A 57110-nucleotide genomic window follows, 5' to 3' on the forward strand; every position below is an offset into this window, starting at 1 on the left:
GAGGCGCATCACGACACCCTGCTGGCGGCGCTGGATGAATACACCCCCGAAGAAGAGGAAGACCTCACCTTCGAGCCGATGGGTCTTGGCGGCCCGGCACCCATGATGGATCTCGGCGATATCGGCACTGCCCCGGCAGAACCGCAGGAAGAGACCTACCGGATCCGCTTTCAGCCGCTGAAGGAAATGTACGGTACCGGAAACGAGCCGTTCTTCCTGTTCCAGGCGCTCAAGGACATGGGGGAGCTGACCGTCCAGCTGGACGAGAACGAGCTGCCCGGCTTTGACACGATGGACACCAGCGAAAGCTATCTGGCCTGGAACTTGGTGCTGGTCACCAAGGAGCAGCGCTCGGTGGTCGAAGCCGTGTTTGAATTCGTCGAAGGCCTGTGCGAGCTGTCGATTGATGGCGACGGGGATTCCGAGGCGGAAGCCAATGCGCTGGCAGCGCTTGATGCGATGTTTGCCGCTCCGCCCGCCGCTGAGGCAGCAGGCGAGGATACCGAGGATACCCCTGCCGCCCCTTTTGAACCGCCGGTCCCCGCACCTGAACCCGAAGCCAAGCCGGCAGCAGCCGGGGAAAAGGCATCGGCCCCGAAAGCCGAGAGCGGCAAACAGGAGCAGCGCGGCGGTCCCAAGCCCACTCTCCGCGTCGAGCTTGAGCGGGTGGACCGGCTGATCAACGCTGTCGGGGAGCTTATCATCAACCATTCGATGCTGGCCCAGCAGATTGCCAATCTCAACGTGCCCGATACAAGGGACGTGGAGACCGAGCTGGAAGGCTTCAAAAACCTGGCACGCGACATTCAGGAAGGCGTCATGGCCATCCGGGCGCAGCCGGTGAAGCCGCTGTTCCAGCGCATGGCGCGGATCGTCCGTGAGGCCTCTGCCGCGACCGGCAAGACTTGCAAGCTGGTCAACGAAGGCGAAAACACCGAGGTCGACAAAACGGTGATCGAACGGCTGTCCGACCCGCTGACGCATATTCTGCGCAACGCGGTCGACCACGGCGTCGAAAAGCCCGATGACCGCGAAGCCGCGGGCAAGTCAAAAACCGGTGAAATCCGGCTGTCGGCATCGCACCGCTCCGGAAGTGTTTGCATCGAGATCAAGGACGATGGCGCCGGCGTGAACCGCCCGCGGGTCAAACAGATCGCCATCGAAAAAGGGCTGATCCCGGAAAACGCCGAACTGACGGACAGCGAGATCGACAACCTTCTGTTTGCGCCAGGCTTCTCGACGGCCAAGGAGATCTCCAACCTGTCCGGCCGCGGTGTCGGCATGGATGTGGTCAAAAACGCCGTGACCGGTCTTGGCGGGCGGATCAACATCTCGTCGACACCCGGCAAAGGCTCAACCTTTACCATTATCCTGCCGCTGACCCTGGCAGTGATGGACGGCATGGTGGTGTCAGTGGCTGATCAGACCATGGTGGTGCCGATCACCTCGATCGTGGAAACCATGCGCGGCAGCGATGACATGATCAACAGCCTGGGCGCCGATGGCACCCTGCTGTCGATCCGCGGCAACTTCGTGCCGATCTGCGATGTCGCGGGTGCCCTGGGCCTGTACCGCGAAAGCGATCGGCAGGCCGGTGTTTACCTGCTGGTGGAAACCGAAACCGGCCAGCGCTGCGCGCTGGCAGTCGATGACATCCACGATCAGCGCCAGGTGGTGATCAAGAGCCTGGACGGCGTGTGCGGGGAAATCCCCGGCGTCGCCGCGGCAACCATCCTGGGTGACGGCAAAATCGCCATGATCCTGGATCCAGAAAGCATCATTGCGGCCTCGCCCACAGCGGCCGCCTTTGACCCCGAGCGGAGAATAAGCAATGCAAGCTGAAGTGAAGCAAACCGATCAGGAAGTGAAACACGCCGAGCACAGCGAGTTTGTCAGCTTCACGGTGGCCGGGCAGGCCTTCTGCCTGAAGATCACCCAGATCCGGGAGATCCGGCGCTGGTCGCCGGTGACCATCCTGCCGCATGCCCCGGCCGATGTGCTGGGGGTGATGAACCTGCGCGGCGCGGTGATCCCGATTTACGATCTCTCCGCTCGCTTCGGCCTGCAGCAGACCGAGGCCAGCGAACGCAACGTGGTCATTGTTGTTTCGGTGCACGGAAAACCGGTCGGGCTGCTGGCCGAGTCGGTCTCCGAGATCATTTCGATCAACCCGGACGACATCCAGGACACCCCGCCGGTGGATAGCCGCAACACGATGGAGTACATCCAGGGCATCATCTCGCATGATGACACTATGGTGCGCATCATCAATCTTGATGCGGTGATCTCGGCTCCGGAGCAGGTGATGCCGTGAGCGCAGAAGGAACCATCACTACCCAGGCGGACAGCTTCACGCTCAGCGACCAGGAATTCGAAGCCATTGCGCAGTTTGCGCACAAGAACTTCGGCCTGGCGATGGCAAAAAGCAAGAAACCGCTGGTGTCATCGCGCCTGGCCCGCAAGCTGCGCCAGCGCAACATCACCAATTTCAAGGATTACCTTGCCAGCCTGGACGGCCCCAATGCCGACCAGGAGCGCAGCGGACTGTTGTCGCTGCTGACCACCAATGTGACCCATTTCTTCCGGGAACCGCATCACTTCGAAACCCTGCGCAACGACGTGCTGCCGCCGCTGGTGGAACAGGCCCGGCGCGGCGGCCGGGTGCGGCTGTGGTCGGCCGGCTGTTCCAACGGGCAGGAGCCCTATTCGATTGCCATGACGCTGCTGGATGTGTGTCCGGAGGCGGCCAATCTGGATATCAAGATTCTGGGTACGGATATCGATCCGGTGGTGGTGCGCCATGGCCAGGCAGCCAAGTATCCTGAGGATGAGCTGGCCCAGATCGATGCCAAGTACAGCAAACTTGTGCCGAAACGCGATCCGGACGGGCGGCTGCCGGAGAGCCTGCGCAAGCTGATCACCTTTGGAGTGCTGAACCTGATCGAACCCTTCCCGTTCCGGGGCAAGTTCGATGCGATTTTCTGCCGGAATGTTGCGATCTATTTCGACAACCCGACCCAGCAGAAAGTCTGGAGCGCCTTCCAGAATGCCCTGAACCCGGGCGGCACCCTCTTCATAGGTCATTCCGAGCGCATGTCTGGCCCGGCTGCGCAGCACCTGAAGACGGCCGGGATCACCACTTATGTCAACTCACCCGCTGGCAGGTAACCCTGTCCACGGCTGCAAGCAGAGCAGAAGGAAACAAAAATGAGCTTGAAAGACTCTCTTCGCGTCATGGTTGTCGATGACATGTCGACAAGCCGGGGGATCATCACACAAAGCCTGGATGAGATCGGCATCAAAAACTATATGGTCGAAAACTCCGGCCAGGGCGCTTATCAGAAACTGACCCAAACTCCAGTTCACCTGGTGCTTTCGGACTATAATATGCCGGGCATGGACGGGCTGGGCCTGTTGAAGGCGCTGCGGAGCCACCAAGTGACCCAGCGGGTCGGTTTCATCCTGGTCACCGGCAAGCCGACACCGGAAATCATCCAGGTCGGCAAGCAGATCGGCCTGAACAACATCGTCCGCAAGCCGTTCACGGTGGCAACCATGAAGCAGGCCATCGAACAGGTCGTCGGGCGGCTCTGATCATGGAACGTCCCGACAAAGCCCTGGGCGAATTGTGCGCCGCTTCGGCGTGGGAAATGGAGCAGCTGCGCAGCCAGATGCAAGCGCTGGAGGATGTCGTCCTGGATGTGCTGGAACGGGGCACCGCGCCGACCAGCCAGGAGCTGCGCTCGCTGCAGGACTTCGATCTGGTGATCCAGACCCTGTCCGGGCTCTCCGGGTTCTACCGGCGGGTTCAGGCCCAGGTCGATGAGGCCGGGCCTGCGGATCTGCCTACCGCTGCGGCGGGGGTGACCCTGGAAAAGCTGCGCGACCGGCTGCGCTCGGCCGGCAGCATGGCCGATACCTGATACCTTATGGCCCTGCCCCGGAAACGGGGCAGGGCTGTCTGCACCGCGGTCCGCGGCGAATTTCCTTTTTCTTTGACGCGGCGGCAGTTTACATTGGGGCTAGCAGAAACTGCCATCCCGGGTGCCCGCATGTCTTTTCTTTTCAAACCCTTGATTTTCGCTGCCTGCCTGCTGCTTGCCGCAGGGGCGCAGGCGGCCAGCGACCGCATTGCTTTGGTTATCGGAGTGGCGGAATACCAGCACCTTCCGCCATTGGAGAACACCCGCAACGATGCTGTCGCCATGGCGGACACGCTGGAGGGGATCGGCTTTGACGTCAGCCTGGCACTGGATCCGGGCACCTCTGAAATGGAGCAGCTGCTGGATGATTTTGCCTTCCGGTCCGAGGTCGCCGACCTGGCGCTGGTCTATTTCGCCGGCCACGGGATTGAAGTGCAGGGTGAGAATTTCCTGATCCCCGCCGACGCCAAGGTGACCAGCAACCGCGATGTGCAGCGCCAGTCGCTGTCGCTGAAACAGCTGCTGGAAGCGGTCGACCGGGCCCGCAAGATGCGGATCGTGATCCTCGACAGCTGCCGCGACAACCCGCTGGGCGATTCCATCGCTGTCAATCAAAGCAGCAGCCAGACAGAAGAAACCGCGCAGACCACCCGCGGCGGCGGCGGCATGGCACCGGCCGACCCGGACCGCGGCACCCTGGTGGCCTTTGCTGCCAAAGACGGCCAGGTGGCGCTGGACGGCAGCGGCAGCAATTCGCCCTATGCCACCGCGCTGATGGAAAAAATGGTGCAGCCGGGGCTGGAAATCAGCCTGATGTTCCGCCAGGTGCGGGATAAGGTGCTGCAGAGCACCGCCAACCTGCAGGAGCCGCATACCTACGGTTCTCTGACCGGCGTGCCTTTTTATCTGGCCGGGCCGGGTGAAAATGACGCCCCGGTGGCCATTGCCGATGCCTCTGCTGCCTGGGCGGCGCTGAAACCGGACCAGGAGGAACAGCTGCTGGCGCTGGCTGAGCTTGGCGACACCCGTTCGATGCTGGGCCTCGCCTATATCCGCCTGAACCCGAATGAGGGACGGTTTGACCCCAAGGCAGCGGTGGCTTTCCTGCAGCGTGCCGCCGATGCGGGCTCTCCCGAGGCGCAGTTTGAGCTGGCCAAACTGTACGAGCGGGGCACCGGGCTCGAGGCCGACCCGGCCAAGGCGCTGGAGCTTTACCAGGCTGCCGCGGCGCAGGACTTTGCCGATGCAATCAATGATCTCGGCTTCCTGCACTACCAGGGCGGGCTGGGCCTGCCGGCCAATCCGAAGAAGGCCCTGACTTTCTTTGAGCGGGCTGCCGACCTGCGTCATCCGCAGGCACAGTTCAACTTTGCGGCACTGATTGACGATGGGCTGATTCCATCGAAAGGCCCTGAGGATTCAGCGCATTACCTCTATGCTGCACTGCGCAGCGGAAGCTCCGACGTCTTGAACCTGCTCAGCGAGCGGCCGAAGATGTTCACTGCCGCAACCCGGCGCGCCCTGCAGCAGCAGCTGAAGGAAAACAACTTTTATACCGGCTCGATTGACGGCGACTTCGGCCCGGGCACCCAGCGCGGGATCCGCCAAGCCTATGGACTCGAAAGCTGACAATTCACTATGAAACCTGAAACTCATGTAAGGAATTGATTGTGCAGCGTCTTTTGTTTGCAATTTTGGCGGCTCTTTGCCTTGCCGGTCCCGTATATGCGCAGGATACCGGCGGCGAAGGCGGAAACGGGGAAGAAGGCGGTGAAGGCGAAGGCACCAGCGGCGAAGGCGCAGAAGGAGACAGCGCCGGAGAAGACGGCGGCGGGTCACAGGGCCATGACGGCGGGGCGGATGGAGGCCATGGCGGCGAAGGCGGGGCAAACGCCGAAGGCCGCTCCGCCGCCACCCGGGTCACGGACCCGGCGGACGTGCCTGCGCGTATCGCGGAAATCACCGCGCTGTGCAGCGGCATCGGTCCCTATACGGTCGATTGCCTGGCCGAACGCTTTGAGGCCCTGGAAAAGGATATGGCGCTGCTGCCCGGACACGCACAGGTGCGCGATGTTCTGGGCCAGACCGCGCGCAGCCTGCGGACCATAGCCCGCGAGAACCGCGATCCGCAGCAGCCCAGAATCAAGCTGCGTTCCGCGGATGCCGAACAGACCTCGCACCGTCCGGTTATTGCAGTGGCGCCGGAACGGCAGGCTGCAGCAATAGCGGCGGCGGCCGCAGTGCTGGAGGAGGCAGAAACGATCCTGCTGCGCTCTGCCGCGAATTCTGCGTCCCGGTCGGTGCAATACCAGCAGATTGCAGCCGCGATCGGCTCCAGCAAAGTTCTGCTGCGGTCCAGCTAACGCCTGCTCCGCACCTTAAAGCAAGCCGTTTGCCAGCCATTCATCCAGCTGGCGGCGGCTGATCTCGAAATGCATGCTGTCCTCGCGCCGGAACCCGGCGCCCCAGACCCAGCCCTGATCATAGAAAAAATCCGCCATGATGGTGAGGCCCAGCTGGGTCTTTCCGTCGGTGAAATTGTCCAGCTTACCATCGATGTTCAGATCAACCGCCAGGCCATAGCTGTGAGTGGACAGAGAATTTGCGGTGCCACGGATCCGGCGCACGCAGAGCGCACCCGCCGTATTGATGCGGGCATAGAGATCAGGATCCGCCTGGCGGATGTTTTCGAACACCACTTTCAGGCTTTCGATCGCCGGGCGCAGCATGCTGACCCGGATCGGCCCGACCTGTTCGGTGACCAGCTTCTCTTTCAGCTCCGGGTTGGTCATCGGCTGGCAGGTGTCGTTCAGATCCTCCCGCGGGCGGCCCAGTTTCTCGGTCAGGTACTTGCCTCCGGTCACCCGCAGGCCGCGGTTCACGTTGAGCCGGTCGGCGATCAGCACCACCTGGGCATAGTCCAGGTCTGCACCGCCGGTCTGGTTCCAAATCGCGGCTTCGCCGGCCGCGTCATCGGTGAAAGGGCTGCCGGTGCCTGCCCCTCCGGCGGGCAGGCTGGCAACCTCGTTCTGCAGATCCGTCATCCGGGCCTGCAGATCCTCGACCTGCTGGCGCAGCATTTCGATCTCGATCCGCGCGGTGGAATCCACCCCGCCGCCCCCCTGATAGTCCTCCTCGCTCAGCAGCCAGCTGAGCCCGAACCAGATGGCAGGGGCCAGCACCAGGCCAAGGGCGATAATCACAGCTGGCAGAACCCGCATTTTTCCTCCTGTCCGATTTTGCGCCCATTTTCAAACTTTCGCCGGCCGGCAGTAAAGCCCCTGTTTACAACTTGCCGGAAACGCCGTGTTTTTTTCCGGCGCTGGCCACCGCCCGCCATTGGCAGGCTGCAGGTGCTGGTATAAACTGACTGCAATGTTGAAACGGTAGGGGAGGGCGCCGGGCATGAACCGCCTGAAAGGAATTTTTGCAAGCGTTCTGGGGGCCGGGCTGATTTTCGCCCCATTGGCCCAGGCGCAATCGAACAGCAGCGAACTTTCGGTTGAGGAAATCACCGAAGCCTTCAAGAAACAGAAAACCCGCGGCCTGGTAATTGTGCCCAGCAGCGCCGGCGCGGCTGATAACACGGCGGAGGAGACCGCGACCGTTGCGGCAGCGGCAGAGGAGTACACTCCCGTTGACCGCCAGACCCAAATCAATGTCCAGATCTCCTTTGATTTCGACAGCGCCGCCCTGCGTGCCGACCAGGAACCGAAACTGGCCAATATGTGCGCCTCGATGAAGGCGCTTGACGGCACCGTGTTCCAGATCATCGGCCACACTGACAGCGCTGGCTCGGCGGCGTACAATGAACGCCTGTCGCTGCTGCGTGCGCAGGAAGTCCGCCGTCACCTGATCAGCTCCTGCGGCGTGGCCGAGGATATGCTCAAAGCCATCGGCATGGGCGAAACTGCACCCTTCAATCAGGAAAACACCCGTGCCGACGAAAACCGGCGCGTTGAGTTCCAGGCTCTGGGCTGACAACAGCCCGGGCCCGCGCCGGATCCAAGGCCAGGGAGACCTCCATGCTTGAATCGCGCCCTGGCGACTTGTTCCAGCCGGGTGATCTGCTCAACAACACCTACAGGATCGAATGCCTGCTGGGCCGCGGCGGTACGTCCGACGTCTACAAGGCGCGCTCGGAAATTTCCGGCAATCTTGTGGCCCTGAAGGTGCTGAAGCAGGAGCTGGCCGCCAACGAGGATTTCACTGTCCTGATGGCGCGCGAAGAGAACATCCGCGAAATCCGGCATGCTGCCGTAGTGCGCTACTCGGAAAATCACCGCACACCGGACGGCCATATCTATCTGCTGATGGATTACGTTGACGGCCCTGGCCTCGAAAAGCGCCTGAAACAGGGGCCGATGGCGGCCGAAGATCTGCTGGTGATCTGCCGCCGCGTGGCCGAAGGACTGCAGGCGGCACATGCCCGCAATATCGTCCACCGCGATCTGAGTCCCGACAACATTATTCTGCGCGGCGGCGACCCTGCAGAGGCGGTGATCATCGACTTCGGCATTGCCAAGGACACCAATCCGGGTGCCCAAACCATTGTCGGCAATGAATTCGCCGGCAAGTACTCCTATGCCGCGCCGGAACAGATGAGCGGCGACACCGATGCCCGCTCCGACATCTATTCGCTGGGCGCGCTGCTACTGGCGAATTTCCGCGGCGCAGCGCCCAAGCTTGGCGCCAACCCTATGGAAGTGGTTGAAAACAAGAAAAAGCCAGTGGACACCAACGGGGTTCCGGAGCCGCTGAAGACGCTGATCGACCGTATGTGCGCACCGGACCCGGCCGACCGCTTCCAAAGCGCGGGCGAGGTGCTTGCGTTTCTGGACAATCCCGACGGCGGCAACCAGCGGGAGCTGCCGGATGCCCCGGCTGAAGACGCAACCATCATCGTGCCGAAAACCAGCAAACCTGCCCCGCCGCAGTCCCCGCCCGCCTCTGGACCGGCGCCGGAAAAGACAAAGAACGGCGGCGGCGGGCTCTGGGCAGTTCTGGCGGTTCTATTGGTGCTTGGCGGCGGGGCCGGCGCCTATTTCGGCGGCTTTCTCGACGGTTTCCTTGGCCCCACCTATCCGGAGGTCCGCCCCTATTCACTGATTGCAGAGAAGCAGCCCGACGGCCCGGTGGAGATAGTCGGCAATGTCCCGTCAGAGACGGTGCGCGACGGGCTGCTGGCGCTGTCGCAGGAGGCCGACTTGACGCTCGCCACCGGCGCCATCGCAGAGACCTGGGGAGCCGATGTGCTGGACACGGTGAAGCCGCTGGAAGGCTTGCGTGAATGGCGGCTGGTTATCAGCAACAACAAGGCCCGGCTCAGCGGCAGCACCGATGATCCCAATGTCGCGGAGATGCTCAACGAGATGTTCCGCAACGGCCTGCCAGGTGCCCTGGAAGGCAAGGCCGAGATCCGGTTTGAGTTGCCGATGCTGCCTGTGGCAGAGGTCAAGGCAATCATGGCCTCCTTTGCCGACTGCGGCCCCCTGATGCGGCAGGGCAACGGCCATTTCGAGGGTTACGGCCCCAACGATCCGATCCTGATCAGCGGCCGGGTCGCCAGCACCGCCACCCGGCTGGAACTGTTCGATGCACTGCGCGCCTTGGCCCACGAACGGCAGGTGGTGCTGGACGTCGAGGTATTGAACGATGCGCTGTGCGTGGTGGAGCAGCACCTGCCCAAGGCACCCTCCGGTGGCGCAGAAGTGGCGTTTGCGGTTGGTGGCGACACGGTGGAGCCGAACCCCTCAGGCCGGTTTTTTGTCGGCGAAAACCCGGTGATCGACGTGGTGCTGCCAGACGATGTGACAGACGGGTATCTGACCGTCTCGATTCTTGATGTTTCCGGCAATGTATTCCACCTGCTGCCCAATATCTCGCGCGGGGACAACGCAATTGAAAACCTGCGCGACGGTGCTGCGGGGGAGGTTCCGGTGCGGGTCGCCTACAGCCTGGAGGAATCTGCGTCCAACGGCGGCATCGCATTCAAGGTAGATGACAGCACGCTGGGCAAAAGCAAGGTACTGGTGCTGCATTCCGCAGAGCCGCTGTTTGACGGCATGCGGCCGACGTCGGAAAGTGCGGTGGGGTTCGCCGAAGCGCTGAAAGCCAGCTATGAGGCGGATTCCAGCCGCATCCGTTCGCTCGACAGCCGTATCCTGGTCACTGCCAAACCCTGACAGGCGCAGCGGAGGGGGCCGACGCCTCCGGTGCGCTACAGCACATCCACCACGATCACGGTGATGTTGTCTGCCCCGCCGCCGGTCAGGGCGACCTGGATCAGCCGGTCCCCGACAGTTTCCAGCGGTGTGCTCCCCAGCACGTCTTCGAGGATTTGGAAAGTGGCGTATTTGGTCAGCCCGTCGGAACAGATCAGAAACCGGTCGCCGGGTTCGATGTTGCCGCGGATCTTGTCGATCTCCAGTTCTTCCCCCACCCCGACGGCGCGGGTGATGGCATTGGAATGCGGGTGCTGCTCCGCCTCGTCCCAGGTCATTTTGCCGGCCAGAACGTATTCTGCCACCGCGGAATGATCCTCGGTCAGCATCTCGATGTGGCCGTCACGCAACCGGTAGATGCGGCTGTCGCCGGCCCAAAGACCAACAAAGTGCTGGTTCGCCATGATCAGCGCCGCAACGGTGGATCCGATGGTGCCGCCGCCGCGGGCCTCGGCCTCGGCCCGGATCGCCTTGTGCGCGTTCTGGATCGCATCGCGCAGCCCGTGCATCCGTGCGGCCGGGTCCAGGCCCAGCGGAATCATCGCGACTGCATCAGCGATCAGCCGGCTGGCATAATCCCCGGCGTCATGGCCGCCCATGCCGTCGGCGACCAGCCAGATATCATGCTCCGGCAGCGCCAGCACCGCGTCTTCGTTGACCTTGCGCTTGAGCCCCACATGGGTTTTGGCAATATACCGGTATTTGCGCAACTGGTTCATCCCGCCACCTCAGCACCTGTCCAGACCGGTGCCCCAAGATCGAACAGACCCAGCGCCGCAGCCCCCGATGGCAGCCCCTTGCAGGCCAGCGTCCGCGGCCCGCCATCCAGCAGCGCGGTCCACAGGCTGCAGCCGGAAAGCTGCGGAACCAATTGTCCTTCCGCCCCTGTTCCAGCCAGCCGCTCTGACCCCTGCGGCCCGGCCAGCACCGCCTCCATCGTATCAGCCAAAGCTGCCGGGGCCTGTCCCTCATCGGGCACCGGAATGGCTGCGAGCCGCTCTTCCAGGCTGTCCTTGGTCATCGTGTCCTCCAATGCATCCAGTGCCAGGTCCTCCAGCCGCTCAAACACCGGTTCCGCGCCCAAATGGCCCAGTCCTGCCGGATCGTTTCCGGGCAGCGCCGCCATCAGAGTCAGCGGGAACCGCCGCCCGACGCGGTCGACCGACGGCATCATCACCCCCGCGGTCCTGGCAGCCCCCGCAACGCCCGCAGGCAAGGTGAACCGCCAGATCGGCGCGCTCATGTAATGGGCGTCAAAGCCGGCTCCATAGACCGTTCTGCCGTCCAGCAGGACTTGCTGCAGCCAGGCGTCCCATACCCGCACAAATCCGCCCGGAGTGTTCAGCCGGAAAAAATCCCCGGCCGAAGGCATCTTGCCGAATGCGCCGAACCCCGCCATCACATCGACTTCGGGCAGCTGAACTTGGCCATCGCCGGCAGGGCGAAGGGATTGATGACCGACCCGGACTGCAACTCGAACAATGCCAGCCGGCCGCCGACGCGGAAGTTCACCCGCCGCCGGTCGGACACGTTGGTGCGGCGCACCTCTGCCGCGTCCAGCAGCCGGAACCAGGCCCAGGGCCCGTCCCGCGACAACACGTTCCCAGCATCGCGCTTTTGCGGCAGCAGGGTCAGCCGCGCCAGACCGACTGAACCGGGCCACGTCACCGCCACCGGCGTCGGCGCGCCAGAGCGGTGATTGTATGCCACCTTGGTGCCGTCAATTTCCAGCAGCACCTCTTTGGCCTTGGGATCCAGCGCGTTGACGGTGATTTGGAAGCTCACCGCCGGCTGCGGGCCGTTTGCAAAGAACGCTTCCTTGATCTCAGCCGCGTATTGCATCTGCTGCAGCACCGCGGGGCTGATCCCCAGGTCCACGTCATTGACCCGCTTCCAGGTCCAGGGCCGGCTGCGGGTATCGACATATTTCAGGAGATGCTCGTTGAAGAAGCTGTCGATCATGCCGTCCGGGGAGAACAGTTTGGCAAAATCCGCCATTGCCACGTCAGCCCGCGCCGAGCGGTTGAACGGATAGCGGTTGGCCAAGGCCTTCTCGCAGAACGGCAGCACCGCCGATTGCCAGCGAGCGTTGATCGAGGCGCGGGTGCCTTCTGACGTGATGCCCGAAGACCCTGCCGAAATCTGTGTTGCCCAGCGGGGCAGCGGTCCGCCCATCCGGCTGGCGGTCTGCTGGAATTGCAGCAGGGCCTGGCCGCTTTGGCCGCCGGTTGCCACCCCGGAGAAGGACATCTTGTTCAGTTCCTGATAGACGAGCTGCAGCTGCCCCATCAGATCGTCCAGCTGCGACGGCTGGCCTTCGGGCCGGTTCACCAGATCAAAGAGCCACTGGAACCGCTCCTGCACATAGGCCCCGGGCGGCTTGGCAGCCTGGCCCGGCGCATTGGCCGCAGAGTTTACCAGCGCCTCCAGCAAGATCTGTCCCTGGATCGACAGGTTCGACCGCGATTCAATCGCCGCAACCTGCTGCGCGCCCTCCGCCAGAGAGCCGGAGTCCAGCACTGACTTGTCTTCGTTCAGGCGGGTCTCATTGCTGACCTCGGTCAGGATGTTGACGATGGGCGAAGTCGGCCCAGACAGCACATTTGTGACTTCCACCGCATGGGACAGCGATTCCAGCGGGATGATGTCGATATCCCCCAGCATCTGATCGTAGCGGCTGATGTAGTCGTTGTAGTAGAGATCCAGAACATCGCGGCTGAGCTTCAGAAGCACGGCCTGGTTTTGCGCTGCTTCGCTCTGCTCGCCCAGCACCCAGGCCTCGCGGTGGACCCGCTCGGCAACGCTGACCGCCTCCGGCAGGAACACATTGTGAAAGCCGTCATAGGTGAAGATGCCTTCGATCCCGTCGTTCAGCTGCTTGCCGGAACTGCGCACCAGCACCCGTCTGACCGACGGGCCGCCAACGTCTGTGATCCGCCACTTCGGCAGTGCCGTGGCCTGCTGCGAATTCAGGATGCCGTTATAGACCCGCTGCGCCAGCGGCATTTCAGACAGGATATTCTGCGCTTGCGCGATCAGCGGGCCGTTGAGGGCAATCTCCTCCATCGGCTGCGACAACAGCGCGGTCAGGTGGTCCATCAGATCGGCGCGCAGCTGGTTGCGGGCAATACCGGGGTAGGCAATGTTTTCCCAGTCGAGCCGCATCCATTCCTTGACCAAATCGGGGTTCATTGGCCCCTGCAGCCCCAGCATCAGGTAGATCTTCAGCGCCTCATACAGCGTATCGGGGTTGTTCATGTTCCCCTCGATCTGCTGCTCCAGCCGCACCAGCAGCCGCGGCAGCAGGCGCTGGTTCAGCGCACCGCGGTAGGTTTGCGCGGCCTGTGTGCCAATCACCTCGCCCTGATACAGGCCGTAGGTCATCGCGCCGTCAGGCTCAGGATCGGACAGAACCGGGTTGCCCGGCATGTCGCGCAGATTGTTCAGCGCTGCTGCCACCGGCACCAGGTCGGTATCACCGACCGGGCTGGGCGGCAGCTGTGCCGCAGCGGCCTGATAGGCCGCAACCTGCCCCTCAGCCTGAGCAATCATATCTGTGTTCTTGAGGTAGGACCGCACCCACAGTGTGCCCATCGCGATGGCCACCAGCACAGTCGCGGTAACCGCAATCCGCCGTGTCCAGCGGTAGCGGCGCTCGACCTTGTCGTCTGCCGACACCAGACCGGCCTCGCGGAACATCACACTCTCGAACAGCCGGGTCAGGAAGAAGCTGCGCCCGGTCCCCTGCCCTGAACCAATCGCCTGCCGCCCGATGCCAAAGGTCTGCGCCATGCCCAGCATCAGCCGGTCGATTGGCGTGCCTTCCTGGGTGCCGGAGGTAAAATAGACACCACGCAGCATCTGGCGCTGCTCATAGCGGTTGTCCTGGAACACCTCCATCAGGAACTCGCGCGCCACCGCGCGCATCGAGGCCACCTGTGCCGGGAAGCCGGCAACCAGCGCCCGGCGCTGATGGTCGGTCTCGGTCTGCATCTTCTCCAGAAGCTGCGCGTTGAGCTGCCCCAGCAGCAGGCCGAACTCCTCGTCGAACCCGGCAATCGGCGGCTGCTCCTTCTTGCCCTTCGGCAGCGGCAAGGTGAAGCCCCAGACCTGCTCGCGGTCCTCTTTACCCAGGCTGTCGTGGAACTCCTGGAAGCCGGCAATCAGGTCCGCCTTGGTGAACAGCACATAAACCGGGAAGCGCACGCCCAACTTTTCGCGCAGTTCCGCCAGACGGCGGCGCACGGCGGCGGCGTGGCTTTTCTGTGTGATCTCATCCTGCAAGCTGAGGTCCGACAATGAAATCGCAATGATCGCACCGTTGATCGGCTGCCGCTTGCGGTACTTCTTCATGAGGCCCAGGAAGCCCAGCCAGGCCGCATTATCAGCCTCGGCATCGCTTTCCTGCGTGGTGTAACGCCCCGCAGTGTCGATCAGCACCGCTTCATTGGTGAACCACCAGTCGCAGTTGCGGGTGCCGCCAACGCCGCCAATGGCTGCCTTGCCCATCTTTTCTGCCAGCGGGAATTGCAGGCCGGAGTTCACAATGGCCGTTGTCTTGCCGGCGCCCGGCGGGCCGATCATGATGTACCACGGCAGGTCGTTCAGGTGGCGCCGCCCGCCCTTGGACTTGCGCAGCTCCTTCATCGCGTCCTTGAACTTGCCGCGCAGCTCGCCGATTTCCTCTGACAAGACATCGTCTTCCGAGGTGTCGGCAGCCTCTGCCATCTCCTCGGTCATCTCTTTGTCCTTGCGGCGGCGCCGCCAGAAGATGATGCCGATGATGATGAAGTACAAAAGGAAGATCACGCCGATGGCGATCAGCCGCGCCATCACGCCGTCGAACGGGCGCCAGTCATCGCTGCCGATGAAGGGCGCAAAATACCACACGCAGACCGACAGAACCGCGGCCAGGATCAGCAGAACGGTATAGATCGACCGAAACAGGGGAATGATATAACGGCGGATCATCCTTCAACCTCCTGAACCAGCAGGATTTCGATCCTGCGGTTCTTGGCCCGCCCGGCGCGGGTGCTATTGTCTGCAATCGGTTCCTTATCGGCGCGGCCCTCGGCCGACAGCCGGTCCGGATCGGTCATCACTTTGGCCATGCCCGCCATCACCGATTTCGCCCGCGCCAGCGACAGCGCCATGTTCGAGGGGAAACGGGAGGAGCGGATCGGCACATTGTCGGAATGCCCTGCCACGATGATCTTGCCTTTTTCGTCATTCAGCGCCTCGGCCACCCGGTTCACCGGACTGCGGAACGCCTTGCTCAGCTGATCCGAGCCGGAGCCGAACATACCGGAGCCGGCCAGCCGGATAATGAGCGTGTTGCCTTTCTGGAAGACCTGCACGATGCCTTCCTTGATTTCCGGTTCCAGGAAGCCGGACACCTTTGCGACCTGTTCTTCGGTCGTCGGCGCCAATGGCGGCGGCGGCGGCGGCGGCGCGCGCCGTTCCAGCTCTGCCTTGGGGCCGGAGTCCACAATGGTCAGCTGACCGACCACGTTTTCGGTCTGGTTCGACAGCATCCAGCTAAGCCCCAGGAACTGCAGCGCCAGAATGGCGCAGGTGGCAGCCATTGTGATCCACACCAGCCGCCAGACCGACAGCGCCTTGAACGGTTTGACCAGCCCTTCCCAATGCGGCGACAGATCACGTTCGACGGGGCCGCGCTGATTGCGGATGATCCGGGCCAGCGCGCCGCGGATCTGCAAATGCTTCTCGGAACCGCCCTGCTCCACCCGCAAACGGCCCTCGAACCCCAGCGACAGGCACATATACAGGAACTCGAGCATGTCGATATTGGCACCCGGCTCCTTCTCCAGCCGTGCCAAGAGGTCATAGAAACGATCGCCGCCTACCACCTCACGGTGGAAGGTCGCCACCATCGACTGCAGTCCCCAGGAGGACTGCCCGCCCCAGGGCGTGTTCAGCACCACATCGTCCAGTGTCGCGCACAGCGCATAGCGCGCAACCTTCACTGTCTGCGCGGCAATGCCCGCTTGCAGGGCACGGTTTTCAAACGCGCGCACCTCGGCCACCACATTTTTGCGCAGGCCGTCCGGATCCATGTGCTGCGCCCGGTTGCGGATTCGGCTGATCAGCGCAAACAGGGTCGAGGCGCAGGCGGTCAGCTGGTTCATCCCGGTCAGCGCCATCTTCGGTGCCTTGGCGCTGCCTGCTGCGGCTTGCGGCTTCGGCGCCGCCGCCTGCGGCACGCCATAGGCATCCAGATCCGGCTCCGCCACCTGCTCCGGGGCGGGCTGGGTTTGCTGCGGCACCTCCGGCTGCTGCATCGGCGTGGCCGTGCGCCGCCCGCCCGGGTTCGGCTTGATCACCGTCTTGTCGGTATCCCCGGGTTCGGCAAAGGGATCGTCATAATCAGCCATCTCAGCGCCTTCCCTTATGCATTACGGATCGCCCAAAGCTCCATCTTGAGCCCCGGATACTGACCCGACACATGCACCGCGATACCGCCCGAAGTGGTCATCTTGCGCCAATAAGGGCTGTCCGCATCCATCTCGAAATAGACCACGCCGGAATGATAGGGGATCTGCCGCGGCGCCACCGGCAAGGGGCGCAGGGTGATCCCCGGCAGGGCCGAGTTCACCAGCTGGCGGATTTCCTCCACCGGGCCGATCTTGGCCTGGCCCGAGAAATGCTTGCGCACGTCCTCGGCCGGGATGTCGGCGCTGACCGCCAGCACAAACCCTGCGTTGCCCAAGAGCTTGCGGTCGGCGATGACCCCGACCGATATGCCGTATTTGCGCGCCTCCAGCTTGATCGGGATCGCGGTCTGCTCCAGCACCGAGCTCAGATACTGCCGCAGCACCCGGATCACCGGCGCAAAACAGGCCATCAGGTTGTCATGGGTATAGGGCGGAAACTCCGGCGCCTGCTTTTCGGTCGACATGAACACCGACAGTTCCCCCGCCAGCCCGGCGCAGGCGGTGAACAGCCGTTCGGGGTGCAGGTTCTCGATATTGCGCAGATGGCGCACCTGCGGCAGCAGCCGGTTCACCACCGCCAGCAGCATGAAGTCGGACACATCCGCCACCCCGCGGGCACCGCCCGCTTCGGACAGGCGGCCCGCCAGCGCTTCCATCCGGTGTGCCAGAAGCCCTTCCAGCTCGCGCAGGAAACCGCTGAGCGCCGGTGCCGCCCGCACATCCAGACAGGACGGGATAAAGGCTTGGTCCAACACGATCTCCTTGTCCGGGCGCACCTCGATGATGCGCGCGACCGGGATCGCCAGCAGATCGGCCAGATCATCCACCTCCAGCGCGAACTGCAGGCGCATTTTGCCGACGTCCAGCTGCACCGGCTTGCGCTCGGTGGAGGTCACGTCGGTGACCTCCACCGCATCCGGGCGCAGGCGGCTGGCAGAGCGTTCGGCGCCGCTCAGGTCGACCTCGGTGGCGCCCTGGCGGCGCTGCGGCACGGTCAAATAGACGATGCAGTCCTTGACGGTGGCCGGCACTTCCATCGCGGGCGGATGCGGGTCGGCCATCGGCACCCGGAACACAGTGCCATCATGGGTCAGCCCCTCGCAGGACTTGACCGCAAACTGACCGATTTTCAGTGCCTCATGGTCAATTTCCAGCCCGTTCACACCCCAGGCATAGGGGCTGAGCCGCCGCGCCAGGCCGCTGACCAGCGCTTCGTTGTAACGGTCGGACTGCTGGAAATGGTGCGGCTGCAGAAACAGCCCCTCCGTCCAAAGTACCTTACTGTCCCAGGACACCGGGCTCTCCTCTCACTTGCGGGCACGCGCCCGGGGCGCGGTGCCGATCATTCCTTCAGCCTGTCCAGCTGATCCTTGTAGGCCCGCGCAAATTCGCGGCTGAACAGGTCGTGAAAATCATTCTCAGCCTGATCGGAAATCTCCGCATAAAGCTGTTCGTATACGTCCCAATACCGCGCCTTCTTGCCGCGCAAGAGGCCGGTGAAGCCGCCCTTGTCCTCAATCTGCGCTTCCAGCGCCTTGGGATCGAGCCGCGACAGCACGCCTTTCAGCGCCGCCTCCATGCCGGTGACCATCGCCACCTCATGCGCCTTGATATCCCGCAGCGCCTCCTCGGCGGCGGTCTCCGGCGACAGATAGCCCCGGGTGGCCGGGCGCACCATAGCCTCCACCGCCTGTTCCGGGGTGATCGAGAATTTCAACGGGTTGTTGCCGCCGGCCGAAATCATCGTTTGCTCAATCCGGAACTCGGATTTGATCGACGTCCGCGTCATCAGGATCTCGCGCAAGCCCGTGACCAGCGTCTTCATCACCCGGCCCATCCGCGCCATGGTGCTGGCGTGATCCGCCGGATCGATGCTGACCTCTGCGCCGGCGCCATCAAGGAATGCAGCCACAGCCTCCTGTGCCATCTGCGAGGGCGCGGCCGGCGGCATTGCGGTCTTCTCGCCGGTATCGTGCTGCGGCGGAATTTCCTGCGGCGGCGCAGGCGGGGCCTCTTGCGGCGGTGCTACGGGCGGCACCTCGCTTGGCGGCTCCGGCAACTCACGCGGCGGCGTGGCAGGCTGCGGATCAGGCTGGGGCGCAGGCACCTCCGGCTCGCCTATCCCAGACAGGAAGTCATCATCCCAATCATCGGGAATCAAATTCGACTGGGACGCAGGTGCAGCAAACCCGTCCGAAGCGGTTGGATTGTGGTTGGGAAGGCTGGCCCCCTCACCCTCGCGCCCGTCGCTGGCCTTCTGGAAGAACGGATCCTCGTCCTCGCCCAGCGGCGGCAGCAGCTCATCAATCGGGTCCACCGGGTTGAACTGCGCAGGCCCCTTTGGCCCTTCCCCCAGCAGGTCATCCAGAAAATCGCCGCCCGGCCCGGCATCCTCAAGCAATTGCAGCGGATCGGGCGCGTTGGCGGCATTGCCATGCGAGGCAGGCCCTTGCGCCGCAGGCGCCGCAATCATGCCGCCCACATCCGCCAGGTCATCGCGGATTTCCACCACCAGCTCATAGTTGCCGACACACAGCACATCGCCATTGTTCAGCGGCGTCGGGGTGCGGCCCAGCGGGATCTTGGAATAGTTCAGAAAGGTACCGTTGGAACTGAGATCGACCACCACCACATTGCCGTTGTGGTCCTCGATCACACAGTGGTTGCGCGACAGCATCTGGTCCGGGTCCGGCAGCACCAGATCGCAGCTGGCCCCGCGCCCCACGGTGAGGCTCGGCCCCCGCATCGGGACAGGGGCCGCATCGCCCGGCATCGCGCCCGAGCTTTGGAATTTCAGTGTCACTCCCATGCCTGGGCCTATCCTCCCACCAGCACAGTGAATTCCCCTTTGACGACCATGCCGCCGCACGCGGTGTTGTCCAAGATCCGCGCGGCCGGCATGTTGTTGATCAGCACGGTGGCCGACCCCTTGATGATCGGGTGCGGCGACGGCGCGGCAGTGCACATGTCGCCCAGCCGCGCGGCGGGCAGATTGCCCACCAGCACAGTCACCGCGCAGGGCGGCAGGATCGGCGTTGGCACCGGCAGCACCGGCGGCGGCGGCGTGGAGGGCAGCATGCAGGCATGCAGATCCGTCATCCGGGCCTGTGGCATTCCCATCTGTTACTTCCTCCTTGTCAGCCCTGCACCGCGTGCTGGGGGACTTCGATCACCTGCCCCTTGCCGCCGCGCGCAATATCCAGCGCGCGCTCCACCAGAACGCCGCCGTGTTCTTCAAACTTATCAGACAATTGACCCAAGGCCACCATATTCATGGCAAAGGCGGCCGCCTCAGAGGCCCCTGCCGGGGCAGGATACTGATTCAATTCTCCGGGTCCCAGCGTGCCCGCGGCATAAAGCACCGCCAGCGCGCAATTCACAGTGTCATCATCCACATAGGCATGGTCCAGGGTGATCCGCGCCTTGTCACGGTTCTCCTCGCTGGGCTCAAATACCCAGGCCTCGGACGCGGTCAGCGAGGCCGGATCCTTGTCGGATCGCGGCCCGATGTAATCGCGCGCCGCCAGGCAGGCCCACCACACCCGCTCACGCGGGGGCAGCAGCACCGCCAGCGTGCGCAAGAGATCGACCAGCGCCCCCTTGCGCTCCAGCTCCTCCAGCACAGCGCCCGCCAGCGCCGTCGGCGGCGCCTCCAGCGGGGTTTTCAGGATGACATTTGCCCGTGACAGCAGCTTGGCCACCGGGTCGGCGGGCATTTTCACCAGCTTTTCAAATCTTGCCGACATCTGCACCCGCCTAATTGATCATCGTGAGGCCGCCCTTCAGGGTCAGCATCGCGTCGCCCTTCACGGTGGTCATGGGGGCCTTGGCTTCTACCATCCCGGTGCCCTCAATCTTGATCATCGGCCCCTTGATGGTGACACCCGAGTTGTCGATCTTGACCGAGGAAGCCCCCACGGTCAGCTTGATCTCCTGGCCGGCGCTCATGGCGATCTTGCCCGCGGTCACATCCACAGTCAGATTGCCCAGAGAGACCGTTTCCGTATGGTCCCCCTTGGCAATAGTTTCGGTCAGGTTGCCGGTATCCACATCCAGCGTCATGTTTCCGGTCTGGATATTCTCCGACTTGTCGCCGGTCTCCACCACCTCGGTTCTGTCGCCTTCATGAACGGTTTCCGTCATGTGCTGCTGGACCGTGAACACATAGCTCTTTTCATCCGCCGAAGTCACCTCAGGGTCAGGTGCATCCATGCCCACCGTCACCGTTGAGCGGTCCTTGACCAGCATCTGGTGATCCTTTTCGGCCTGCACCCGCATCAGTTCGCTGTCTTTCTTGTCGTCGAACATCAGCTCGTTATAGCCGCCCCCGCCTTTTGAGGAATTCGTCTTGATCCCCAGCTGGGTCTGATCGTCGGGGTAGGTATAGGGCGGCATGGTTTCGGCATTGTAAAGCATGCCGGTGCAGATCGGCCGGTCCGGATTGCCGTCTTCAAACTGAATCACAACCTCCTGGCCCATGCGCGGGATCGCCACCATGCCCCAATTCTTGCCGGACCAGGGTGTCATCACCCGCACAAAGCAGGACGACGTTTCGTTTCTCTTGCCTTCCCGGTCCCAATGGAACTGGATCTTGATGCGCCCGTGCTCATCGGTCCAGATTTCTTCGCCGCTCTGGCCGACCACGGTGGCGGTCTGCAGCCCCTGCACCTCAGGCCAAGGGGTCACCAGCGGCGCACGGAACTGGTCGGACTTCAGGATCGCACTGAAGGTCGAAGCGTAAACGTCATGCTCCATCTCCTCCGGCACATCCATGTTCTTCGGCTTCAGATCGCGGCGCATCGCGCCTTTGGCGGTGTCAGCCCTCTTTCGCTGGTTCTCACGCTCGCCATAGTCCCAGGCGACCTTGATGTGATGCTCCGCATCGATCACCAGATATTCTTTGTTGTTCTCTTTCACCGGGTGCTCCTTCATGGTGAAGGTGCAGCCGGTGGCCAGGGTCGGCACGCTGGAGGCGCCGCGCCAGCGGATATGCTTGATCGCTTCGGCCTCCATCCGCACCCGCGACAGCTTGGTGCCGAGGCCGGAGTTCTTCCGGTAGTGGCCCTGGTAATCGTAGACCTCATAGTCCTTGTAGGAATGCTTTCCCTTCGCAATCGCCGAGGTTGCCTTGAGGTCGGCAGTCGGCGTCAGGAAATCGAAATCATTCAATGTGACCTTGCCACGGGTGATCCGCTCATCCTTGGTCCACTCGGAGATATGCTCCTCGCGCCGCCGGTCGCTGTCATCACGGGCATGAAATTCAACATCCGCACCGCCCGCAATCGGACTGTGGCCGCTGACACCATCACACAGAACCAGCTTCTCGGGGCTGCTGGAACTGTCGAAGTAGAAGTAGATCCCTTCCTCCTCCATCAGGCGGCACAGGAAATTGTAATCGCTCTCGCGGTATTGCAGGCAGTATTCCCGCTGCTCATAGCTTTCACTCAGCTTGTCGGTGAAATCGCTGAAGCCGTACTCATTGAACAGGTCTTTGATGATGTCGACCGTGGTCTTTTCCTGAAACACCCGCAGGTCGCATGTCCGGGTCAGCATCCAGAACCAGGGACGCACTTCGGCCACATACATCTCGTACCCGTTGCGGAACCCCAGATGCTCGACTGAGACGCACATGCCGTTGAACTGATGTTCCGTCTGCTGGCGCATCACATGCACGTTCATCTGCTTGCCGACCAGGTCTTCCAGCTTGGGCTGCGCCTTGGTTGCGGCAAACTCGATCGTGGTTTCGGTGAGCTTGCTCAGCCCCTCGCGCACAATCGCCCGGCTCATCATCAGCCCGTCGGTGGAATAGGATCCCGACATCCAGGCGAGGTCGCTCTCATGGCCCTTGCTTACAACCATGACTCCTCCTTTCCGCGAAGGGAACGGGGCCGGAAATTGCCGGCTGTGTTCTCAAACATTCGCATCACAAATCATCCAAAAGCGCGGCGAGGTCCGCATCCATTTCGTCGTCATCCCCGTCATCGTCATCACTGTCATCCCCAAACGACGACAACAAATCGTCCAGATCCCCGAGGCCGTCATCATCCCCGTCATCATCTCCGAAATCCAGATCATCCAGGCCGAGATCGTCCTCATCATCTCCGTCCGAATCCAAGTCCAGATCCAGATCATCGTCATCTCCGCCATCCGCAGGCGGCTTGGGCTTCGGCAGCCCGCGCGGATCCGGCGGCGACGGCTCCGGCGCCGGCAATCCGGTCCAGGGCCCCAGGATCTCATTGCCCTTCAGCGAGTTGAAGGAGGTCAGCCGCACCTCGTCCCGCCCCTTGACCGCGCTCACCGCCATAAAGCCGCGCTCCTGCGCTAGCGCGATCTTGTCCAAATCAACGTTCCGCTCGGTGCAGGGCAGCGCCACTTGGTCGCCGAACTTATCGTTCACATAATGATAGGGCATCCCGCCCAGAGACATAATCTTGCCCAGCTGCAGCGACGGCCCGTTCTCCTTGAACGACCGCGCCAGCAGGATCGCCACCAGCACCACCGGATTGGCCCAAAGCATGCCGCTCAGGCCTTCCGCTTCGGTGAACTCCTCAAAATCGAACTCATAGCAGGGCTCGGTTTTCGCTCCATAAGGGCGGCGCAGCAGAAAGCGCGGGCTGACCAGCCCCAGATGCCCGGCCTCGGCCATGCCCTGCAGGGTGTCCCAGGCCTCTGCCACCAGCTTAGGCCGTTCCGCCTTGGGCGTTTTCAGAAACTCCGGCGACACCGCCGCAAAGAAAGGCGCGTCCACATGTGCCGCCACCCGGGCTATCCGCCCCAACAGCTCCGCATGGGGCGGTGTTTCCTCGAACTGGTACATTCCGATCAGCGCCGAATAGCCGCCGCGCCCGTTTTCTTCGTCCAGCGGCTCCTCCGTCAGCAGCCGCACCAGGCCGGTCTTGGACAGATCGTCCTCAGCCGCCAGATCCGCCGCCAGCTCCTCCGCTGAGATGTCATAGAGCATGACATCCAGCGTATCGTCCGCCTCAATCGAGCGCGCCATCAGATCCAGCGACCGCCACTGCGCCTCAACCGACTGAAACTCAGGGTGATGCAGCACCAGCCGCATGGCATCAGACAGCGCTTCGTCCACCGCCTTCTGCATTGCCGTGACGTCCGGGTCCGGCAGCGCCCGGATATGCGGGCCAACCACCCGCGCCAGCAGCTCCTCCACCGGCGACGCGGCGCGCGGCGTTATTCCGGTGTCCTTGATCAGCTGCTGAAAGGCGCTCAGCCGCTTGTCCGCAGGCACCGCGTTCCCTGCCGATGTCCGCTTCGGCGCCCGCGCCTTGGTGCCGTGTTTCTCTGCCCAAGCCTTCAGCGTGTTTGCAGCATGATCCGCCGTCGCGCCGCTCTGCAGCTGTTTGCGCAAGGCTACCAGCTCGGAAAACAGCTCGACGTTTTCAAACAGTTCATCCGGATGCAGCCCGTCCAAGTCCTCCAGCTTGACCGCAATCCCGGCCCCGTCCTTTCCGATCGGCAGCACCAGCTCGGTGGCGAAGCTTTCGATCACATCCTCGACCGTATCCGGGTCCAAGAGGATCGCCTTGCGCGCAGCCAAGGTGTCGCCGGTCTCCAACTGCCCCTTGGCAGCCCTGCCAGAGAAATCGCCCAATATGGCCAGCCGGAACCGCTTGCGCTCCAGCTTCTGCGCCTCAGGCCGTTCCGCGCCCATGGTGCCATAGGCAAACTCCGGCTCGTCCGAAGCCTCCGCCGCGGCAGCCTCCGGCACCTCGCTGCCTTCGTCCAGATCCCCCAGAAGCGCATCCAGATCATCACCGCCGTCCTCCGCGGCGTCCTCATCTTCACCGCCAAGATCGCCAAGCAAATCGTCCAGATCCATGTCCCCGTCATCTTCTGTCAGGTCACCGGAATCCTCTAATCCGCCCAGCAGCGCATCCAGATCGTCCTCGGCACTCTCCGCATCCGTGGCCTCTTCGGCTTCCGCTTCATCCCCTAGGCCGGCCAGCAGACCGTCCAGATCGCCGTCCTCATCCTCATCAGCCCCCAGATCGCCCAGCAGGTCGTCCAGGTCGGCATCGTCCTCGGCATCCCCGCCGTCCAGCCCGCCCAGCAGCGCGTCCAGATCTTCCTCCGCCGCATCCTCAGTCTCCGCGCCGGCGTCGTCATCCAAACCGCCAAGCAAGGCGTCCAGATCATCGCCGCCGTCATCTTCGGAATCTTCATCTCCAGCCAGCAGCGCATCCAGGCTGAAACTGTCCCCGTCTTCATCCTCCGCGGCATCCAGATCGCCAAGCAGATCGTCCAAACCGCTCTCGTCTTCATCAGCCCCTGCAGCTGGTTCGTCCGCGGCGTCCCCCAAAAGCGCATCCAGTTCGTCCGCAGCCCCGTCATCTTCCGCCAGATCCCCGAGCAGGCTGTCGAGATCGTCGTCCTCCCCGGCCCCCTCTGCGTCATCCGCATCCGCCAAAAGCGAATCGAGGTCCGGATCTGAAACCTCCTCCGGCTCCGCACCGCCGGCATCAGCGGCAAGGCTTTCCAGCACATCAGCGGCCTCGTCTGCCACGCTCGCTTCCGGTTCATCGCTGCCAAGGTCCGCCAGCAGATCATCCAGCCCGCTGTCCCCGGCCTCCGTTTCCTCAGGAGCCTCCAGCGTATCAAGCGCAGCGCTCAGATCCTCTTCGCCAGCATCCTCTTCCGGTTCATCGAGGCTGCCAAGAATATCGTCCAGATCCGTGCCCCCCTCCGGTTCCTCCTCCGGCAGATCATCCGCCAGCCCGGCCAGCACATCCGCAGCGGCATCCGCCGCTTCGGTCTCTTCGGGCGCATCCAGGCTGTCCAGAACGGCGCTCAGGTCTTCGCCCGCCACCTCATCCGCTTCGGGCGCATCCTCCAGCAGGCCGCCCAGCACATCGTCCAGGTCCTCTTCTTCCTCGGCCTCCGGAACGGCTGCCTCTGCAAGGCTTTCCAATGCCGCGCCAGAGCCGTCTTCGTCTTCCGCCGCTTCCGGCTCCAGTTCCGCCAGCCCCTCCAGAATGTCCGAATGATCCGCAGCGTCCGGCTCCTCCACCTCAGCGGCGGCGAGGCTTTCCAGCGCCGCGCCCGCGGCGTCCTCTGCCTCATCTTCGACCTCAACCGAGGCCAGCTCATCCAGAACCGAAGAAGGATCCTCTTCTGCCGCCGCCTCCGGCACATCCAAGGCCGCCAGGCTCTCCAAGGCCGCGCCGGCAGTGTCCTCTTCCGCCGCGTCTTCAACCTCCTGAGCCGCCAGGCTTTCGAGCGCGTCTTCCGCAGCGGTGTCCGCTGCTGCCTCCACCGCGGTATCCGCAAGCGCGTCCAAGACGCCGGAATGGTCTTCTTCCGCGTCATCGCCAATCTCAATAGACGCCAGGCTCTCCAGCGCATCGTCAGCGGTTGTATCAGCGGCCTCCGGCACATCCAGATCCGCCAGCGCATCCAGCACGCCGGAGTGATCCTCCTCAGTGGTTTCCTCGGTCTCCTGCGCTGCCAGCCCGGCAAGCACATCGCCGGAGGTGTCGTCCTCCTCCTCAAGGATTTCCGCCTGCGCCAGCCCTTCCAGAACGGAACCCGTCTGATCGGCCTCTTCCGCTTCCGGAACCTCAGCGCCTGCCAAAGAGGCCAGCGCGTCCCCGGTTTCATCGCCCTGATCTTCCTGCTCCGGCGCGGCGGCGCTCAGGCCTGCCAGCACATCCTTGGACTCGTCGCCTGTGTCCGCCTCCTCAGGCTCGGCCGCCCGCAGATCATCCAGAACGCTGCCAGCAGCATCCCCGGCCCCGGCTTCTTCCGGCAGGTCGGCCTGGGCCAGCCCCTCCAGCACAGCGGCAGAGGCATCTTCCTCAACAGCCTCCGGAACCTCAGACGCCGCCAGCGACGCCAAAGCATCTGCGGCCTCATCCGGCTGGCCTGTATCCTCAGGCGCCGCTGCGCTCAAACCGGCCAGTACATCCGCGGAGGTGTCCTCCGGTTCGTCAGCTTCCGGCGCGGCCTCGCGCAGCGCGCCCAGCACCCCGCCGGCGGCATCTTCAGGCGCTGCATCCGCCGGTGCCTGCGCAGCGAGACCGGCCAGCACATCGCCCGTGGTGTCCTGCTCCTCCTCCGGCAGCTCCAGATCGCGCAACGAATCCAGTGCCGCCGCGCTCTCCGCATCCGCAGCCGGGGCCGATACCGCAGCCAGCAGCGACGGGTCGTTCAGGATCGTCTCGATCAGCGTCTCGGCACCGGTCTTGCCATCCATATAGGCCATCAGATTCTGCAGCTGGGTGCGCGCCTCCAGCAGCGGACGCAGCGCATCAACCCTGGCGGCAATTGCACCGGGCGAGAAGTCCGCCATGCTCTCAAACGTCAGGTCCACCGCCAGATTGCCCTCGCCGGTCAGCGTGTTGGGCACAGAGAAGGCCGCGCGCGGCGCCAACCCCTTCATCCGCTCATCAAAGTTGTCGACGTCGATTTCCAGGAATTTGCGGTCCGCCACTGCGGGCTGTTCGACCCTGGACTTGCCGGCCAGATCGCTCATCACCCCCATGACAAAGGGCAGCTGCACCTTCTTCTCGGCGCCATACAGCTCCACGTCGTATTCGATCTGCACCCTGGGTGCCCGGTTCCTGGCAATGAACTTCTGCGAGCTGTCAGCCATTGCCCTGCCCTTTCAGCTCGGCAATCTCCATCCGGAGCGCCCTGATCTCCTCATGCAGCTCTTTCACATGCGCGTCGACCACATCCGTTTCCGATTTGACCAGGTCCCGCAGCTTTTCAAACTCCGCCTCGGCATCAGCCTCCACCGCCGATTGCATGGTGTTGACCAGAAGACCGATGAACAGGTTCAGCACCGAAAACGCGGTGATCACGATGAACGGCACAAAGAACGACCAGGCCAGCGGAAACTCTTCCATCACCGGGCGCACGATGCCCATCGACCAGCTTTCCAGCGTCATGATCTGGAACAGCGAATAGAGCGACCGGCCCAACGTGCCGAACCATTCGTCAAAGGCGGCGCCGTACATCATCGTCGCCATCACGCCGAAAACATAGAATACGATGGAGATCATCACGATCACCGCGCCCATGCCCGGCAGCGCATCCAGCAGCGCCTGCACCACAGCGCGCATTTGCGGAATAACGGACAGCAGGCGCAGGGCGCGCACCACCCGCAAACCGCGCAGCGCCGACAGTCCCTGGCTGTCCGGGAACAGGCCGAAAGAGACCACGACAAGATCGAAGATATTCCAGGCAGAGGAGAAGAACCGCATCCCGTAGGCAAACAGCTTCAACGCCAGCTCCAGCACAAAGATCGCCAGAACCGCAGTATCGATCACATCCAGCAGCCCGCCCGCATGCGCCCGCACCGCGGCAGAGGTGCCAAGGCCCAGCGTGATGGCGTTAAAGATGATGATGCCCAGAATGGTATTGGTCACCCACCGGCGCTCGACAAATTCGCGGGCCCGGTCCCGAAGCGTATCTGCGGTCTGCGCGCTGCTGTCCACGGTCATTCTCCACCTGGTCTTTCAATTCTGCCGGGCACCGCAGAAGCGCCCGGACCAACTCCAGCCGCCACGGCCGCCGGCCTTAGCGCAACGGGTCCAGCCCGTAGTTGACTTGCAAGTCTTTCATCCAGGTCAGGGCCGACTTGTTCTTGGCGTCCTTAATCTTGCTGTACAGCGTCTGCGCCTTCTTGGTCGCCGATTTCTTGGCCGCGTTGTCACCGGATTTCAGCTTCTTCTCAACTTTCTTCAGCTCTTTCTCCAGTGCCTTGATCTCGGCCTTATAGGCATCCTTCTCGTCCTGCTTAGTCGGCATCACGGAATTCTTGGATCCGTCGGCATTGGTCGAGGCTGTCCCCGGCTGGCCGACAACCTTGCAGTTGATGCCCTTGGCCTTCAGCAGGCGCCAGACCTTGCCGGCATAGGTATCGTAGTCGTACTTGTCACCCGGCGGGGCGATGCCGCCTGCCGCGGTAAAGCAGCCGGACAGCAGAACTGTTCCCTTGAAATCCTTCGACAGGTTCTTTTTCTTATCCTTGTTCCCGGTCAGAAGATCGACGATCTGGTCAGGTGATTTCTTGCCCAGCTTGGTGCCCAGCCAGATACCGTTGATCTTCTCGCGCGAGCCATGGGCACAAAGAGCCACCGTTCCGGTCGTCAGCTCTCCAAAGTCAGCCTCGTCCGTATTCACGGTCTTGGTCTTGTACTTTGCAGCCTGCTTCTTGGCAGCCCCGTTGATTATTTTGTCGCCGCCTTTGAACTTCGCCAGCAGCGCCGCATAAACCTTGTCCTTGGTGACCTTCTTCAGATCCCCATCATGTTTGGCAACCAGCTTGTCCAGCGCCTCTTCAATGATAGAGAGGTTCTTTTTCGTCAGGTTCACCACTACATTGGTTTCATCAGCCAGTTCCGCCTCGAGCTTGGCCCAATCCTTGCGGATCACCTCAGTCTTGTCAAAATTGACAGGCGGCTTACCTTCCTTCGGCGGCGGCAGCATTCCGGTAATGCAAACCGACAGGTGGCCAGACGTGTCAATGCCGCCAACCACGCTCAGTTCCGGGGTGAAGCCCAGATCCTTCACCTGGGAAGAGTTTTGCGCGACCTGCTGAACTTTGGCGCATTTGGCAACCAGAGCCTGCGCCTTTTTCAGCCCGGGCAGTTTGATGCCCTGGGCCTGCATTCCCTTATCCTTGAGGTATTTTCCGATTGCCATCGCCATTTTGGCAATGTCGGCACTGGCAACGTTCTCGCCGCCGCCAGAACCCAGGAAAATCGTCTTGTACTGCGTGGCCATGTCACTTTCCTCCTGGCTGCTTCTGCATTCAATCAATCAAACGCGTAGGTGAACTCTCCGTCCTTTACATCAATGGCGACTTTCTCGACCTCCGCGCCGTCCATCAGGCGGCGCAGGAACTCGTTGGAAATTTCCGGCAGCATGGTGTTGGTGACAATTGCATCGATCATCCGGCCGCCCGAGTCCAGCTCCTGGCAGCGGTTGACGATCTCCTCGACCACTCCATCCGAATATTCGAACGGCACCCCATGCGCCTCCTGCACTCGGCGTTGGATGCGGCCCAGCTGCAGCTTGGTAATCTCGCCGATCATCTCCGGGCTGAGCGGGTAATAGGGGATCGCCACCAGACGCCCCAGCAGGGCCGGCGGGAACACCTTGAGCAGCGGATCGCGCAGCGCTTTCGCCATACCCTCAGGATCCGGCATCAGCTCCGGATCGGAGCACAGGTCCATGATCGTCTCGGTGCCGACATTGGAGGTCAGCAGGATCAGCGTGTTCTTGAAATCGATGATGCGGCCTTCGCCGTCTTCCATCACGCCCTTGTCGAACACCTGAAAGAAGATCTCATGCACATCCGGGTGCGCCTTCTCGACCTCATCCAGCAGCACCACGGAATAGGGCTTGCGCCGCACCGCCTCGGTCAGCACTCCGCCCTCGCCATAGCCGACATAGCCCGGCGGCGCGCCTTTCAGCGAGCTGACGGTATGGGCCTCCTGGTATTCCGACATGTTGATGGTGATGACATTCTGCTCGCCGCCATACAGAACCTCAGCCAGCGCCAGCGCGGTTTCGGTCTTACCAACACCGGAGGTACCGGCCAGCATGAACACCCCGATTGGCTTGTTCGGGTTGTCCAGCCCCGCGCGGCTGGTCTGAATGCGCTTGGCGATCATCTTCATCGCATGGTCCTGGCCGATCACCCGCTGGGCCAGCCGCTCTTCCAGGTTCAGGATGGTCTCGATTTCATCCTTGACCATGCGGCCCACCGGAATGCCGGTCCAGTCGCCCACCACCGAGGCGACGGCCTGATGGTCGACAATCGGCAGGATCAGCGCGCTGTCGCCCTGCAGCGCTTCCAGCTCTGCATTCTTGTCCTTCAGCTCCTGCATCAGCTTGGCGCGTTCTTCATCCGACAACGGGCTATCGGCGGCGCCCTCCGCCGCGTCGTCCCCTGCATCGGCCGGCGCATCCACGGGCGCGGCCCCCTCCCGGAGTTTGGCGCGCAGTTCCAGAATGCCTTCGACCACCGCCTTTTCCTTGTCCCAGCGTTCGGTCAGACCGGCCAGCCGCTCCTCCTCAGCAGCCTTGGCGGCCTCCACCGCCTCGCGCCGGTCAGCAACCTCGTAGCCTGCGGTCTCATCGCGGCCGATAATCTCCAGCTCTGTGGTCAGCGCCTCGATCCGGCGCTGGCTGTCGTCCACCTCGGCCGGCACCGCGTGCTGGCTGACGGCGACACGGGCACAAGCAGTATCCAGCAGGCTCACAGACTTATCCGGCAATTGCCGCGCCGGGATGTAGCGCGCCGACAGGCTGACGGCGGCTTCGATCCCCTCGTCCAGAACCTGCACCCGGTGGTGGTTTTCCAGCATCGACGCGATGCCGCGCATCATCAGGATTGCCTTCTGGATGCCCGGCTCATCAACCTTCACCACCTGGAAGCGGCGGGTCAGCGCCGGATCTTTCTCGATGTATTTCTTGTACTCGGCCCAGGTGGTGGCACCGATGGTGCGCAGCGTCCCGCGCGCCAGTGCCGGTTTCAAGAGGTTGGCCGCATCGCCGGTGCCCGCCGCACCCCCTGCCCCAACCAGCGTGTGGGTCTCATCCACGAACATCACAATCGGCACCGGGCTTGCCTGCACCTCGTCAATAACCTGACGCAGGCGGTTTTCAAACTCGCCCTTCATGCTGGCCCCGGCCTGCAGCAGGCCCACATCCAGCACCATCAGCCGCACGTCCTTGAGGCTGGGCGGCACGTCGCCGCGCGCAATCCGCAGGGCAAAACCCTCGACCACCGCGGTTTTCCCGACACCCGCCTCGCCGGTCAGGATCGGGTTGTTCTGCCGACGGCGCATCAGGATGTCGACAATCTGGCGGATTTCCTCATCCCGGCCCACGATCGGGTCGATCTCGCCATTGCGGGCCTGTTCGGTCAGGTCGGTGCAGAACTGCTCCAGCGCCTCGCCTTTGCCCATCGCACCCGGCGCCATCGACCCGGACGTCTCGCCCGGCTCCGCGCCGCCGCCGGTCACGTTGGAGCCGTCCTGCGCCCCCAGCGTTTCCTCGGGCGAGCCGTCGGTCGCCTCGTTGAAATTGTCAGCCAGATCATCCGCACCGATCTTCGCCAGCTCCGGCGACATGGCCGACAGGATATTGCGCAGCGCCGGCGTCTTCAGCATCCCCAGCAGCAGATGGCCGCTGCGCACCTGGCCCGAGGAATAGAGCAGCGAGCCCCAGACCCAGCCGCGTTCCATCGCATCCATCAGATGATCCGACAGGTCCGAGATCGTCGAGGCCCCGCGCGGCAGCATGTCCAGCGCCCGGGTGAGTTCGGTGGCAATCTTGCCCGCATCCAGATCATAATGCTGGATGATCCGGTGCATATCGCTGTCCTGCTGCGCCAGCAGCTGATGCATCCAATGCACCAGTTCGACATAGGGGTTCCCGCGCATCTTGCAGAACACGGTTGCGCTTTCGACGGCCTGGTACCCCAGCTTGTTCAATTTGCCAAACAGCGCCACGCGGCTGATCTCGGTCATCTCAAATCCCTCCCTCTACTCGCTCTTCAGCCCCGGCGCCTAATCCCGGGTACAGGTATAAATCATTCACGTCCGGCTGGTCGGCATCCGGGTCCGGGCGCGAGCGTACCCAGCTGGTGTGCCCCAGCCGTGTGGTGCCGCCCAAGGATGCCCGCGGCACCTCGTCGCCCGCCAGCACCAGGTTCACGTCCCAGTCCAGGACATCGCCCGCATAGGACCGCACAATCGCCCGCAGCCGGTCCAGTGCTGCGCCGCCCGGCAGCAGCCGCTCGTAGTCTTCCAGTTTCAGCGGTCCGATGCGAATGCGGAACTTGGCAGAGCGGCTCCAGACCTTGTCGCCGATGCTGGTGGTCTGCCCCAGCCCGCCATAGCCCAGCTGCCAGCGGTCATCCGGCTCCAGCTCCAGCCAGCTGCCGACATATTCCTCCAGGGTGACAGGCACCTCGAAAAACGCTGACAGGATCGACACCAGACCCTCGGCATTCTTGGCTCCCTTGGCCAGGTGGCCCGCGAAATGCAGTTTGGCCAGATCCGGCATGTCATCCCGGTCGCTGAATTTGAAACCGTTATAGCCGATCAGCGACGACACTTTGCGCGACATCGGATCATCGGCCCGGTCAAAGCTCACCGCGGGCGAACCTTGCGTCCAAGCCCGATAGAGCAGGCTCATCAGCCGGTGCGTCAGCATGTCGGCAAAGGCCACCATCGTCGGGTCGCGGTGGTTGCGTTTGCGGTCGCGGGCGTATTCGGTCAAATGCAGCGGCAGCGGCCCTTGCGGCCCGAACAGGCCGAAGAACCGGTTGGTCAGCACCGCGGGCTTATCACCCTCGGCCGGCTTGAACGCGGCAATGGTCGAGGGCGGAAACGCCAGCTCCGCCTCCTGCCCCAGCCGCAGCTTGTCCTGGCGCGGACGGCGGCTTTCGCCCAGGCGCGGGGCGTCATCAAAATGCGCCTCCAATACCCTCAGCGCCTGAAAAACGTGGTGCTTTTCAGGCTCAATGGCCAGCCGGCCATACAGGCTCAGATCATCCGGCCAAGGCCCTTTTCCGGTCGCCATCTGGCAATTTCCCCGCGTTTTTCGGTTTTCAGGACTGTCTCAGTGAATGAGTTGATGCTGGCATAACCGCGGAAGAACCGCTCCAGCACGGCCCCCAGCGCATAGATGTTGCTGCCCTCGAAAAAGCTCTCGTCAAAGCCCAGGGTGATCTCCAGCCCGCGCACTGCGGTGGACAGCACCTCATCGCTCATCCGGCGCACGATGGGCCGGGCGGCAACGGACAGGATGCCCTCCAGCTGCTTCTCTGTCACCCGGTCGCCCAAGGGCGCATAAAGCCCGACCAGCTCGCGCAGCGCCTCCGCCGACTGGCCCTTGCCGGTTTCTGCAATCGACGCGTAGTTCAGGCTCAGGTGCGAGATCAGCCGCCAGGCGGTATCGCCCTGCGCCAGGGTGGGGTGCGGACGGGTCGGCGACACCGGCAGCGTCACCTTTTGCACCGGTCCGCCTTCTGGCAGGTGGAACACATCATCATTTCCGGTGGCCAGCAGCATCGGCAGGTCGCGGTTGGTGCACAGCGCATTGACCGCCAGCTGTTCCAGCCCGGCTGAATAAGGCGCCTGCGCCCGGTCCACCAGCGTCAGGAACACCTCCGAACCCAGATAGGAGCTGCGCACCCCGCGCAGGCGTTCCTTCTCAGAGCGCTGCCGCATCCGCCGCTTGACGGTGTAATAGGCCGGGTGGCTTTCACCCGCGGCAGTGAAATCATTGGCGGAATAGAACGGGCGGAATACCACGTCATCCTCACCCTCGCCGCTGATGCCGGTCACGCTCTGCAGCCCGTATATCTCGAAATCAAGGCCCGCGGTGCGGTTCGGGATCACATGATGCTCGGTATCAATCGGCGCGATCCGCACCCGGTCGCAGCGTTTCTCAAACAGGTTCACGGCGGGCACCGCGTTCAGCTTGAACACCTCCGGCACCACGATCGGCGCAATCTCCGGCATCCCCTCGCGCAGCAGGATATAAAGATCGACCTCATTGCCCTCAGATTTCTGCAAGCCCGCCTGCAGCCCCTGCAGCTCGACAAAGCGGAACCGCTCCGGCATCGCAAAATATTCCTGCAGCAAGCGGTAGCCGTCATAAACCCTGCGCGGCATCGGCAGCAGCGCTTCCTCCGGGCTGAACCCCTTTTGCACCACCTTGGCGCCGCGCAACGGCAGCTGCCAGTCCGCCCGCCGGTCGGTGGAGCGTGCAACGATCCCCTGCACCTGGGTGCAGAGCAGCTCCAAAAGCGGCCAGCTGTTGCCCGCCTCGCTGGTCAGGTACAGCGTCAGCTTGTCCATCTCCAGCTTACTGATCGGGTCACCGTCGATCCGCTTGATCCGCAGCCGGATGCCTGCGCGGGCGTCGTACCCGGTGGCAACACCCGCCGCCACCAGCTCGCCGCGGCCGTCGATATACTGCGCTTCGGTGATCTGGATCGGCCACATGGCCAGATCGGCAGAGGTGCGGAACTCGCAAGGCGTCTGCTCGCCCTCAGTCAGCCGCGACCGCAGGGTGGAACCGCGCTTCAGCACATAGCCGCTTTTCACCGCGGAATTCGCCACATCCGGCTCGAACGCCGCAATCATCATCGACGGCGTCGGTGCCAGGTAATGCGGATAGATGATTTCCAGCAGGTTAGAGGTGAAGTTCGGGTACTGCAGCTCCAGCTCCAGCTGCACCCGCGCGGTCAGGAAGGCCGCACCTTCCAGCAACCGCTCCACGTAGGGGTCAAGAACTTCGACCCCCTCCATGCCCAGCCGCGCCGCAATCTTGGGATAAGCGGCAGCAAACTCCGCGCCCATGTCGCGCAGGTAATTCAGCTCATTCTCGTAATGGGTCAGCAGCCGTGTATCCATCACATGGCCCTTTCCATTTGCACTTCGCCGGTGGTCAGATCGACCTTGCTGCGCAGATACAGCTCCAGCGGCATCGGCTGCGCCCACATGTCGGCGCGGATTTCCAGACCCACCGTCATCTCGGTGGCATCGGTGCCATCCTGCAGCCGCACATCGACAGAGCCTTCGATGATCCGCGGCTCATAGGTGGCAATCGCCTGCTTGATCGACCGGCGGATCGCCTCGGCCTTCTCGGTGGTCGAGGCCTCCCCCGCCACTTCGATCAGACCGTAATTCAGCACCGAGGCCGAGACCGACGGGTATTTCTCTGCATCGAAATGACTCTCGACATTCTGGGTGTTCAGCAGCCAGGACAGATCGCGCTGAATGATTTCCCGCAGCCGCACCAGGTCAATCACCCGGCTTTCGCGGGTTTCCTTCAGATCGCCAGGCGCATTGTCGGTCAGCCGGTCCAGCAGCGAAGGCTGCAGGCGCTCGGCCAGTGTCTTGTCAGCCATTCTCTTCGCCGTGCCCGTCCATCCGGAGTGTGCGCACGTCCATGATGGCAATATCCTCATCGCCGATTGCCAGCAGCCGCTGGCCCAGACCGGTATAGGTTTCCCCGCCAGCGTCCTGCCACACCGTTGCCCGCGCCAGCATCGACAGACCATCGGCCTTTTCGCTGCCGGGATAACGGGTCGGGATCATCGCCGCCACTTCGCCGCCGCCCGCCAGGGTCAGCGTGCCGGCGGTCCAGACCGCATCGCGCAGGTCGCTCGGCTCCTCCGCCTCGAACGAGACGATCTTGGAAAACGGCAGCCAGTAATACTTGCCGTTCACAACCGCTTCCAGCACCGGCCCCAGACGCATGTCGGCATCGGCGATCCACTCGAACCGCTTGCCGTTCACCTCGCCGGGGCTGGCAGGTGCTGCATCAAACGCCTTGGCGCGCAGCTCCGCGGCTTCCTTCGGGTTGCCGGCTGCCAGCAGCTTCTGCGCTTCGATCAGATGCGCCAGCCACTCCTCCGGCTCGCCCAGGATCAGCGGCGACTTCTCACCGGCAAACACCTTCTCGCGGTAGACCTCGCAGATGATCGCCTCACGGTAGGCCTGCGCCATAACCGTGGCGCCTTCATCCAGCCCCGCGGCCGCCTTCAGCTGGGCAATTGCCCGGTTCCAGTCGCCCAGAACGCACAGCAGCTGGAACAGGAAAACCCGCAGCTTGGCATTGCTCGCGTCCGCCCGGATCTTGGCCTGCAGCGCCTCCAGCGCCGCCTTGGGATCACCAGCTTTCAGATGCTCTTCGGGTGTCATGGGGCTCTACTCCGCAACGGGGATGAATGCTGCAAATACGTCAGAAAAAACGGACCCCGGGCGGCAATACGCCCGGGGCCAGTCAAATGGTTTACTCGACCTTGCCGGTCTGCACGTTCCACTTGAAGGTGCCTTCAGTGGTGAGTTTACCGGTTTTCTGGTTGGTCGACTTGTACTCATGCTCCAGCGAAGCATAGGCCAGCGACCAGGTTTCTTCCGGGATGCCGTCTTCGCTGGCAGAGATGGAATAGCTGTCAACCACCACATCCTTGAACTTCCAGATCGAATAGACCAGCAGGCCCTGGCTGGCGCTGTCGCCGGAGCGGCACCAATGCATGATGATTTCCGGGCGCACGGTGCCGTTGGCAACCGACAGAGCCAGGTCATTGGACGCTTTGCCCATCTGCGAGGTCAGCTCAACCTTGCCGAAATTGGAGTTCGCATGCATCCGCTGGGTCGAACCCAGATCGGTCATCTCAACTGCGCGTTCCACGTTCCAGCTTGCCGACTGGACAACGATCCATTTCTTGTGCTGCTCCTCGGTTGCATCGCCTTCGATGTCCGAAATTTGCACGAACATATTTGCAGCCATTTTTCTATCCTTTCAAAATTTAAGATCTCTACTGCACTATGAGTGTTGAGGCCGGGAGTGGGTAATCAGCCTCCTTTTTCCGAGGGCAGTTTCGATACCAGCCGCAGCGAGACGGAAAGCCCCTCAAGCTGGTAATGCGGGCGCAGGAAGAATTTTGAGGTGTAATACCCCGGGTTGCCCTCGACCTCTTCCACAACCACTTCGGCTGCGGCCAGAGGTTTGCGCGCCTTCTCGTTCTCCGAGGAGATATCCGCGTTGAAATCAACATAGTTGTTGATCCAGTCCTGCAGCCAGGATTCCATGTCCTGACGGCTTTTGAACGAGCCGACTTTGTCCCGCACCATGCACTTGAGATAGTGCGCGAACCGGCAGGTGGCGAACAGATACGGCAGCCGCGCGCCCAGGTTGGCGTTGGCGGTGGCGTCCGGATCGTCGTACTCGGCCGGCTTGTGCAGCGACTGCGCGCCCATAAAGGTCGCAACGTCGGTGTTCTTGCGGTGGATCAGCGGCATCATGCCGTTCTTCGCCAGTTCCGCCTCGCGCCGGTCGTCGATGGCAATTTCGGTCGGGCATTTCTGATCGACGCCGCCATCGGTGGTCGGGAAGGTGTGGCTCGGCAGGTTCTCCAGCGTGCCGCCGCTTTCCACCCCGCGGATGCGCGAGCACCAGCCGTACATCTTGAACGAGCGGGTGATGTTCACCGCCATGCCATAGGCGGCGTTGACCCAGCCGTATTTCTCGCTGCCGGCACCTGCGGTGTCTTCTTCAAAGGCGAACTCTTCAACCGGATCGGTCTTGGAGCCATAGGGCAGACGGCCCAGGAAGCGCGGCATCGCGAGACCCACGTATTTCGCATCCTCGCTGTCCCGCAGGGAGCGCCAGGCGGCATATTCCGGGGTCTGGAAGATCTTGGTCAGATCGCGCGGGTTCGACAGTTCCGCCCAGCTGTCCATCTGGAACAGGGTCGGCTTGGCGCCGGTGATCAGCGGCGCATGCGCAGCTGCGGCGATCTTGGACATCTCACCCAGCAGTTCGATGTCCGGCGGAGAATGGTCGAAATGGTAGTCGGCCACCAGCGAGCCGTAGGGCTCGCCGCCCAGCTGGCTGAATTCCTCGGTATAGATCTTCTTGAAGATCGGCGACTGGTCCCATGCCGTGCCCTTGAACTTCTTCAGGGTCTTCGACATCTCCTTCTTGGTGATCGGCATCACCCGGATTTTCAGCTGCTCATCGGTCTCGGTGTTGTTGACCAGATAATGCAGGCCCCGCCAGGCGCTTTCCAGTTGCTGGAATTCCTCGTTGTGCAGGATCAGGTTGACCTGTTCGGTCAGCTTCTTGTCAATCTCCGCCACGATGCTCTCGATCGAACGCAGCGCGTCATCGGAAATCAGCGCAGAGTTTGCCAGCGCCTGTTCGGCCAGGGTCTTGACCGCGCTTTCCACGGCTGTCTTGGCCTGGTCCGACTTGGGGCGGAATTCCTTCTGCAGCAAGTTTGCGAATTCGGCAGAGCCAAAGGCGGCTTCACCGGCAGCGGCTTCCGCCTGGAGTTCTTCTTCAGCCATCTTTGTCCTCCGCTCTTATTCTTCGCTGTCGGCTTCGTTGCCGGGTTTCGGCTGCGCCGCCAGGGTTTTCAGCAGGCTCGGGTCCTGGATGATCTTAGAGATCAGATCCTCGGCGCCGGTCTTGCCGTCCATGTAGGTCATCAGGTTCGACAACTGGGTGCGCGCCTCCAAAAGCTCGCGCAGCGGCTCCACCTTGGCGGCAATCGCTGCGGGCTGGAAATCGTCCATGCTCTCGAACGTGATGTCGACCGCCAGGTTGCCCTCGCCGGTCAGCGTGTTGGGCACGGTGAAGGCGGCGCGCGGCGCCATCGACTTCATCCGGTCATCGAAGTTGTCCACGTCGATTTCCAGGAACTTGCGGTCCGCCACCGCGGGCTGCTCCACTTCGGATTTGCCCACCAGGTCGCTCATTACGCCCATCACAAACGGCAGCTGCACCTTCTTCTCGGCGCCATACAGCTCCACGTCGTATTCGATCTGGACCCTTGGTGCCCGGTTGCGGGCAATGAATTTCTGTGAACTTCCGGCCATCTAGGTCTCCTTACTCGTCTTGCTTTCACGGGCTCCTCAGCCAGTCCGGCCGCGGCCTGCCCCGTGTCGGTCAGTCGTCGTCTTCTTCGATGCCGCCAATGAGGTGGACGTTGTCCACCCCCTGCGGCGCCATGTCATTCATGATGGTGAGGAAGTCGGCCCCCACCAGCCGTTTGGCCCGCTCCAGCAGGATCGGCAGCGGGCTCGACGGTTCCGCGCGCCGGTAATAGCTGATGATCCGGTCCAGCGTGTTGGACACATCCGTGGGCGAGTTGATGGCCCCCGGCGCCGCGGGCGGACGCCCGGCAGTACCCGCTGCCGGGGCCGCCGCCCCGTCCGCTGCGGCCTCATCCTCTTCGCCGCCATCCTCAGCCGCCTCATCCGCGGCGACACCCGCATACGCGCGGATGCGCTTGGCGATCTGCTGCAGCAGCTTGATCAGCGCGCTCAGATCCGGGCCCTGCCCAGGCGTCTGCTCGTCAAACACCGCCGAGATCGCCCGCACGTTCTGCTCCGCGGCCTCCACCGCTGCCAGCCGCTGTGCAACGGTGTCTTCGTCGCTGTCCTGAAACGCGGCACCGATGGTGGCTGTGTCGGGCACATGCTCCATGCTGTCCGGCGCTGTCATCAGCCCCTCGGCAATCTCGATGTCGCGCAGGCAGAACCGACCGAAGCCGCGGCTCTCGCTCAGCGGCGCCCGGCGCAAAGACCGGTAAAGCGGCGACGCCCCCGCCATCCCGTCCGGCTGGCCGCACAGGTCCTGAATGGCGTTGATCCGCATGGTCGGGTCGCCGTCATCCTCATCCAGCTCCGGATGGCAGGTGTCCCAGAACTCCTCCAGGCAGCCGCGGATATAGGCGGTCACATCGGCAAAGCCGGTCAGCCCTTCGGAATGCAAAAGCGCATCCCCCAGAAACACTGCCGCGCGCAGGTCATGGCTGCGCTCCAGCACTTCCAGCGCTTTCTTCTGAACTTCGCGGTAATCGGGGTCGGTGGCTTCGATCGTCTCGTTGCCCACCACCGATTCCTCGCCCGGCTGGGCCGCCAGCTCCATGTCGGTGAAGGCCGGATCGTATTCCAGGTTTTCACCGCTAGGGGCATCATCCCCTTTGGATTGCAGAAATACTGCAGGATCCATCGTCTTTCGCTCCCCCTGGGCGCATTGATTATTGGTCACGTTACCGTGTGGTAACGCAACGTAAAGCGAGAGCCACTCTTTTTCTGACTGGTGGTTAAACCCGCGGAAACCTCAAACAATAACTTGACCCCAAGTGAGCCTTATCGCCATCCTAAAGTCAAACCTTTTCCCAGCTTTTCACGGCGGCGGATTGATGAGTATTGATCGTATTTCTGGCAAAGAAGTCAAAGAGATGGTCCGCGAGGGGGCCAAGAAAAGGATGAGCTTTGCCTTCTGCCTGGACCAGGGCAAGGACCCGCTCCTGATGATCCAGCCCGGCAAGAAACCGGAAACACTGAAGACGCCGATGAAAAAAGCGGGCGGCGGCCCGCCCATGGCCTGGGGCACCTATGTGGTGCGCTCCGGCAATATGGAGGTGATCTGCGAAAGCGCGCCGCAGCGCATGGTCACGGAACTCAAGAAGTTTCTCAAGCGCAATCCGGCCAAGGTCAACGTGCTGTTTTACGACGACGGCGGCAACCTCCTGGACAGCCTCAAACCCGAGGCCCCCGAGAGCCAGGTGACAGAGGAGGACGCCTCCGACATCTCCGGCTCCGGCATCGACGCCAAGGCCATTGCGCCGCTGAAACGGCGGCTGAAACGGATCCAGCCGCGCATCACCCTTGCCCCCGGCCCGCTGGAGCTGAAACTGAAACGCGCGCTGGCCAAATCCGTCGGCCTGATCAACGATGGCCGCCTGCAGGAGGCGGAAACCATGATCGTGGTGATCGAACGCGCCGTCGCCCGCATCGGCGCTGACCGCGAAGATGAAGCCAAGTCGATGAAACGCGGCCAGCGCGAAATGGACCAGCGAAGCTTGGGCGCCCAGGTCAAACGCGCCCAGTCCCTGCAGGCCAATGTCGCCCGCGCCCCGGGCAAGGTCCGCGACCGCCTGGGCCGCGCCCTGCATGTCGCCGCCCGGCATCTCAAACGCCGCGATCTTGAGTCAGCCCGCGACGCCATGGACAAAATCGAAAAGGCCCTGACTGCCCTGGTCTGACCCCGAACACAGCCCGGCCCGCAGCGGTTGCGGGCTGGGCACCGCCCCCGGAATACGGAGACAGTGATGCCCCTCAAACGCCTGCTGACTGCCCTCGCCCTGATCTTCCTGCCGTTGGCCGCCGCGGCGGAAACCGGCCCGCTGCGGGTTGAGCTGAACAAGGCAGAAGAGATCGAGGGCGGCGGCTGCCGCGCCTTTTTCCTGTTCCGCAACCAGACCGGCAAAAGCTTTGAAGGCTTCGAAATGTCGCTCGCAATCCTCGACAGCCAGGGGGTGATTGACCGTCTCCTGTCGATCGACGCCGCCCCCCTGCCCGTCCAGCGCACCACCCTGAAACTCTTCGAAATCCCCGGAATCGCCTGCAGCAATATCTCCGAGATCCTGCTGCACGATATCACCGCCTGCCAGCCCCAGAACGAGGAGCAGATGGACTGTTTCCCAATCCTGGAGCTCGGCTCCCGCGCCGCCGCGCAGCTGGTGAAATAGGCCATGTCCGGCACCTGGGATATGCTCGGCACCGGCGGTCCGGTGATTGCGCTTCTGGCGCTGATGTCGCTGCTGTCGGTCACTGTGATTGCGGTCAAGCTGATCCAGCTCTGGCCGGTGCGCTCGGGCCAGGACGCCCGCGAACAGGCGCTCACCCAATGGAAGGACGGCGACCGCAAGCGCGCCCAGGACAGTATTGCGGACGGCAAGTCGCCCGCTGACCGTGTGATGCGCTACGCCATGCAAGCGCTGCAGGAGGGTTTGCGCGGCCCGCTGCTGCAGGATGAGCTGCAACGCCGCGGCAATGAGGAGGTGAGCCGGATGAACTCCCTCATCCGCCTGCTGGAGCTCATCGCCATGGTCGCGCCGCTCCTGGGTCTGCTCGGCACCGTTCTGGGGATGATCCAGTCGTTTCAGGAACTGGAGCTGGCACAGGGTGCGGCCAATGCCTCGGTGCTGGCCGGCGGCATCTGGCAGGCCCTCTTGACCACTGCCGCGGGCCTTCTGGTGGCGATCCCTGCGGCCGTCGCCGCCGGGCTGTTTGCGGCCCGCATCGACGCCGCCGCCCAAACCGTCGAAAGCGCCGCAGGCCGTCTGCTGCTGATCGACGGGTCGCGCTGACACGGGGGGTCGCTGCCATGATGATCAACCGGCCAGCACGCCCCCGCGCCCTGATCTCGCTGGTGCCGATGATCGACGTCATGCTGATCCTTCTGGTGTTCTTCATGGTGACCTCCACGTACTTGAATCTCGACATGATCCCCGCGCTAAAACCCGCTGAGGGCACAGCCCGCAGCGCCGCATCCCCGGCCGGCACTGTGATGATCCGCCTCGGTGCTGATGGCGTGCCGGTTCTGCGCGGCACCGCATTGGACGCAGAAACCCTGCAATCCGCACTCGCCGCCGCCGTTGCAGACGAACCCCTTACCCAAGTGGTCATCCTCCCCTCCGGCGCAGCGCAGACGCAGGCGCTGATCACCGTGATGGACGCCGCCGCCCTGGCCGGTGCCACCCGCCTGCGCGTCCTGCGGCTGGAGGCGGCGCAATGAAGCTCAACCGCCCGGCCCGCAACCCGCATTCCGAAACCATCATCGCTCTCATCGACGTGGTGTTCTTCCTTTTGGTCTTCTTCATGCTGATCGGCCGCATGGACGCCACCGCCCCGTTCGACGTCCGCCCCGCCACCGCCGTCACCGGCCGCGACATGCCCGCAGGCGGCATCACCCTCGCGGTCTCCGCCGCCGGAGACCTGGCCCTCGACGGCATGGAACTCCCCCGCGCGGCCCTCTCCCCTGCCCTCGCCGGTCTGCTGGCAGGCGACCCTGCCTTACGCCTGCGTATCAACGCCCACCGCGCCGCCGAACTGCGCAACGTGCTGCCGCTGGTGGCCGGGGCCGAGGCGCTGGGGTTCACTGACGTGGTGCTGGTGGTCACCCCGGAAACGGACGGGTGACGCGCCCACCCGCCATATGGGCGCTGGGGCTTGCGGCCTCCGCCCTGGTCCACGCCGCAGGGGCCGGCGCGCTGCTGATCTCGCTCACTCCCGACCCGCCGCCGCAGCAGCCCGCTCCGGAAAGCAGCCTCAACCTGCAGGCCCACCGCATCCCCCGGTCCCACGCGGTGCCGCAGCCGGCCGAAGGCGCGCAAGCCCCTGAATCTGAATTGCAAAGCCAGGGCCTTTCCGCAGGCAGCATCCCGCAGTCCAAGGCCGTGCCCCAAGCCCCTGCGGCAGACAGCCTCGCCTCTGCTGCCCCGCAAGCAGCCAGCCTGCCAGCGGCAGCGCCGCAAGCGCCTGTGGCTGCCCCAGCACCGGCTTCAGCAGACCGCCTCGCAAGCGCGGCAGCGCCCGCCGACAGCCTGTCGGCTGCCCGCCCGCAAAGCACGCCGGCTGAAACTGCCGCGCCATCTGCACCGCAGGCGGCCGCGGCGGCCGCTGCCGTCCAGCCAGCACCCTCCGCAGCGCCGCAGCCGGTCTTCCTCGCCGCCGCAGAAGGCCCCGCTGTCCCGCTGCCCGATACTGCTGCTCCGCTGGCCTTCGCGCGCCCACTGCAACCTGCCCCGGCAGCCCTGCCGCAAGCGGTCCCGGCCAGCCAGCCCAGCCCGGAAGCACAGCCTGAGACCGCCCCCCTGCCCGGCACCGACCCCGACCCGCAGCCGGCCACGGCCGCCGTCCCCGACGCCCCCCGCATCAAGGCCGCGCTGGCCTTTCAGGGCGGCTCCGGCGACATCGACCCGGTCTCCCTCGCCGCCTTCCAAAGCTTCATGCAGCCCGGCGATGCGGCGGCACAGGGCGACCCCCTGCGCGATGGCGTCTCCGGCATCCTCTCTGCGGTGCACTGTTCCCGCCTGCAGGTGGCCTTTATCCCGGAAACCGCCACGCTGGAGGTCCGCGGCCACCTGCCTGAGGACGGCATGCGCTCTCCTGTTCTGGCAGCACTGCAGGCGCAAATGGGCGGTGACATCACCGTTTCCGACCAGATGCGTCTCTTGCCCCGCCCGCAATGCGGCGCGCTGGCGGGCATTTCAAACGTCGGCCTGCCGCAAAGCACCGACCAGATCACCAATCCGCTGCTGGTCGGCAGCGACACCCATGCCCGGGTGCTCGACTATTCCGGCGGCGAGCGGCTGTTCTTCGACCTCACTGCACCAGACTACCCTTCCTATGTCTATGTGGACTATTTCGACGCTGGCGGCGCGGTGCTGCATCTCTCACCGAACGAACTGGTGCCGTTGGCGGCGGCCACCCCCAAGAGCGCCCTGCGTGTCGGCGCCAAGGAGGCCGGTGACCCCGGCCTGCAAATCACCGTCGCCCCGCCCTACGGCCAGGAAATCGCCGTCGCCTTCGCAGCCTCCCACCCGCTCTATGAGGGCAGCCGCCCGCTCAGCGAACCCGCCGCGCCCTATCTGGAGTTCCTGCGCACCCGGGTCGCGGCGGCCCGCGCCGAACATGCTGATTTCAAGGGCGAATGGGTCTATTTCCTGATCACCACCCACGCCCCCTGATCTCAGGCAGCACAGGCAGTACTCCCGCGCCCGCAGGCCCGCGGCTGGCGCCGCCAGGCCTTGGCGGCCTTGGGCGTGGCACTGCGCTCACGCGCAGCGCGCCGCCCCGCTGTTTTCCGGGTCAAGGGCTGCGCCAGCAGCCGCGCAGGCTGCGCGGTTCACCCTTGAGGCGGAAAACGGCGGTATATCATCGGGATGGCGCCTTAAGGGCAAACCTGCCCTTAAGGCGCCTCTCAGCAAATGAAAACCCGGCTTCCCCCCGGCACAGCGCCACGCCCAACCGGACGGGTGTATTTTTCAAATGCACCCGCGCGGGCGGGAGCCCCCTGCCCTGCTGCTTCAAAGCCTGTGAACCTACTGGCAGCCGCCCGCGGCCCAGCTTTTCAGCACCTGTTTCAGCGCGCCGCCAAAGGGATGCTGCTTGCCCAAGGACCGCTGCATGTTGAGGCTCAGGTAGGTGTTGCCCTGGGCGCACAGCCGCTCCCGCGTCCACTGGTGGCAGCTGCTGCAGGACTGCCCCTTCCAATAGCTGTCCGGCAAGCCCTCGATGGGCGGGAAAGAGGGGGAACGGGTCACCGCCTCGGCAATTGTCAGGCCGGAAATCTCCGCAACACCGCTTTGCAGCGGGCTGGCATAGGTCACCGGGCCGGCCTCCGCCAACTGCGCAGGTTCAGTTGCTGGTTTCCTTGCAATTTCAGGGGCCGCCCCGCCCGCCGCCGGATCTTTCCCGGCGCCGGCTTTCAGCGCCGCCGCCTCCGCCGCCGCCGCTTCCGCAAACTTCCCTTCCGGATAGGCCATCAGATAAGCGTCATAGGCGGCCTTGCTGCCATCCGCCTGCGCCGCCTGGAACATCGCGGTTTCCGCATCCTGAACCGCGGCCGGCGCCGGTGCCGCTGGTGCGGGTGCAGCCGCCGCAACTGCCCCGGCGCCGCCGTGCAGCTCCTCTTCCATCAGCTCTGCCAGAAGCGTCCGGGCCGCACCGGCATATTTGCCATCGCCATAACCGCGCAGGTACAGCATGATCTGCATCACATCCCGCGACTCCTGAACAGAGGCCCAGACCTGCGCCTCCTGGATTTCTGCAGTGCTCATCACCGCCTCCGGCGCGGCTTCGGCAAAGACAAAATCGCTCACCAGGGACGACGTGTCCCAGGGCGTCTGCTTGCCGCCGCTTTGCTCCAGCACCGCGCGGCGCACCTGCTTGAACACCTGCTCCACCGGTGCCCCCGGCACCGTGATCTCGCGCGCCAGCGCTTCGGTGAAGGGGCTGTTCGCCCCTTCCCCGTCCAGTGCCACATCGCCCGGCGCGGTGGCATAGGCCAGGAAGGTGCCGGTCGGCGCCTTCATCTCCGCGAGACCGCTCTCATTCAGATCCGCCACTGTCTTGAACGGGTTGTTGCGGCAGGCGTCCAGGATCACGATATTGGTGCGGTTGCGGGCCGAGGCCATCTGCCGCAGGACCGACTGCGCCTCAATCGCCATCAGATCCAGGTCGGCGGCATCCGCCAGCGCGGCATCCACCGGCAGCAGGTAGTTGCTGCCAAAGCTCTGCACCCCGTGGCCGGCATAGTAGAACAGCCCGGTCGCCTCCGCCCCTGCCCCGCGCAGCTTGCGGCCGAACTGGGCAATGGCGCGCTTCATCTCAAGCTGCTTGGCGTCCGCCGCCAGCGTCACCTCGAACCCCAACCCTTCCAGCGTTTCGGCAATCAGCCGGGCGTCACGCACCGGGTTGTCCAGGGTTGAGACCGCGCCATAGGCCGAGTTGCCGATCACCAGCGCCAGCCGTTCCTCTGCCAGAGCGGTCACGCCCCAGCAGGCCGCAACAGCCGCCAGCAGCATCAGCCGGATCCGGATCATCAAATTTCGCACGCACCTGCTCCAATTCCCGCCCGCGGTTTTCGTCCTGCGGGGCTGCATCCTATTTCTTAAAGGTATTTGGTTACCAAACTATCGCGTCCCTTGCACCGGGCGGCAAGACTGCTGTTAGTCTGGGCGCATCGTTTCCCGCCCGGCCCCGCGTGCCGGGATGACCCTTTCGGTAACTTGACTGGATTCTGCATGCTCCGTTTAACCCTTTCAATCATAACAATTTTTCTGCTTCTCGTCCGCCCGGCCCTGGCCGCCGGCCCGTTTGAGGGCGGCTGGCAGCTGACGCCCGAATCCTCGGCCATCCGATTCATATCGATCAAAAAGGGCAGCATTGCGGAATCCAGCCGTTTCGCCGCCTTCTCCGGCGGCATCTCTGAGGCGGGCGAGGCAGAAATCCGCATTGCGCTCGACTCCGTCGACACCTCCATCGACCTGCGCAACGTGCGGATGCGGTTCCTGTTCTTTGAAACCTTCACCTACCCCGAGGCGGTGGTGACGGCCCGCATCGATCCGGCGCAGATCGCGGATCTTACCGCGGCGCAGCGCAAACAGATCGACCTGCCGGTCACCCTGTCGCTGCACGGGGTCGAGGCCGGGCTGACCATTCCGGTAGCGGTAACACTGCTAGGCAGCAACCGCGTCGCCGTGGCCACTGTGCAGCCGGTGATCCTGAAGCTGGAGGATTTCAACCTGACAGCCGGCCGCGAAAAGCTGGAGGAGGCGGCAGGTGTCACAATCACCCCCGTGGGCCTTGTCAGCATGGACCTGCTGTTTGACCGCAACGGCGGCGGCACCGCAGCTGTCCCCGCGGGGACAGTGACTGCCGGCGCTGCCACGGCGCTGGAAGCCAGCGGTGATTTCAGCCGCGAGGCTTGCACCGGCCGGTTTGAAATCCTGTCGCAGGGCCGCAGCGTCAATTTTGCGCCCTCCACCGCCCGGCTGGATGCGAACTCCCGCGACTTCCTCAACAGTCTGTCGGACATCATCCGCCGCTGCCCCGGAATGGTGGTTGAGGTCGGCGGCCACACCGACAGCCAGGGCAAGGCCGCCTGGAACATGACCCTGAGCGAGAAGCGCGCCGCGGCAGTGAACCAGTACCTGCAGCAAAGGGGCATTCCGTCAGAGCGCCTGGTCGCGGTTGGTTACGGCGAGACCACGCCGCTGGTCGCCAACGACACGGTGCAGAACCGGGCCAAGAACCGCCGGATCGAGTTCAAAGTGCTGAACTGATCCGCCCCTGATCCGCGAGCCCTCTTGCTGTCCCCGCGGGGACAGCAGCAACCAACGCAACAGGACCCGGCCCCGGCGCCGGGTCTTTCTGTTGCAGGGCGCAAGGTTCCGGCGAGGGGCTGGCTCAGGTGTCCCCGCGGGGACACTGGGAGGATCTTTCTATCCCCTGCCCTCCCCCTTGCCCCGCGGGGACAGGGCGGAATTCTACGGGTATATTGCCCCGTTCCGGCAACGTGTCCCCGCGGGGACACGTTAATGAGCGGTCAGCATTTGCCTGGCGAATACGTATCCTCCCAGTGCCCGCGCCGATCAGAAGGCATAACAGTTTTACTCTTCAGACCGGAAAATCCGCGCATCTGTCCCTGCGGGGACAGTTGCGGCACACAGACCCAAACACAGGGATTAGACAAGAAAAAGGCCCGGCAATTCTGCCGGGCCTTTGTGTCGTTGGTGATGTCCCCGCGGGGACAACTGTGTCAGCCGTCGTCTTCCAGCGCCGCAAAGAAGGCGGCAATGGCGTCTTCCAGCTTGTGCCGGTCGATCTCCGAGAAGTCGCGTTCCATCGCCATTTCGATCTTGCCGTCGCGGGCCTGGCAGCGGACTGTCCCCGCGGGGACAGTGCAGCGCAACGTGGTCTTGGCCACCCCCGGGCGCGGTGCAGCGGCGGCGCGGGGCGCGGGTTTGCGCTTGCCTTCGAGAAAACCGCGCAGCGCGTTCAGCTCCGCCTCTTCGGTTTCGGCCTTTGCCCGCGTCAGCGCCTCCCGCAACTCCGGAATGTGTGCCGCATCAGCCTCCAGCCGTTTCCGCAATTCCAACCCCAGCGCGCGCGGGATCGCCTCCGGGAACTTCAGCAGATCGCCCACCGCACCCAGCAGCTGGGCAAAATGGCGGATATAAATCTTCTTCTGACGTCCCGCCGAAGCATAAAGGTCGGTGACCGCCTCCTCGAGGGATTTCGCCCTGGTGCCCTCGTCCTGAGAATAGCTCAGTGCCAGCTGGGCCATTTCGGCAAAAGAGATGTCACGGCGCACCAGGTTCTCATCCACCATCCGGCGGTAGAGGCTCTGCAGCGTGTCGCCCTTGGCCACCAGACCCGCGGGGATATGCTCATAGGCCTCATCCTCTGTCTCCCGCAACAGCTCCAGATAGGCGCGCAGGCGGCGGTAGCCCTGGATCAGCTCATAGGTGCCGTCGTCGTTTTCCTCCACCCGGATCGGGTTCGACAGGCCGATGGATTTGATCGACGCCTTCAGTTCGTCCAGGTCCGGGTCGCGGCCTTCACGGCGGTCGCGGATCAGCTTGGTTGCGGCAATGCGGCCGATCGGGATCCTGTCGACCATCAAGCCCAGCTTCTTCAGCCGCACGAACTCATGCGCCAGACGGTCGTTTTCGGCGCGGATTTTCTGCTCCGCCTCGGCGCGGGTGCGCAGCGCATCGGCGTTCTCGGAGATCGCGGTGGCCATTGGCCCGCGGCGGGTCTCAGCGGGTTTTTCCGCCGGTTTTTCCGGGGCTGTCCCCGCGGGGACAGCGGCGGTGTCAGGAGTGAAGTCGATGTCGAAGACTCTGCGTTTGCTCATGCCTCATCCTCCAGTTTTTCCCAGGCTTCCAGCGCGTAGGCCTTAAACTCGTCATAGGCCTGATCAAACGACGCCCGCGCGCGACGCCAGGTTTCGCGTGTCATATCCCGGTAATCGATTTCGTAGATGGAACTTAGGAATCTGCCCGATTGTTCGACTGCGCGGGTCATCTCGATCGGGTGCTCGGTCATTCTACCCTCAAAAACCTTCATAAATGCCGAACGCATCGCACGGTGCAAATCGTTACCGCTTTCGTAACGAGTGAGAAGGAAACGGACGTCCTGGAAAACCTTGGGCAAAGCAAATGTCCCCGCGGGGACAACGCCGTTGAAGGCCGACAGATCCTCCAACGCTTCAGAGAGCTGGCCGACGAAGGAGGTGGTGGAGTCATATTCCCAATAGCCGGGGCCGGAGGGGATATAGAGCATATCGGCGGCGAACACCGCGTTCATCGACTGGTAGCCGATGGCGGGCGGGCAGTCGAAAATCATCAGGTCGTAATCCTCGGCCGGCAGCTGGTCGAGGTAGCGGGAGACCGCGGCGAAGAACGACCATTCCGGGTTCAGGTGCCGGTACTGGGCAGAGGCGAATTCGACAAAGGCCGCATTGGCACACGACGGGATGATGTCGATGGTCGGCCAGCTGGTCGGTTTGACGAAATCGCTGACCCGCAGGTCCTGCAGCCCCATGCCGGTGATGGCGTCGGGCAGCTGGCGCTGGGGCAGGGCGGCGCCGGACTCGGCGCCCTGGGAGACCGCGTTCATCCGTTCGGTCTCGCGCACCAGGTCGCGGGCCATGATGCCCCAGACGGTGTAATCCTCGGTAACATCGCTGAGGCCCATGGAGTGGGACAGGGTGGCTTGCGGGTCGAAGTCCACGCACAGCACCCGGTAGCCGTCCAGAGCCGCGGCATGGGCGAAATGCAGCGCCACGGTCGACTTACCGGCACCACCCTTGAAGTTGGAGATCGCCACGCGCAACGCGCGTTTCCCCGCGGGGCGCTTGGGCAGCAGGGACTTGCGGTTGATCTTGATGCGGCGGCGCAGCTCGTTGATTTCTTCCAGCGAATACCAGCGCTGGCGGCCGTCCTCCTCCACATGGCCCTGAGGCAGGGAGGGATCGGTGGAGAGCCGGCCGCGCAAGGTTGACTGGTTGACGCGGAAGATCAGCTCCGCCACTTCCCAGGAGGAGAACCGGCGCAGGGTCTTTTCCATTTCGGGGGAGAAGGTCTGCTGGCGGATCCAGCTTTGCATCTTCAATGATTGGGCCTGCATCTTGGACAGGTCTTCGTGCGTAAACATCGCTGCTCCTTAGCCTCACACGTTTTTCTTTATGGCCGCGCCCAATTGCTCAGGACGCTAATTCAGCCTCAATATCCATTTACGCCGAATTTGCAAAAAACGCAAAAGCTAATATGGTTGCGAAGAGCGTCCTGTCCCCGCGGGGACACATTTGCGGAAGGCCCCGGTAAATAAGGGCCGCAGCGATTCGGAAGGCGGAGACCAAGCGATTCGTTTCACTGGATTTTTCTGGGGTTCAGACGCCAGATTTAGGGGGACACCCCAGCGCCGGACACAGCAGATTGGGGGACATTTTGGCGCTATTAGGGGTCACCCTGGATGTCCCCCTATACCATTGATACCAATTTTTCTTTCGAAAAAGGGATTAGGGTTGAATTCAATTCCCGCCAGCGCTTGACAGAATCGGAATTCCGGACGCAAATCGGGTACAACAAACGAATAGCGTTGAGTTCGGGGCTAAACCGGCCAGCGCAATTCTCAGCAAACAGGCTGAGAGCACTTGAGGCAGCATATCCCGGCCCAGGAGGGCAGGGAGGGAGAAACGGGGGCAGCAATGCTTGCCAAACGGCCTGCGGGGCGCAACGCCTCTGCATTGAAGTATGACATCCTCACGGCGATGGGGGCATATGCGCTTGGCCAGGGCAAGGGAGCGCAGAAGCTGGTTCTGCGATTCATGACATTGATGACCGCGCGCTACAACTGGCAGCGCGATGAGCTGGCCGTGGGGCAGCGGGAGATTGCCCGGCTGTGGGATGTGGACGAGCGCACGGTGAAGCGTGAGATGGCCAAGCTGCGCGGCTGGGGCTGGCTGGTGGTGAAACGCCAGGGTGCGCGCGGGCGGGTCACGGAATACGGCATTGATCTGGACCGGCTGCTGGCAGACACGCAGGAACGCTGGGGCGCCGTGGGACCGGACTTTGAACACCGGATGCAAGGCAGCGATGAACCGGCGCCGAACGTGGTGCCCCTGCGCCCTGGCGCGGTGCCGCCAGCGCCGGATGTGTCGGACGGCCATGAGTGGAGCCTGGCCAAGGCGGTGCTGCATGCGGAGGACCCGGCCAACTATGCCTCCTGGGTGCAGGGGCTGGAGCGCGCAGGCAGGGCAGGGGGGCGGCTGGTGCTGAAGGCGCCGAGCAGATTCCATGCCAATTATGTGATGTCGCATCTGATGCCGCGACTGCTGGCCGCCTGCCGGGATGTGGACGGGGAGGTTTCCGCGATTGTTGTAGAGGCGTGAGGCGGAAACTTTGCCCATATGGTTGAACCTTTTAGGGGCAGGGCATTATGTGGGCGGGCAGGGGGCCTGGCGTGACAGGCCCCGCGGAACAAGGAGCAGCCCGGTATGAGCGGCGCGCAAGATAAGATCTGTGTCATTGGTCTTGGCTATGTCGGGCTGCCGCTGGCGGCGGCCTTTGGGCAGCACCGGGAGGTCGTGGGCTTTGACATTGATCCCTCCCGCATTGCCGGCCTGCGCCGTGGCGAGGACCGCACGCGGGAGCTGGACCGCGAAGAACTGGCCGCGGCGGAGTTCCTGCGCTTTACCTCGGACCCGGCGGAGATTGCGGACTGCGCCATCTACATTGTCACCGTGCCGACGCCGGTGGATGCCAATCACACGCCTGACCTGGGGCCGCTGTTGTCGGCCTCTGCCATTGTTGGCGGGGTGCTGAAAGCCGGTGACCTGGTGATCTATGAATCCACTGTCTATCCCGGCGCCACAGAAGAAGACTGCGTTCCGGTGCTGGAGGCGCGCTCCGGCCTGGTATTCAACCGTGATTTCTTTGCCGGCTATTCGCCCGAGCGGATCAATCCCGGGGACAAGGCGCGCAGGCTGAAGGATATCGTCAAGGTCACGTCGGGGTCGACGCCGGAGGTGGCAGAGCGGGTGGATGCGCTGTACCGCGAGGTGGTGGCGGCAGGTACCCACAAGGCCGCGAGCATCCGGGTGGCGGAAGCCGCGAAGGTGATCGAGAACAGCCAGCGGGATATCAACATCGCGCTGGTGAATGAGCTGGCCAAGATCTTCAACAAGATGGGGATCGACACCCAGGCAGTGCTGGAAGCGGCTGGCACCAAGTGGAACTTCCTGCCGTTCCGCCCCGGCCTGGTGGGCGGGCACTGCATCGGGGTGGACCCCTATTACCTGACGCACAAGGCGGAGCAGTTGGGCTATCACCCGGAGATCCTGCTGGCGGGCCGCCGTTTGAATGACGGCATGGGCGCCTATGCGGCAGGCGAGATGGTCAAGGCGATGCTGAAGCGCGGCTTGCCGGTGGCTGGCGCGCGGGTGCTGGTGATGGGGCTGACGTTCAAGGAAGACTGCCCGGACCTGCGCAACACGCGGGTGATTGATGTGGTGCGCGAGCTGCAGCAATACGGTGCGGTGGTGGATGTGTATGATCCGCACGCGGACCCGGAGGAAGCGCAGGAGGAATACGGCATTTCGCTGGTATCTGAGCCGGGGCAGGGGGCCTATGCCGGGGTGGTTCTGGCGGTTGCGCATTCCGAGTTCCGCGCGATGGGGGCGGAGGCTGTCCGCGCCTTGGGGTGCGGCGGCGCGCTGGTCTATGATCTGAAGTATGTGCTGGCCCCGGAGGAGGCGGATTTGCGGCTCTGACAGGGATTTTTCCCGGCTTGCCCGAAATGCTGTATCCTTGCTTTGCCGGTAGGGAGGACAGTCATGAGCGACAATCTGGAAGGCCGCTGTTTGTGCGGTGCCGTGAAAATCCGTGTTGAGGGCGCGCATGATCCGCGCGCCGGCGCCTGCCACTGCCGCATGTGCCAGCGCTGGACCGGCGGGCTGTTCCTGTGTTTCGAGGCCGGTGCGGACGCCGTGACGGTTGAGGGGCCGGCGGTGCGGTATCAGTCCAGCGCCTTTGCCGAACGGGCGTTCTGCGCGACCTGCGGATCGCATCTGTGGATGCGGGACGTGGACAAGGAGGGCGGCCCTTATGACCTGATGCCGGGGCTGTTTGATGACGCGCTGTCCTGGCCGCTGAGGTCGGAGATCTATGCTGACCGGGCGATGGCGTCGGTGCGGCTGGAAGGGGATCACAAGCGGACGACGCGGGACGCTTATGAGGCGCAGAACCCGTTTATTGACGGCGATGTCTGAGGGGCTGGGACGCCTCAGCGGTCTGTGCGGGCCAGTGCCAAGCCGAGGCCGGAGGTGATGAACAGCGCACCGGTCAGCCGGTGGCGCAGGCGGCCGAGCCTCAGGATCGCGGGCCGGGCAGATTGTGCGGAGGCCGCCCAGAGCATGTCGCCTGCGAATATCACTGCCAGGTAGATCGCGGCGGCGGTGAGCAGGGCGGATGATCCTGCGCCTGGGGCGATGAATTGTGGCAGGAAGGCTGCGTTGAACAGCAGGGTTTTCGGATTGATGAGGGCCAGCAGCAGGCCCTGCCAAAAGATAGTGCGGCTGGGTTTGGGGCTGGCCTTGGCCTCCTCCATGCCGGCAACGCCCTGCCGCCAGGAGTGCACGCCAAGATAAAGCAGATAGGCGACGCCGGCCCATTTCAGCCAGAGGAAGGCGGAGGCGGCAAATTCCAGCACTGCGGCCAGCCCCAGCACCACGGCCGCAAGCTGCAGGGCCACGCCTGCAGTGGTGCCAAGCACGGTCAATGCGCCAAGGCGGAAACCGCGGGCTAGCGTATTGGCAATGATCAGCGCCACATTCGGCCCCGGGACCGCCACCAGAAGCGCGGTTGCGCCCGCAAGCGCCAGTGCCATCGTCAATTCCATGGAAATGCCCTCCGCCTGTTGTGCAGGTATAAGACGCGTGCAAACCACGGCTGGCAACTGTTTTCCGGTCTGAGGCTTGGCGTTAGCGGCCCACTCGCGGCAGTTTCGGGCCGCTCCAGTAGGCGCCGCTGTCCTGGCGCAGGGCGTCATAGGCCTCGATCCGGCTTCGGGCGTCCTCGCCGCCGGCATCAATCAGATGGGTGAGCAGGCATTCCAGTACCGCCATGGCGCCGCCGATAGCGCCGAAGGGGTGCAGCGAATTGGCGGCAACGGCCAGAACGTGGTCGGTGCGGATGCCGGGGGCGATCACCTCGCTGTCGGAGATCAGGATCACCGATGCGCCGCGTTCGCCGGCCAGCCGCAGCGCCTGGATGGTGCCGGCGGAGTAGGGGGCGAAGGTGAGGGCGATCAGGCAGTCCTCAGGCCCGATGTCCAGAAGATCGTCGAGTGCAGCGCCCATGTGGCGGGGGACCAGTTCCAGCCCCGGCAGCGCCATGCGGCCGACGTAGTGGAAGTAATAGGCCAGCGCATAAGATGACCGGGTGGCGGTGACATAGCTTCGGCGGGCGGCGGTGAGGGTGTCCACGATGGCCTGCGTTCGTTCCGCCGTCATCAGCCGCAACGAGCGGGAGGTGATGTTGAGCTGGTTGCGCGCGGCGGCGGCCTGCAGTTTGCCTGCCGGGCCTTCGGTGCCCATGCGCTCCAGCCAGTCCTGGCCGAGGTCCGCCTCATGCGCGGTGGTCAGCGCGGCGCGGAAGGGGGCGCGGAAGGCCTCAAACGTGTCATAGCCCAGATGCTGGGCGAGGCGGACAAAGCCGTTGGCGCTGATGCCGGTTTTCTGCGCCGAGGTGCGCACGGTGTCGAGGCCGAAGTCGCCGGGGTTGTCGATCACGTATTTTGCCGCCGCCTTCAGCTTGGGTGGCAGTTGCTCCATCTGGTCCTTCAGATGCTGGATCAGCCGGGCGGTTTTCCGGGGGTCGAGATGCGGGTCCATGCGCCGTATCAGAGCAGATGTGCGGCAAATGGCAAGGGCGGAACGGATGTTATTCCGACAGGAACGCCATCAGGTCCTGGCGGGCGTGCAGGATGCGGATGATTTCCGGGCAGCCTGCTTCCAGACGGTAGATCACCAGATGCGCGCCCGTGGGGTGGATGCGGACGGGCGGAGTGAACTCAGGCCGCTCGCGGGCCATTTCGGGGAAGTCGGCCAGCAGATCAAAGAGGGCAAACAGGCTGTCGGCATAAGCGTCGGCCTGCGCTTCGCCCCAGGTTTCCAGCCCGTAGCGCCAGATGCCGGCGAGGTCGTCGCGGGCGGCGGGACGGATCCGCCAGCGCGGCTCAGCCATTGCGGCGCATGGCGGCCTTGAAGCTTTCGGCTGTCAGCGCCTCTGCCGCGCCGCTGGCGAGGCCTGCATCAAGGGCGGATTGCAGTTCGGCAATCGCAGCGGTGCGGGCCTGGTCGCGGCGGATCAGGTCGCGGACATAGTCGCTGGAATTGGAATAGGTGCCGGTGCGGGCCTGTTCCTCGACCCAAGTCTTCATCTGCTCCGGCAGGGAGACGTTCATGGTGGCCATCGGTGGGCTCCTTTCGCTGGAACAGGATATGGCAATCTTTGCCATGATTGCAAGAGGAGGGGAGTGGTGGGCGCAATCGCCCACCCTACGTAAAAAAGCCCGCAACCAGATGGTGCGGGCTTTTCTTTAAACTTGTCCTGCTTAATCAGGCGGAGACCACCTTGAGGCCCTTTTCCTCCAGCGGCTGGATGCTGCCGTCTTCGCTGACGGTCACCCGTTCACCATGCTCAAGGCTGTCGAGGCCCTTGCAGGCGACCAGCATCAGGACGTCCTTTTCGCGGGCGACGATGGCCATGTGGCTGAGCCAGCCGCCGACCTCGCTGAGCACCGCGCCGGAGCGCTGGACGTAAGGCAGCCAGGCCGGGTTCACCATGCGGCAGACCAGGATATCGCCGTCCTGGAAGTCTTCAAAGGCCGCCGGGTCGATGCAGCTGTCGTCCTCCATCCAGAACACCCGGGCGGTGGCGCTGCCGCTGCCCGCGACGCAGGTGCCGCCCATGCTGCCGTCGCCTGCCTGGGCCTGGGCCTGGGCGCCAAGCGACAAGAGCTCGCAGTCGCGCAGGGTGAGGGCGACGTCGGTCGGCGCGGATTTCTTGCGGAGGGCTTCCTTCGCGGCGCGGGCCTCAGCCAATTCGCGCAGCTGTGCAGGTGCGGACCAGTCGCCGGAGAGGACCTCGTCGAAGGTAAGGCTGAACACCAGATCCTCCAGCCCGCTGGTCTGACCCAGCGCCAGAAGGGCGCGGCGCAGTTCGGCGACGACGCGCAGGGCCTCGTGCTTGGCCTGTTCCTTGAGGTCCTGATAGGCGATGGCGATGCCGATGGTATCGTCCAGCTCATCCGGCAGGTTGGCCGGGACCGGCACGGCGCCGATCGGCTCTACTGAATTGCCCAGCAGGGAGTTCAGCAGCGCCGGCGCCTCAGCGTAGCGGGGCGAGGACAGCTCGTAGTCGAAGATCGAGCGGTGGCCCATCAGTTGCATGGCGCGGTCCTGGGCATCCTTGCCGGTGCAGGAGGCGAGCAGGCTGGAGGGCGCGTTGGGCAGCTCCGCGTGCATCAGATGCGCGCGCAGGGCCGGGTCGCCCGCGGCTGCGGTGCCTGCCTCACCCATGGTGAAGCCTGCGAGGATGTTTATCTTCTCGGCCTCCAGATAGACCTCTTGGATGA

General features: G+C 63.7%; 50 protein-coding genes and 1 pseudogene (2 of these 51 only partly in view). 20 read left to right on the forward strand and 31 right to left on the reverse strand.

Annotated features, from left to right (window positions below):
• From AC5STB_RS21025 to AC5STB_RS21055, 7 genes are all read left to right on the forward strand, one after another.
• Positions 1 to 1842, forward strand: partial view of a chemotaxis protein CheA gene (locus AC5STB_RS21025; RefSeq protein WP_495444815.1) — the 3' portion only. The gene continues 327 nt to the left of window position 1, outside the view; only the last 1842 of its 2169 coding nucleotides appear in the window; its start codon lies beyond the left edge, outside the window; its stop codon occupies positions 1840 to 1842.
• Complete coding sequence (locus AC5STB_RS21030; RefSeq protein ID WP_019297432.1) at positions 1832 to 2314, forward strand: chemotaxis protein CheW; 483 nt, start codon at positions 1832 to 1834, stop codon at positions 2312 to 2314. The genes AC5STB_RS21025 and AC5STB_RS21030 overlap by 11 nt, the downstream gene beginning before the upstream one ends.
• A complete protein-coding gene (locus AC5STB_RS21035) occupies positions 2311 to 3168 on the forward strand; it encodes a CheR family methyltransferase (RefSeq protein ID WP_495444816.1) in 858 nt (285 codons plus the stop codon). Before AC5STB_RS21030 ends, AC5STB_RS21035 begins: the two co-directional genes overlap by 4 nt.
• Positions 3169 to 3207: 39 nt before the next feature.
• The gene (locus AC5STB_RS21040) at positions 3208 to 3594 is read left to right on the forward strand and encodes a response regulator (RefSeq protein ID WP_039152568.1); all 387 of its coding nucleotides are present in this window, start codon (positions 3208 to 3210) and stop codon (positions 3592 to 3594) included.
• 2 nt (positions 3595 to 3596) lie between these two features.
• Positions 3597 to 3923 carry a DUF8776 family protein gene (locus AC5STB_RS21045; protein ID WP_495444817.1) on the forward strand — a complete coding sequence of 109 codons (327 nt, stop codon included), beginning with the start codon at positions 3597 to 3599 and terminating at the stop codon, positions 3921 to 3923.
• Positions 3924 to 4052: 129 nt separating this feature from the next.
• Positions 4053 to 5552, forward strand: a complete 1500-nt coding sequence (locus AC5STB_RS21050) for a caspase family protein (RefSeq protein WP_495444818.1) — start codon at positions 4053 to 4055, stop codon at positions 5550 to 5552.
• 41 nt (positions 5553 to 5593) lie between these two features.
• Positions 5594 to 6286 (forward strand): hypothetical protein, encoded by a 693-nt coding sequence (locus AC5STB_RS21055; protein WP_495444819.1) that lies wholly within the window; start codon positions 5594 to 5596, stop codon positions 6284 to 6286.
• Positions 6287 to 6301: 15 nt separating this feature from the next.
• Here the strand turns inward: AC5STB_RS21055 and AC5STB_RS21060 are convergent, their stop codons facing one another.
• A complete protein-coding gene (locus AC5STB_RS21060; protein ID WP_495444820.1) occupies positions 6302 to 7144 on the reverse strand; it encodes a M15 family metallopeptidase in 843 nt (280 codons plus the stop codon).
• A gap of 184 nt (positions 7145 to 7328) precedes the next feature.
• Here AC5STB_RS21060 and AC5STB_RS21065 point away from each other — a divergent pair, with 184 nt between their 5' ends.
• The gene (locus AC5STB_RS21065) at positions 7329 to 7904 is read left to right on the forward strand and encodes an OmpA family protein (protein WP_495444821.1); all 576 of its coding nucleotides are present in this window, start codon (positions 7329 to 7331) and stop codon (positions 7902 to 7904) included.
• Positions 7905 to 7948: 44 nt separating this feature from the next.
• The gene (locus tag AC5STB_RS21070; RefSeq protein ID WP_495444822.1) at positions 7949 to 10108 is read left to right on the forward strand and encodes a serine/threonine protein kinase; all 2160 of its coding nucleotides are present in this window, start codon (positions 7949 to 7951) and stop codon (positions 10106 to 10108) included.
• A 35-nt stretch (positions 10109 to 10143) separates the two neighbouring features.
• Here the strand turns inward: AC5STB_RS21070 and AC5STB_RS21075 are convergent, their stop codons facing one another.
• The 22 genes and pseudogenes from AC5STB_RS21075 to tssA all read right to left on the reverse strand — a co-directional run bounded on the left by AC5STB_RS21075 (position 10144) and on the right by tssA (position 40122).
• Positions 10144 to 10866, reverse strand: coding sequence for a PP2C family protein-serine/threonine phosphatase (locus AC5STB_RS21075; RefSeq protein WP_495444823.1), 723 nt, complete (start codon positions 10864 to 10866; stop codon positions 10144 to 10146).
• Positions 10863 to 11546, reverse strand: a complete 684-nt coding sequence (gene tagF / locus AC5STB_RS21080) for a type VI secretion system-associated protein TagF (protein WP_495444824.1) — start codon at positions 11544 to 11546, stop codon at positions 10863 to 10865. Before tagF ends, AC5STB_RS21075 begins: the two co-directional genes overlap by 4 nt.
• Positions 11546 to 15118: a type VI secretion system membrane subunit TssM gene (gene tssM, locus AC5STB_RS21085; RefSeq protein ID WP_495444825.1), complete on the reverse strand. Its 3573-nt coding sequence runs from the start codon at positions 15116 to 15118 to the stop codon at positions 11546 to 11548. Before tssM ends, tagF begins: the two co-directional genes overlap by 1 nt.
• Complete coding sequence (tssL, locus tag AC5STB_RS21090; protein WP_495444826.1) at positions 15115 to 16542, reverse strand: type VI secretion system protein TssL, long form; 1428 nt, start codon at positions 16540 to 16542, stop codon at positions 15115 to 15117. Before tssL ends, tssM begins: the two co-directional genes overlap by 4 nt.
• A gap of 14 nt (positions 16543 to 16556) precedes the next feature.
• A complete protein-coding gene (gene tssK, locus AC5STB_RS21095) occupies positions 16557 to 17897 on the reverse strand; it encodes a type VI secretion system baseplate subunit TssK (RefSeq protein WP_495444827.1) in 1341 nt (446 codons plus the stop codon).
• 47 nt (positions 17898 to 17944) lie between these two features.
• Positions 17945 to 19411, reverse strand: a complete 1467-nt coding sequence (gene tagH / locus AC5STB_RS21100) for a type VI secretion system-associated FHA domain protein TagH (protein WP_495444828.1) — start codon at positions 19409 to 19411, stop codon at positions 17945 to 17947.
• Positions 19412 to 19419: 8 nt separating this feature from the next.
• Positions 19420 to 19722, reverse strand: a complete 303-nt coding sequence (locus tag AC5STB_RS21105; RefSeq protein WP_495444829.1) for a PAAR domain-containing protein — start codon at positions 19720 to 19722, stop codon at positions 19420 to 19422.
• A gap of 17 nt (positions 19723 to 19739) precedes the next feature.
• Positions 19740 to 20348, reverse strand: a complete 609-nt coding sequence (locus AC5STB_RS21110; protein WP_495444830.1) for a DUF6931 family protein — start codon at positions 20346 to 20348, stop codon at positions 19740 to 19742.
• 10 nt (positions 20349 to 20358) lie between these two features.
• Entirely contained in the window at positions 20359 to 22461 is a 2103-nt protein-coding gene (locus tag AC5STB_RS21115; RefSeq protein ID WP_495444831.1) for a type VI secretion system Vgr family protein, read from the reverse strand.
• 64 nt (positions 22462 to 22525) lie between these two features.
• Positions 22526 to 24442 (reverse strand): type VI secretion system contractile sheath domain-containing protein, encoded by a 1917-nt coding sequence (locus AC5STB_RS21120; protein WP_495444863.1) that lies wholly within the window; start codon positions 24440 to 24442, stop codon positions 22526 to 22528.
• Positions 24443 to 26716: 2274 nt separating this feature from the next.
• Positions 26717 to 27214, reverse strand: a pseudogene (gene tssB, locus AC5STB_RS21125) (type VI secretion system contractile sheath small subunit); the annotation flags it as partial.
• Positions 27207 to 28067 carry an ion transporter gene (locus tag AC5STB_RS21130; protein ID WP_495444832.1) on the reverse strand — a complete coding sequence of 287 codons (861 nt, stop codon included), beginning with the start codon at positions 28065 to 28067 and terminating at the stop codon, positions 27207 to 27209. The pseudogene tssB (AC5STB_RS21125) and the gene AC5STB_RS21130, both read right to left, overlap by 8 nt.
• Before the next feature lie 76 nt (positions 28068 to 28143).
• Positions 28144 to 29352, reverse strand: coding sequence for a hypothetical protein (locus AC5STB_RS21135; RefSeq protein ID WP_495444833.1), 1209 nt, complete (start codon positions 29350 to 29352; stop codon positions 28144 to 28146).
• 32 nt (positions 29353 to 29384) lie between these two features.
• On the reverse strand, positions 29385 to 32108 hold the full coding sequence (gene tssH / locus AC5STB_RS21140; protein ID WP_495444834.1) for a type VI secretion system ATPase TssH: 2724 nt from the start codon (positions 32106 to 32108) through the stop codon (positions 29385 to 29387).
• A gap of 1 nt (position 32109) precedes the next feature.
• Positions 32110 to 33165, reverse strand: a complete 1056-nt coding sequence (gene tssG / locus AC5STB_RS21145; RefSeq protein WP_495444835.1) for a type VI secretion system baseplate subunit TssG — start codon at positions 33163 to 33165, stop codon at positions 32110 to 32112.
• Positions 33129 to 35006, reverse strand: coding sequence for a type VI secretion system baseplate subunit TssF (tssF, locus tag AC5STB_RS21150; RefSeq protein ID WP_495444836.1), 1878 nt, complete (start codon positions 35004 to 35006; stop codon positions 33129 to 33131). Before tssF ends, tssG begins: the two co-directional genes overlap by 37 nt.
• A complete protein-coding gene (gene tssE / locus AC5STB_RS21155) occupies positions 35006 to 35503 on the reverse strand; it encodes a type VI secretion system baseplate subunit TssE (RefSeq protein ID WP_495444837.1) in 498 nt (165 codons plus the stop codon). Before tssE ends, tssF begins: the two co-directional genes overlap by 1 nt.
• Positions 35496 to 36299 (reverse strand): type VI secretion system accessory protein TagJ, encoded by an 804-nt coding sequence (locus AC5STB_RS21160; RefSeq protein WP_495444838.1) that lies wholly within the window; start codon positions 36297 to 36299, stop codon positions 35496 to 35498. The genes tssE and AC5STB_RS21160 overlap by 8 nt, the downstream gene beginning before the upstream one ends.
• Before the next feature lie 91 nt (positions 36300 to 36390).
• Positions 36391 to 36891: an Hcp family type VI secretion system effector gene (locus tag AC5STB_RS21165; RefSeq protein ID WP_495444839.1), complete on the reverse strand. Its 501-nt coding sequence runs from the start codon at positions 36889 to 36891 to the stop codon at positions 36391 to 36393.
• A gap of 65 nt (positions 36892 to 36956) precedes the next feature.
• Positions 36957 to 38453, reverse strand: coding sequence for a type VI secretion system contractile sheath large subunit (gene tssC / locus AC5STB_RS21170; protein ID WP_495444840.1), 1497 nt, complete (start codon positions 38451 to 38453; stop codon positions 36957 to 36959).
• A gap of 15 nt (positions 38454 to 38468) precedes the next feature.
• A complete protein-coding gene (gene tssB, locus AC5STB_RS21175) occupies positions 38469 to 38984 on the reverse strand; it encodes a type VI secretion system contractile sheath small subunit (protein ID WP_222480161.1) in 516 nt (171 codons plus the stop codon).
• A 70-nt stretch (positions 38985 to 39054) separates the two neighbouring features.
• Positions 39055 to 40122 (reverse strand): type VI secretion system protein TssA, encoded by a 1068-nt coding sequence (gene tssA / locus AC5STB_RS21180; RefSeq protein ID WP_495444841.1) that lies wholly within the window; start codon positions 40120 to 40122, stop codon positions 39055 to 39057.
• Positions 40123 to 40315: 193 nt separating this feature from the next.
• Here tssA and AC5STB_RS21185 point away from each other — a divergent pair, with 193 nt between their 5' ends.
• The 6 genes from AC5STB_RS21185 (at position 40316) to AC5STB_RS21210 (ending at position 44650) form a co-directional block, all read left to right on the forward strand.
• The gene (locus AC5STB_RS21185) at positions 40316 to 41161 is read left to right on the forward strand and encodes a hypothetical protein (protein WP_495444842.1); all 846 of its coding nucleotides are present in this window, start codon (positions 40316 to 40318) and stop codon (positions 41159 to 41161) included.
• Positions 41162 to 41227: 66 nt separating this feature from the next.
• On the forward strand, positions 41228 to 41647 hold the full coding sequence (locus tag AC5STB_RS21190) for a hypothetical protein (RefSeq protein WP_495444843.1): 420 nt from the start codon (positions 41228 to 41230) through the stop codon (positions 41645 to 41647).
• A gap of 3 nt (positions 41648 to 41650) precedes the next feature.
• Complete coding sequence (locus AC5STB_RS21195; RefSeq protein ID WP_495444844.1) at positions 41651 to 42268, forward strand: MotA/TolQ/ExbB proton channel family protein; 618 nt, start codon at positions 41651 to 41653, stop codon at positions 42266 to 42268.
• 17 nt (positions 42269 to 42285) lie between these two features.
• Complete coding sequence (locus AC5STB_RS21200) at positions 42286 to 42696, forward strand: ExbD/TolR family protein (protein WP_495444845.1); 411 nt, start codon at positions 42286 to 42288, stop codon at positions 42694 to 42696.
• Positions 42693 to 43100 carry an ExbD/TolR family protein gene (locus tag AC5STB_RS21205; RefSeq protein ID WP_495444846.1) on the forward strand — a complete coding sequence of 136 codons (408 nt, stop codon included), beginning with the start codon at positions 42693 to 42695 and terminating at the stop codon, positions 43098 to 43100. The genes AC5STB_RS21200 and AC5STB_RS21205 overlap by 4 nt, the downstream gene beginning before the upstream one ends.
• Complete coding sequence (locus AC5STB_RS21210) at positions 43097 to 44650, forward strand: DUF4384 domain-containing protein (RefSeq protein WP_495444847.1); 1554 nt, start codon at positions 43097 to 43099, stop codon at positions 44648 to 44650. Before AC5STB_RS21205 ends, AC5STB_RS21210 begins: the two co-directional genes overlap by 4 nt.
• A 354-nt stretch (positions 44651 to 45004) precedes the next feature.
• On the opposite strand, the gene AC5STB_RS21215 is transcribed toward AC5STB_RS21210, so the two are convergent.
• Positions 45005 to 46519: a caspase family protein gene (locus AC5STB_RS21215; RefSeq protein WP_495444848.1), complete on the reverse strand. Its 1515-nt coding sequence runs from the start codon at positions 46517 to 46519 to the stop codon at positions 45005 to 45007.
• Positions 46520 to 46708: 189 nt separating this feature from the next.
• Here AC5STB_RS21215 and AC5STB_RS21220 point away from each other — a divergent pair, with 189 nt between their 5' ends.
• Complete coding sequence (locus AC5STB_RS21220; protein WP_495444849.1) at positions 46709 to 47749, forward strand: OmpA family protein; 1041 nt, start codon at positions 46709 to 46711, stop codon at positions 47747 to 47749.
• 476 nt (positions 47750 to 48225) lie between these two features.
• On the opposite strand, the gene AC5STB_RS21225 is transcribed toward AC5STB_RS21220, so the two are convergent.
• Together AC5STB_RS21225 and AC5STB_RS21230 are read right to left on the reverse strand one after the other, a co-directional pair.
• Positions 48226 to 49326, reverse strand: coding sequence for a ParB/RepB/Spo0J family partition protein (locus tag AC5STB_RS21225; protein WP_495444850.1), 1101 nt, complete (start codon positions 49324 to 49326; stop codon positions 48226 to 48228).
• Positions 49323 to 50627: an AAA family ATPase gene (locus AC5STB_RS21230; RefSeq protein WP_495444851.1), complete on the reverse strand. Its 1305-nt coding sequence runs from the start codon at positions 50625 to 50627 to the stop codon at positions 49323 to 49325. The genes AC5STB_RS21225 and AC5STB_RS21230 overlap by 4 nt, the downstream gene beginning before the upstream one ends.
• A 553-nt stretch (positions 50628 to 51180) precedes the next feature.
• Between AC5STB_RS21230 and AC5STB_RS21235 the strand changes: the two genes are divergently transcribed.
• The 3 genes from AC5STB_RS21235 (at position 51181) to AC5STB_RS21245 (ending at position 53742) form a co-directional block, all read left to right on the forward strand.
• Positions 51181 to 51864 carry a DnaA N-terminal domain-containing protein gene (locus AC5STB_RS21235; RefSeq protein WP_495444852.1) on the forward strand — a complete coding sequence of 228 codons (684 nt, stop codon included), beginning with the start codon at positions 51181 to 51183 and terminating at the stop codon, positions 51862 to 51864.
• A 105-nt stretch (positions 51865 to 51969) separates the two neighbouring features.
• Positions 51970 to 53244 carry a Vi polysaccharide biosynthesis UDP-N-acetylglucosamine C-6 dehydrogenase TviB gene (gene tviB / locus AC5STB_RS21240; protein WP_495444853.1) on the forward strand — a complete coding sequence of 425 codons (1275 nt, stop codon included), beginning with the start codon at positions 51970 to 51972 and terminating at the stop codon, positions 53242 to 53244.
• 63 nt (positions 53245 to 53307) lie between these two features.
• Positions 53308 to 53742: a GFA family protein gene (locus AC5STB_RS21245; RefSeq protein ID WP_495444854.1), complete on the forward strand. Its 435-nt coding sequence runs from the start codon at positions 53308 to 53310 to the stop codon at positions 53740 to 53742.
• A 14-nt stretch (positions 53743 to 53756) separates the two neighbouring features.
• On the opposite strand, the gene AC5STB_RS21250 is transcribed toward AC5STB_RS21245, so the two are convergent.
• The 4 genes from AC5STB_RS21250 to AC5STB_RS21265 form a co-directional block, all read right to left on the reverse strand.
• Positions 53757 to 54371, reverse strand: a complete 615-nt coding sequence (locus AC5STB_RS21250; protein WP_495444855.1) for a LysE family translocator — start codon at positions 54369 to 54371, stop codon at positions 53757 to 53759.
• An 82-nt stretch (positions 54372 to 54453) separates the two neighbouring features.
• On the reverse strand, positions 54454 to 55365 hold the full coding sequence (locus AC5STB_RS21255) for a MurR/RpiR family transcriptional regulator (RefSeq protein WP_495444856.1): 912 nt from the start codon (positions 55363 to 55365) through the stop codon (positions 54454 to 54456).
• A 49-nt stretch (positions 55366 to 55414) separates the two neighbouring features.
• Positions 55415 to 55717 (reverse strand): type II toxin-antitoxin system RelE/ParE family toxin, encoded by a 303-nt coding sequence (locus tag AC5STB_RS21260; RefSeq protein ID WP_495444857.1) that lies wholly within the window; start codon positions 55715 to 55717, stop codon positions 55415 to 55417.
• Positions 55710 to 55946 carry a type II toxin-antitoxin system ParD family antitoxin gene (locus AC5STB_RS21265; RefSeq protein ID WP_495444858.1) on the reverse strand — a complete coding sequence of 79 codons (237 nt, stop codon included), beginning with the start codon at positions 55944 to 55946 and terminating at the stop codon, positions 55710 to 55712. The genes AC5STB_RS21260 and AC5STB_RS21265 overlap by 8 nt, the downstream gene beginning before the upstream one ends.
• Here AC5STB_RS21265 and AC5STB_RS21270 point away from each other — a divergent pair.
• Positions 55936 to 56076: a hypothetical protein gene (locus tag AC5STB_RS21270; protein WP_495444859.1), complete on the forward strand. Its 141-nt coding sequence runs from the start codon at positions 55936 to 55938 to the stop codon at positions 56074 to 56076. The genes AC5STB_RS21265 and AC5STB_RS21270 overlap by 11 nt on opposite strands.
• 15 nt (positions 56077 to 56091) lie before the next feature.
• On the opposite strand, the gene AC5STB_RS21275 is transcribed toward AC5STB_RS21270, so the two are convergent.
• Positions 56092 to 57110, reverse strand: part of the annotated coding region (locus AC5STB_RS21275; RefSeq protein WP_495444860.1) for a PEP/pyruvate-binding domain-containing protein (this coding region is incomplete at its 5' end). Its footprint extends 1803 nt past the window's final position; 1019 of its 2822 annotated nt are in view.

This window comes from Leisingera sp. CC-HEC093, assembly GCF_059429195.1.

Excerpts from the sequence above, each read along its gene's own strand:
- AC5STB_RS21030 (WP_019297432.1), top strand. The coding sequence starts at position 1,832 with ATGCAAGCTGAAGTGAAGCAAACCGATCAGGAAGTGAAACACGCCGAG.
- AC5STB_RS21040 (WP_039152568.1), top strand. The coding sequence starts at position 3,208 with ATGAGCTTGAAAGACTCTCTTCGCGTCATGGTTGTCGATGACATGTCG.
- AC5STB_RS21045 (WP_495444817.1), top strand. The coding sequence starts at position 3,597 with ATGGAACGTCCCGACAAAGCCCTGGGCGAATTGTGCGCCGCTTCGGCG.
- AC5STB_RS21050 (WP_495444818.1), top strand. The coding sequence starts at position 4,053 with ATGTCTTTTCTTTTCAAACCCTTGATTTTCGCTGCCTGCCTGCTGCTT.
- AC5STB_RS21060 (WP_495444820.1), bottom strand. The coding sequence starts at position 7,144 with ATGCGGGTTCTGCCAGCTGTGATTATCGCCCTTGGCCTGGTGCTGGCC.
- AC5STB_RS21065 (WP_495444821.1), top strand. The coding sequence starts at position 7,329 with ATGAACCGCCTGAAAGGAATTTTTGCAAGCGTTCTGGGGGCCGGGCTG.
- AC5STB_RS21070 (WP_495444822.1), top strand. The coding sequence starts at position 7,949 with ATGCTTGAATCGCGCCCTGGCGACTTGTTCCAGCCGGGTGATCTGCTC.
- AC5STB_RS21075 (WP_495444823.1), bottom strand. The coding sequence starts at position 10,866 with ATGAACCAGTTGCGCAAATACCGGTATATTGCCAAAACCCATGTGGGG.
- tagF (WP_495444824.1), bottom strand. The coding sequence starts at position 11,546 with ATGGCGGGGTTCGGCGCATTCGGCAAGATGCCTTCGGCCGGGGATTTT.
- tssM (WP_495444825.1), bottom strand. The coding sequence starts at position 15,118 with ATGATCCGCCGTTATATCATTCCCCTGTTTCGGTCGATCTATACCGTT.
- tssL (WP_495444826.1), bottom strand. The coding sequence starts at position 16,542 with ATGGCTGATTATGACGATCCCTTTGCCGAACCCGGGGATACCGACAAG.
- tagH (WP_495444828.1), bottom strand. The coding sequence starts at position 19,411 with ATGGGAGTGACACTGAAATTCCAAAGCTCGGGCGCGATGCCGGGCGAT.
- AC5STB_RS21105 (WP_495444829.1), bottom strand. The coding sequence starts at position 19,722 with ATGGGAATGCCACAGGCCCGGATGACGGATCTGCATGCCTGCATGCTG.
- AC5STB_RS21110 (WP_495444830.1), bottom strand. The coding sequence starts at position 20,348 with ATGTCGGCAAGATTTGAAAAGCTGGTGAAAATGCCCGCCGACCCGGTG.
- AC5STB_RS21115 (WP_495444831.1), bottom strand. The coding sequence starts at position 22,461 with ATGGTTGTAAGCAAGGGCCATGAGAGCGACCTCGCCTGGATGTCGGGA.
- AC5STB_RS21120 (WP_495444863.1), bottom strand. The coding sequence starts at position 24,442 with ATGGATCTGGACGATTTGCTTGGCGATCTTGGCGGTGAAGATGAGGAC.
- AC5STB_RS21130 (WP_495444832.1), bottom strand. The coding sequence starts at position 28,067 with ATGACCGTGGACAGCAGCGCGCAGACCGCAGATACGCTTCGGGACCGG.
- AC5STB_RS21135 (WP_495444833.1), bottom strand. The coding sequence starts at position 29,352 with ATGGCCACGCAGTACAAGACGATTTTCCTGGGTTCTGGCGGCGGCGAG.
- tssH (WP_495444834.1), bottom strand. The coding sequence starts at position 32,108 with ATGACCGAGATCAGCCGCGTGGCGCTGTTTGGCAAATTGAACAAGCTG.
- tssG (WP_495444835.1), bottom strand. The coding sequence starts at position 33,165 with ATGGCGACCGGAAAAGGGCCTTGGCCGGATGATCTGAGCCTGTATGGC.
- tssF (WP_495444836.1), bottom strand. The coding sequence starts at position 35,006 with ATGGATACACGGCTGCTGACCCATTACGAGAATGAGCTGAATTACCTG.
- tssE (WP_495444837.1), bottom strand. The coding sequence starts at position 35,503 with ATGGCTGACAAGACACTGGCCGAGCGCCTGCAGCCTTCGCTGCTGGAC.
- AC5STB_RS21160 (WP_495444838.1), bottom strand. The coding sequence starts at position 36,299 with ATGACACCCGAAGAGCATCTGAAAGCTGGTGATCCCAAGGCGGCGCTG.
- AC5STB_RS21165 (WP_495444839.1), bottom strand. The coding sequence starts at position 36,891 with ATGGCTGCAAATATGTTCGTGCAAATTTCGGACATCGAAGGCGATGCA.
- tssC (WP_495444840.1), bottom strand. The coding sequence starts at position 38,453 with ATGGCTGAAGAAGAACTCCAGGCGGAAGCCGCTGCCGGTGAAGCCGCC.
- tssB (WP_222480161.1), bottom strand. The coding sequence starts at position 38,984 with ATGGCCGGAAGTTCACAGAAATTCATTGCCCGCAACCGGGCACCAAGG.
- tssA (WP_495444841.1), bottom strand. The coding sequence starts at position 40,122 with ATGGATCCTGCAGTATTTCTGCAATCCAAAGGGGATGATGCCCCTAGC.
- AC5STB_RS21185 (WP_495444842.1), top strand. The coding sequence starts at position 40,316 with ATGAGTATTGATCGTATTTCTGGCAAAGAAGTCAAAGAGATGGTCCGC.
- AC5STB_RS21190 (WP_495444843.1), top strand. The coding sequence starts at position 41,228 with ATGCCCCTCAAACGCCTGCTGACTGCCCTCGCCCTGATCTTCCTGCCG.
- AC5STB_RS21195 (WP_495444844.1), top strand. The coding sequence starts at position 41,651 with ATGTCCGGCACCTGGGATATGCTCGGCACCGGCGGTCCGGTGATTGCG.
- AC5STB_RS21200 (WP_495444845.1), top strand. The coding sequence starts at position 42,286 with ATGATGATCAACCGGCCAGCACGCCCCCGCGCCCTGATCTCGCTGGTG.
- AC5STB_RS21205 (WP_495444846.1), top strand. The coding sequence starts at position 42,693 with ATGAAGCTCAACCGCCCGGCCCGCAACCCGCATTCCGAAACCATCATC.
- AC5STB_RS21220 (WP_495444849.1), top strand. The coding sequence starts at position 46,709 with ATGCTCCGTTTAACCCTTTCAATCATAACAATTTTTCTGCTTCTCGTC.
- AC5STB_RS21225 (WP_495444850.1), bottom strand. The coding sequence starts at position 49,326 with ATGAGCAAACGCAGAGTCTTCGACATCGACTTCACTCCTGACACCGCC.
- AC5STB_RS21230 (WP_495444851.1), bottom strand. The coding sequence starts at position 50,627 with ATGTTTACGCACGAAGACCTGTCCAAGATGCAGGCCCAATCATTGAAG.
- AC5STB_RS21235 (WP_495444852.1), top strand. The coding sequence starts at position 51,181 with ATGCTTGCCAAACGGCCTGCGGGGCGCAACGCCTCTGCATTGAAGTAT.
- tviB (WP_495444853.1), top strand. The coding sequence starts at position 51,970 with ATGAGCGGCGCGCAAGATAAGATCTGTGTCATTGGTCTTGGCTATGTC.
- AC5STB_RS21245 (WP_495444854.1), top strand. The coding sequence starts at position 53,308 with ATGAGCGACAATCTGGAAGGCCGCTGTTTGTGCGGTGCCGTGAAAATC.
- AC5STB_RS21250 (WP_495444855.1), bottom strand. The coding sequence starts at position 54,371 with ATGGAATTGACGATGGCACTGGCGCTTGCGGGCGCAACCGCGCTTCTG.
- AC5STB_RS21255 (WP_495444856.1), bottom strand. The coding sequence starts at position 55,365 with ATGGACCCGCATCTCGACCCCCGGAAAACCGCCCGGCTGATCCAGCAT.
- AC5STB_RS21260 (WP_495444857.1), bottom strand. The coding sequence starts at position 55,717 with ATGGCTGAGCCGCGCTGGCGGATCCGTCCCGCCGCCCGCGACGACCTC.
- AC5STB_RS21270 (WP_495444859.1), top strand. The coding sequence starts at position 55,936 with ATGGTGGCCATCGGTGGGCTCCTTTCGCTGGAACAGGATATGGCAATC.
- AC5STB_RS21265 (WP_495444858.1), bottom strand. The coding sequence starts at position 55,946 with ATGGCCACCATGAACGTCTCCCTGCCGGAGCAGATGAAGACTTGGGTC.